We start from the raw sequence: 57,671 nt of genomic DNA on the forward strand, positions 1-57,671 counted from the left end.
TCTTTTGTCAAGCCCCTTTCATGCCTCATGGGTTCTGCTCTATAATGCCGGAGGCTAATAGCCAGTTAAAAACTTGTGTGATTCACAAGTAAACGGAGGCGAATCGCATGAAGAAACTCGTAGTGTTCGGTGCTGCCGTTGCCGCCGCGTTGGGTCTGGGACTATCCCAGGATATTCGCGTCGGCATGGCTTTCGACGCAGGTGGTAAAAACGACCGTAGCTTCAACCAATCCACCTTCGAGGGCGCCCAGCGGGCCGCCAAAGAGCTGGGGGTCAAGGTCTTTGACTTCGAGCCCGGCGACCCTGGCCAGGTGGGTCAGGGCATCCGCCGTTTCGCCGAGGAAGGCTTCGACCTGATCGTGGGGGTCGGCTTTGCCAACGAACCTTCCATTACCCGTAACGCTCAAGAATTCAAAAACATCAAGTTCGCCGTAATTGACTCGGTGCCCTGCGAAGGCAAGTGCGACAACGCAGTTGGACTGGTCTTCCGTGAGCACGAAGGTAGCTACCTGGTGGGCTACATCGCAGGCCGCACCACCAACACGGGCGTGGTCGGCTTTGTGGGTGGCATGGACATCCCCCTCATTCACAAGTTCGAGCAGGGCTATCGCGCCGGGGCCATTGCAGGTATGCGCGAGCGCAACATTGCCAACCCCCGGGTGCTCATCAACTACGTGGGCAACACCCCTGCCGCCTGGAACGACCCCGGCAAGGCCAAGGAAATTGCAAACGCTCAGGCCAAGCAAGGTGCGGACATCATCTATGCCGCTGCGGGTGCTTCGGGCCTGGGCGTGCTGGACTTTGTGAAGCAGCAGCGCTGCTTGAAGCAAGCCGATCTCCCTTCCGGCGTGCGCTTCATCTCCAACAACGGTTCAAACGTTCCGCGCTACGCTGCCTACAACCAGTCCTGCCCTGCCGCCACCACCCGTCCGCTGTTCATGGTGGGTGTAGATGCCAACCAGAACTACTTGGGTGATACCGACAACAACCCCCGCACCCTCAACCACGTGCTCACCTCCATGCTTAAGCGGGTGGATGTGGCCACCTATGATGTGATCAAGTCTGTCAAGGACAATACCTTCAAGGGTGGCGTGCGCGAGTTTGGTCTGAACAACAACGGCGTGGGTTATGCGCTGGATGACTACAACCGCGCCCTGATTCCGCAAGCGGTCATTAATCGCCTGGCCGTGTTGCGCAGCCAGATCATCTCCGGTGCCCTTAAGGTGCCTGACAAACGCTAGGTGTCTTCATAGTGCAACGCTCAGGGGTTCTCCCTGAGCGTTTTTTTGCACCCGGCCTTTAGCTTTCGACTGTGCGTCCGGGCAAGCCTTGCCTGTATGATTAGGCACATGAACAATCTCGCTTCCCCCCCCGGCTCGCACGAAAAGGGTGCGGTGGCCCTCGAGCTCAAAGACATCACCAAACGCTATCCTTTGGTGCTGGCGAACGACCATATCTCCCTGGATGTGCGCTGGGGCGAGGTACTGGCGGTGGTAGGGGAAAACGGGGCGGGAAAATCCACCCTGATGAAAATTGTCTACGGCCTGGTCAAGCCCGACCAGGGTGAGATCTGGGTCAACGGGCAAAAAGTGCAGATTAGCGAACCCGGCGACGCCATTGCCCAGGGAATTGGCATGGTGCATCAGCACTTCATGCTGGTAGATCCGTTTACGGTGCTGGAAAATGTGATTCTGGGCTCGGAGCCCACGCAAGGGGCGCAGCTCAACCTGGCCCAGGCCCGGGCCGAGGTCGAGGCTCTGATGAAGGAACTCGAGTTCGACCTGCCCCTCGATACCCCTGTAGAAGAACTGCCGGTGGGCTTGCAACAAAGGGTTGAAATCCTTAAAGCCCTTTACCGTAAGGCTAAAATCCTGATTCTGGACGAACCCACAGCAGTGCTGACACCGCAGGAAGCCGACGAGCTTTTTGACTTCCTGCGCCGCTACGTGAACCAGGGTAACGCCGTTATTTTCATAAGCCACAAGCTGGCCGAGGTCATCAAGCTCTCCCACCGCGTAACCGTCATTCGGGATGGCAAGGTCGTGGGTACGGTCAACACCACCGAGACCAACGTAGCCCAGCTGGCCCGCATGATGGTGGGGCGCGAGGTGATTTTGTCGGTGGATAAAACCGAAGCCAGGCCCCGCGAGGTGGTACTGAAAGTTTCCAACCTGACCATCCCCGGCAAAGACAAAAAGCACCGCCTGAATGGGGTGTCGTTCGAGGTACGGGCGGGCGAGATTGTAGGCATTGCAGGCGTGGAGGGCAATGGCCAGACCGAGCTGGTGGAGGCCATCACAGGCTTACGGCCTTATGAAGGCACTATTCAGTACGAAGGGCAGACCCTCCGGCCAAACGCCCGGGTTGTGCGTGAGTGGGGAGTATCCCACATCCCCGAAGACCGCAACGCCCGGGGCCTGGTGCTGGACTTTACCACCCGCGAGAACCTGATTCTAGGAGACCATTACCGCAAGCCCAACGCAGGCTTTCTGGGCTTCATTGATGCCGACCAGATCGAGGCCAGAGCCCGTGAGATTGTGGAGCAGTTCGATGTGCGCCCACGCAGCACCGAGCTGGCAGCCCGGCGCTATTCGGGGGGTAATGCCCAAAAAATCATTGTAGGGCGCGAGTTGAGCCGCAAGCCCAGGGTGCTGGTGGCCGCCCAGCCTACCCGCGGGGTGGACATCGGAGCCATTGAGTTCATCCACGAAAATATCGTCAAGGCCCGGGACGCAGGCATGGCCGTGCTGCTGGTCTCCGCCGACCTCAACGAGGTACGCTCGCTGGCTGACCGCATTCTGGTGATGTTTGAGGGCCGCATCATGGGCGAACTCAAAGCCAGCGAGGCCAGTGAGGAAAAGCTGGGGCTCTTGATGGCGGGCATTACAGACTAGCCGCGTTTCATACAAAGTCCATCTGATACCAACTGCAGGCGTACAACCAACTTTCTGTCACCCCAAGATACGTAGTGGGTTTCCAACCCCTATCCCCTACCCCATGCTCCCTGCCAACCCTTTCCTACGCAATGCCCCTACAGAAAGTGTTCAGGCAAAAGGGGGTATGAGCCGCTTGGCTTCCCCCTGAGCGGGAGAACAAGAGCGTTCATTCGGATCAGGCTTTGTGCAATCAGGAATGCGGAGTGGGGCCGTTATCCTTGAAAACCTCGGCGCTGGCTTCCCAGTAGGTTGCCATATCCTCGGCCAGCGCACGAGCACGGCGCAGGGTTTCGGGATCCTCGGTGCTGTGTGAGAGACCCATCAGGTTGGCGACCATATCGGAGAGCTTCGTGAGCAGCCCTTGCAGGGCTTCTTGTTGAGCAGCGCTGAGCTGTTGCAGGTTCTTGAGGGTGGCGGGGCTGGCCCCCACCAGGGGCCCCCGGCCTTTGCGCTGGTCGGCCAGTGAGGCCTCGAGGGCGCGGTAACGGGCCAGACGACGTTCAAACTCGGGCAGAATGTCCTGGTCTACCTGCTGTAAAACATCTTCTACCTGGCGTCGGAAACTGGGAGCCTCGAGCAGATCAATCTCCCGGGCCAGTGCGTTGCGGCGCTCCAGGGCTTTCTTCATCAGGGGGTCGTCCTCTATGGCGGGGGCCAGACGGCGCTCGAGCTGGGTCGCGCTCATGGCCAGCCAGGCCAGCAGGGTAATGAACAGGGGCACCGGCCAGGCCGTGCGGTAGGGCTCGAGGCTCTGCACAAACAGCAGGGCAGCCACCACCCCCAGGCCCAGCAGCAGAATCCAGATTGCCGGAGGCCGACGCCCTGCACGCAACACTCGCCAAAGCATAGGTACAGCCTAGCAAATCAGCTACGGAGTAGCCGCTCATCCAGGCTACTGTTTTGTCCAGGACAAAGCATTCCTAACACCGGATGGCTCAGCTAATTTTTCAGAAATACTTGGAAAAACGCTCGAGCACCGGCCCCAGACCATTTTCGTCGCTACGTACCACCACCCCGCCCGTCCCCTCGGCCACCAGGCGCAAGGCTTCCCAGTCCGCTTCGCCGATGCCAACGCTAAAGACGTGCACGGTGTTCTGAGGGGTAAAGGCCAGACCCGAGGCCACGATGTTTCGCAGTTGGGCGCTCTCGGGGAACTCGAGCCGCACCTCCCGCTCCTGCCGGTCGGTCAGCTTGAGCAGCCCGGAAATACCCACAGAACCAGCATTAGCAACTCCATCGGATAGCAACACCACCCCCCGGATGGCCTCCCTCGAGACCCCTTCGTAACTGTCGGCCAGTTCCAGACCCCGTTTGATGGCCTCGTACATGGCGGTGTTGCCCCTGGCCGTGAGGGAATCAATGGCCTCCACAATGGCAAACCGGGTCTTGCTCAGGGGGCCAATCGGAACCCGCACCTGCACACTGCTGGCAAAGGTGACCAGCCCTACGTGGGTGCCCGGCGCCGCTCGATCTAAAAAGCGTTTGGCCCCTTCCTTGGCCTGTTGAATGCGCTCGCCCGACATCGAGCCTGACGTATCTATCACCAGAACGGCCACACCAGGTTTCTTAACGTCCTCCCAGCTATTTTGGATGGCCCTTGCCACCTCGGGATTCAGCCTTCCGAGCAACTTTTTAGGCTCGTTGGGGTTGATACCCAGGGCAGCACCCAGCACATCGGCAAAGGGCAGGTTGGTTCCCGGACGAAAGCCCCAGGCCATAAACTGCCTCTGCACCGGTTCGCTCAGCAGGTACTCCTTAACCACCTGGGCTGCAGCCCGCTGTTGTGGCGTGACCCAGTCGGCGTTGGGAATGGCAAAGGGATTGTCGTGCCAGACCGTACCCTCTTTTGGGTAGAGCGCCACCACCTCGTAGCCCGCCTCGGTGATGGGCCGCTGCACAACCTGGCCACCCGGCACACTTTCGGCATTGACCCTTCCCTGGTAGAGCCAGGGCAGGTTGTACTCCTCCAGCGGGGCAAAATGCACGAAGCGCGGCCCCTGGAAAATTTTGGTCTGGAGTTTGAGGGTTTCGGGGTAATAGTGGTCTACCGTGGCCTGAAAGCGCCGTACATAGTTCTGGGTCTTGGCCGCCCGCACATCCTCCACAGTCAGGTTTGAACCCGAGCGGCCGGCGGCTGCCTGGTACAAAAGCTGCAAGGTCGAACGAGCAGTAGAGCTCACTGCCGGGTCGGTAAAGGCCACCCTGGGCTTGCGTCCCCACTCCGCTTTGGCCGTAGGGCAAGCAGCCCAGCCCTGTGGGCTTTCTTTCAGGGCGATGATGTCTGACCAGCCGATGGGTTTGGCCGGCCAGCCCAGGCACTCCGCCATCTCGCGGAAAGTGAAAATCACCACTGGGGTACGCACGATGGGGGGCATTGCAGCAAAGTCGAAAACCTGGCGGCGGGTGTCGAGGTTCACCTGGGCCAGCCAGTCCGAGGTCGAGGGCGAGACCACCGTGGGCTCGCCACCGGTGCGCTCCGGGAAGGCCACCCCCTGGTTGAGTTTGCGCACCAGGTGGGTATACATCTCACCCGAGTTGACCGTGACGCTTTTGGCCTGCACGGTGTATCGCCGGGAACCAATCAGTACGGTTTTACCCTGTTTGTTGAACTCCTCGAGGGCTGGTTTGAGCACATTCTGCTTCTCGCCCGAAGTCCAGATCAGGACTTCCACGGTCTGGGTAGGGTAAAACAAAAAGAAAAAGGCTAGCGCACCAATGAAGCCTATCGCCACCAGAACTTGCACCAGGTTTCGCACATCTACCAGTGTAGTGCAGTTTGGGCAGAAGGATGGTTCTGAATACAATGCCGCACCGGAAAGCTATCTGTAAGCTTTGCTAAGGCACTATCACAGGTCACGGGTCGCAAGCCCAGGCATCGAGCGCCTGAAGCAACCTGAATCAGGCCAGAAGCAAATAAACCCGCATCTCAACCCTCAAGGGTCTTGAAACTCGCCTTTGACACCTTCCAGCACCACTACATCGCTAGTATCGAGGTTGTAGAGCACCCTGGTTCCCTCTACAAATCCGTCTTTGTTCTGGCTTCGCACCGGCCTGTCTTTGGAACCATACAGATAGGCCACCCGGTCTTTCTCGCGCACCACCGCACTTTCGGCGGTGGAGGTGCGCCCATCCTGCACCAGCTTGATTCCACCAAAAAGGCGAAGAATCTCGTCGTCTACGTTGTAAATCATGCGCTGCGCGCTACCCTGAAGGGGCTTGTCGCCGGCGCGCTCGAGCTCGATGGGCCCGGCCACTCGAGCGTCGCCGCTCTGGTTGTCGTAGTCGAGGCGGCTGCCCCAGGCCTTGCTCCTGCCCTGCTGAACCTCCACCGCCCTGGGGGCAGGTTTGAGGTCGAGCTCGAGGCGATCCTCTTCTTCGATGTATCTGGCGGTGCCGCCGGTCATGAATACATAGTCGTTAACCTCACGAACCTGCTCCACCCGAGCAATCGCACCAAAGGCCCGGGCATCCTCACCAAAAGTAATCTGTACTCGGAAGGGGGGTGGGTCGGCAAAGAGCGAGCGGGTCAGGGAAGATCCCTCAGGCCTGCCCCCTATCCGGATATCAAAGGCCTTCAGACTGCCGTCGTTTTGCTCGGCGGCCTCGAGGCGCACCTGCTGCCCCACCTTCAGGTCGGTAAACTGCGCCACTTTACCTTCCTGCCAGAAACGGGTCAGGTTATCCGTAGTGAACACCTGCTCCCCCAAACGAAGGGTTTTCTTTTCGGGATCCAGCCCGGTAATGACCCCCCCATACAGGTCGCGCAGCTCGATGATGGCCGGGGGGTTATCGGGCCCGGTCTTAACCACCACAATCTTCTTGCCGCGCCGCTCAATTTCAGCCGTGGTCTGAAAGGAAGGCTCGGGGTCTTGCTGGGCCAGGGCCACCAGCAACAACCCCGAAACCAGCAAAAGCCAGCGCATAGGGCTTATTATTGCTCGCTCAGCTTGCGGAAGTCGTTCACCGGGAGCTTGGGTGCCTGGGCCAGCACCCGCACCTGGGAGCGGTTAACGTTGTGCAAGAGCGAGTTGCCTGAAAGGGTAGCCCGCTCCTTGACGTTGACGCTGCGGGCCGGCACGTTCTGGTTACCGACCCGGCCCGCCACTATGGTGGCCTCGCCGGTGTTGTCGTTGTAGATCAGGCTGGCTCCGGTGGTGGTAATGTCGCCATCTACCAAGGTGACGCCGCCGGTGGCCAGCAGGCGCTTCTCATCGGTCAGGCTGCGAATCTCCCTGGCGCGAATGACCAGGTCGCCCTTGCCCTCCCGCTTGCGAACCAGCACCACTTCTTTGGCATCGGTAAAAACCGCCAGACCCTGGTCCTCTTCGTAGTACACCGCGTCCGAGCGCCCTTCCTGGCGACCATTCTTGAGGGTCACGCCGCCTTCGCTGGTGGAGATGTTGGTGTCTACCTCGAAGGTCATGCGTGGGGCGGTAACTTCGACCGGGTCGCTGTTTTTGTCGCGGGGTTCCTGGCGCATCCGGGCGTTGCCGTCCAGGGTGCCGCGTCCGTTGGACTCACGGTAGACCAGCCTGGGGCCGCTCGCGGTCATGCGGTCGCGCTTGACCACCACGTTGCCATCGAAGGAGGCTACCCGCTCCCCTTCGGCCTCCTGCATGGTTTTGCCCTGTGGAGCCTCTAAGGTAGCGCGAGTAGCGTTGATTTCTAAGTCTTTGACTTTCCCAATCACCCCACCCGGCCTGCCGGCCTCGTAAACCCAGGGGCCATTGCGCAGGTTACCCGAGCGCTGCCCGCCAGGGGCCTCAATGGTGATGATGCGCTGTTCCTTGCTTTGGGCCAGGACTACCAAAGTCAGTAGAAAAAGAATCAAACCAACGCGTTTCATGAACTACCACCTTCGATAGGGCAGGGCGGCTGCTCCCCGCCGGAGATGAACTTTTCGATAGGGTCGCGCCAACTGGGGTTTTCGATACCAAAATCGCTTTTGAAGTCTTTGCCCTGCACCTCCAGGCTGGGCGCGGTGATGAATACGCTGGGCGCACGAAAACCCTCGCGCTGGTCTATCGTGACCGGCATCTCGCCAGGTTTACCCAGATTGACGGTGTAGCACCCCTTCAGGATCTCCACCCTGGCGTAGGGCAGCCGCAGGTTATCGGCTCGGTCAATGGTCACTTCTGGGGCAGAAAGCCGCATATCCAGGCGGTTTTCTACAAAGCGCTGCCCCGACTGCAAACCGGTTACCCTGGCCTCGCGGGTGCCAGGGTCTTGCTCGACCTGCATGGCGGCAAACTCCCAGCGGGCCTTGGGGTCTTGTTCGGGGTAAAGGGTCAGGCGGACATTCTCGAGTTTCACCCCTCGGTTGGGGGCAGCAGGCGTTGGAACAGGGCGGCTCACCAGAAAAAGCGAGAGTACCCCTATCACAACTAGAGCGATGAGCGCAGGTCGAACCACGGCTAGAGGGTAGAAGCAAGATCGCTAAGAAGCGTGAACAGAGGGCTAAAGACCGTTGGCACAGATTGAACGTTAGATGAGCAGCCGCTATGCTGCATCTGTACCCAGAATAGCGTTTTCCCCCGAGACACAAGGTTCTTTTCGCAGTTTTCTAACACAGCGCTGCTCACAGCACATCCCGCGTAGTGCCCCGAGTGCGGTAGTTGACCCAGTTCTTGCGAAGCCGCAGGGCTTTTTTGATTGCGCTGTAAAGCGGTGAGAGGCTGACATCGTAAGCGGGAAAGCGCACCCGGTTACCACCAAAGCCTTCCTTGAATGCGTCTATGCCTGCAGCATGGCTGCCCTCGCTCTGGCGGGGCACACCCCACAGATCGTAGATGCGGTAGCCGTTCTCGATACCCCAGTTGATGGCGCCCCAGTGCATGCCATTGGGTGCTTTGGCATTGGAGTTCTCGCGGCTGCTGCCACCATAAAGGTAGTCCACCTTGCCCGCGAAAGCCACAAACAGACCTGCGGCCAGCGCCTTACCCTCCAGACGCGAGATGGAGATGAAGGCCTGGCCCAGGGGTTGATTCATCTCATTGAGAACGGTTTGGTAATAGGCTTTGGCGTGCTGCAAAAGCCGGGCCCGCCGGTTGGTCTCCTCGAAAAGCTGCCAGAACTCTTCAAAAGCTTCCATGCCTTCGATGGTGGTCACAACGCGCTTCTCGGCGAGCCGGGTATTCCGGCGGTGCATATTTTCCATGTTGGCCAGCAGTCCGTCGCGCCCCAGGGTCAGGTCAAGCCAGATGGTGTATTCGGGCTGAATGGTCTCTTCTATGCGCATCTGGGGAAATTCCGGGGCGGGTTGCGCGGCGGGCTGGCCGGTCTCGGGCTCGAGTTTCAGGTAGACCGCACCTCCGGCCCGCTGTTTGAGCACCTCTACTACCCTGGGCAAATCCCGAATGTCGCGCAGTGCGGGGCCCCGCGAAGCGTACAGCATGGAGACAGGCCCCACAAAACTGCGGCGGAAAAGTTGTGCAGCCGCAATCAGCTCGTCGCCGTCGAAGATTGCGACCCGCTCCGGCTGCCACCCGGAGAGCTTTTTGACCTCCCCCCAGCCCCACGACTGCAAGGCACTGCTAATAGGCAGGGATGAAACCAGTTGATTCCAAAGCGCCGCCTCGGTAATGGGCTCTAATCTCAACACGCTGTACCATTATGCCGTATCCGGGATGGACTGCCCGAAAGGATGCTAGGCTATCTGGTAAAACCAGGAAAACTTATACTGGGCTGCGTGATGCGAATTGCCTTTCAGGGAACCGAGGGAGCCTACAGCGAAGAAGCCTCGCTCAAAGCCTTTCCAGGTGCACAAACCATTGGGCTTCCCACCTTTCATCAGGTGTTTTCTGCGGTGACCAACCACGAGGTGGATATGGGCGTGGTTCCGGTGGAAAACACCACCGCCGGAATTATCAATCAGACCTACGACCTGCTCCTGGAAACCGACCTGCACGTGGTGGGTGAGATCGTGCTGAAGGTCGAGCACTGCTTGCTGGCCCCGCCCGGAACCCGTTTGGAGGACATCCGCAAGGTTAAGAGCCATCCGCAGGGCCTGGCCCAGTGCGATGGCTTTATTGCCCGCTACAAACTCGAGGCCGAGCCCGTCTACGACACCGCCGGCGCCGCCCGCGAACTAGCCGAACACCCCCAGCCCGGCCTGGCCGCCATTGCCAGCCGCCGCGCCGCCGAGCGCTATGGCCTCTGCATCCTGGCCGAGGGCATTCAGGACTTTATTGGCAATTACACCCGCTTCTTTGTGCTCTCGCGGGAAGATTTACCCCGCCGGGAAGGCCCCTACAAAACCTCGGTAGTCTTTACCACCCGCCACCGGCCCGGCGAACTGCTCGCCGCTTTGCAGGCTTTTGCCGACCAGGGCATTAACCTGACCAAGCTCGAGTCCCGTCCCCGCCGCGACCCCGACCGTCCCTTTTCCCCCATCTTCTACGCCGATTTCGAGGGCCACGCCGAAGACCCCGGCCCGTCTCAGGCTTTGCTGACCCTGTTGCGTCGGGCTTCGTTTGTCAAAGTGTTGGGCTCGTATCCCGCAGTGACCAGTTGGGGCCTGCTCAAAGAGAGTTAAGTATTTCCACGATAGAAACGTTATGGGTAGGGAAAGGGTGATTCACGAGGCCGGCCGTTGCAAACAGAATTCGCACTTCCGTTGAGATGCATGATATTTCCATCGCAGGCGCACTTAGTGGTCTGGTAAGTAAATTTATGGGTTCATTCCGAACGTAGCGAAGCGAAGATAGGAATCTGATGTGCTTCAGTCCACTGTAATCACTGTTCCTTTGCAGAGCCAGATTCCTCGTTGCACTGCGTGCATCTCGGAATGACTACAAGAAATCAAGAGCGGAAGTTGGGTTCAATGGAGGCATCTCAAACACTTTGTTACCAGACCACTTAGTACACAGTCGTATAAATACCCGTACAAAGTGTCCATTGCGGCACAAACTATGCAGTACGCTCTTGCAAAAGCCGTAGCAGAAACCTTTTCGTTCCTCCCCTACCGTGTGGGGGAGGTTAGGTGGGGTTGCTGAGCAGCGACTTTGCGTAACCTGGTGGTTGGGGGCCTCACCCAATACCCTCCCCCACCCTCCCTACGTGGTAGGGAGGGGGCTCTATGTCAATCCCTCCCGGAAACCCGGAGGTGTACGGACATCTCTACAACGACCAACGAAAGCCCCCTGCATAAGGCAGGAGGCCACAAGCACTACCTACTTTCCGGCGGGGTGCTAACGGAATGTTGCTCCAAATAGCAGCCGGGCCGAAGGGGAGCTGTTGAAGGGAAAAATGCTCTGGCCACCGATGAACAGACCGGTATCGCGGTCGAGGGCGAACTCAATCCCGGCGTCCAGGGTCAGGGCAAAGTTGGCGTTGGGTAAGCCCAGGCCAAGGCCTCCGCCAAAGTAGGGCTTGATGCCGCGCAGGTCGCGATCGAACTGACCCAGGTCGGGCTTGAAAAGCACCTCGCCTCCAATCAGGAAGCTGGGGCCGGTAAAGCGCACATCGCCGTAGATGAGGGCTACCAGGTCGCGTTGTAGGTTGGCCTCGAGGCCAAACCCCAGGCTGGGCGAGGGCACTGAGATGCGGAGCTGGAAGGCCCGTTGAGCAAAACCGGACGAGGCAAACGCTAGAAGCAAAAGAACAATCAAGACAGGTAAACGTTTCATGACACACACCTCTGGTTCTGAGGTCGGCGACCTCACAGGCGATACCATAGCCGAGCCTGGCCTAAATCACCAGTGGCCTGGCTCTCACCCTGTGCTAAGGGCTGACCCTTACAGTGTGGCGCGTATGAAGCGATTTTCGCTATTTGTGCCCATACTGGCTGGCCTGCTGCTGAGCAGCCTGCTGGTGGCACAAAACCAACCCACAGCGACCAAAATCGGCTATCTCAATGCGAGGGCCGTGGTAGAAGCCCATCCACAGTTTGCCAGGGTCAAGGAGATCCAAACTAAGGCTGAAGCTGAACTCAAGCCCCTCCGCGAGCAGCTTCAACCCCTGGACGCTAAAATCCGCGCGGGCAATGCTACGGCCCAGGAGCAACAAAGCTACCGAGCCCTGAGCCAAAACCTGCAAGATTCGGTCAAGAAGTGGAACGACCAGCAGAACGCGGCTCTCCGTCCTATCACCGAGGATATTGACAAAATCGTGAGCAAAATTGCCCAGGAGCAGGGTTTTGCTATCGTGCTTGACCAGGAAGTGGCTGCCAGCAGTGGCCTGGTGGTGTATGCCGCACAGGAGCTGGACATTACCCAGGCCGTCGTGCGGGCTTTGCCTAAGTAATGGAGTGAAAGGATGAACAGAAACTGGTTGTTTGTAGTGATGCTGGCAGGTTTGCTACTAGGTGGTTCGCTCATCGCACAGAACCGTCCCACCCCTACCCGCATCGGTTACGTGGATGCCGAAAAAGTGGTACAGGCCCACAAGGACTTCAAGAAGGTACAGGATGTGCGCACCCAGGCCGAGCGCGAGCTCAAACCCCTCCGCGACCAGCTTCAACCCCTGGAAGCCAAGCTGCGGGCCGGAAATGCCACTGCCAAGGAGCAGCAGGACTACCGGGTACTGGCCCAAAGCCTGCAAGAAGCAGGGCGCAAGTGGACCGAGCGCAGCAACGCAGTCTTGAAGCCCATCACCGAAGAGATTGACCAGGTTATCGCGCGGGTAGCCCAGCAGCAAGGCTTCGCCATCGTACTGGACAAGAAAGTGGCCGCCACCAGCGGTCTGGTGGTCTACGCCGCCGACGAACTCGAGATTACCGACGCCGTGATCCGGGCGCTCCCCAAATAGTTAAGAACCAACACCAACAGGCGTGGGCAGCAAGTGACCCACGCTTTTTGTTTGTTGTTTGAGTGAAGCCACCCCTCTGTGACTGCCCCTGTCTAAGTGCGCCCGCGATAGAAATATCATGCTGCTCAACAGAAGTGCGAATTCTGGGGTTTGCAGCGGCGCGGCCTCGTGAATCACCCTTTCCCTACCCATTACGTTTCTATTGTGGAGATACTTATCAGCTTTGGCTATCGGCTATAGACCATAAGCCATCGACTATGGATCATTGACGATAGACTATCGGCCTTCACTGGCTGGTTTATTGTCAGAGTCAAGCTTAATTGCCGATATGTTAGAATCGTAAACGATGGCCAAGGGCAAATCTAAAGGCGATAAAACAGTTAAGGCCTCCGCCACCGAGCGAAAGCGCGACCTCGAGGCTTTCTCCCTGGTCGTGATGGGGCTCTCGGTGTTGCTGGCTGCTGCTATCTATTTTGGCTCTAACCTAGCAGGCCAACTGGGCAGCACAGTGCAAAGTTTTTTCTGGGGCAACCTGGGCTACCTAGCCTGGCTGGTGCCGCCCAATTTAGCGATCTTGGGGGTTTGGCTGCTGCTAGATCGCCCATTGGGGGGCTTTCTAAGGGCTACCGCCCTCATCGCAGCGGGGGGTCTGGTCAGCCTACCCCTGGTCGCTCATGCCTCCAAACCGCTGGGTGGTACGGTTGGCGAAACCCTACATAAGCTGCTGACTGGCCACCTCGGCAATTTCGGCCTGCTACTTCCCCTGCTGGCCCTTAGCTTTGTGGCCGATCTGGCCCTTGGCCAGCGACCCGGTTTCCTGCTGGGCAAAGGTACCCGGCGGGTGGTGCTGGCCGCGCAGCGTCTATACCGGGCCTACAGGCTTTCTCAAACTGCTACAAGACTATTGCTGGAAGCTCAGACGCTGGCCGAGCGCTATCCCGAACACAAGGCCCTGTATACCCTCCAGGACGACCTCAGGGCTTTCCGGCGCAACCCCCAGGATGGCGAGGCCATTGGCGGGTTTGCCCGTCTGCTGGACGATTTTCGAGCCGAACGGGCCAAGGAGCTGGCTGGAAAGCTGGCTGCCGAGCCCCGGCCCCTGCCGGTGCGCCTCGAGCGACTGGCCGCAGCGCTGGCGGCTCCCTTGAAAGGCGAGGGTCTGGCCCAGGCCCTCGAGGAGCGACGCACCGCGCTGGTGTTGGAAATCGGCACCCTGCTGACCAAAACCCAGACCCTCACCCGCCAGGCCGAGGCTGCCGCTAAAAAACTGAGCAACCCCACCAACGCCCGGGCCTTGCTGGCCGCCCTGGACGAGCACCAAAGCCGCCTGGCGAGCTGGCGCGAGTCGGAAGAGCTGACCCTGGGCCTGGAGGAGCGGGTAGACGGCTGGCTGCGCTGGGCCGAGTGGGTGGAGTCGGCCCCGGCAGAAGCCCACCCGGCGGGGCTGCGGGCTTTGCTCGAGAAGGGCCTGCAGGCCGAGCCCCCTGCTTTTGCGGTGGCAACCGCCAAACCGCCCACCGAACCGGTGCTGGACTTCGATTTCGTGTTTCCCGAACCGGACAAGGTGGAGGCTACCCACAAAACCGTTCCACCCCCCGAGAAGCCCAAAACCGGCAAACCTGCCAAGAATAGCGCACCCCAGACTGCCTCCGCAGCCAGACCCTCAACTGCCCTGGCGCTACCCAGCTTCGATTTGCTCGACAAGCCCGAAGCGCCGCGCTACGACCCCAAGGCCCTGGAGATCATCACCCAGCGGCAGGTCGAGCTCATTAACAGCACCCTGCAACACCATGGGGTGGAGGCCCGGGTGGTGAGTTGGTCTCGCGGGCCCACCGTGACCCGCTTTGAGCTCGAGCCCGCCCCCGGCGAAAAAATCAGCCGGGTGCAGAACCTCCACAACGACCTGGCCCTGGCCCTGGCAGCTGGCTCGGTGCGCATCGAAGCGCCCATTCCCGGTAAGAGCGTGATTGGCCTCGAGGTGCCCAACACCGAGCGCGAACTGGTGCGCTACAGCGAGGCCATCCAGTCCACTGCCTTCGCTCGCAGCAAGGACATCCTACCCATGGTGCTGGGAAAGAGCATTGACGGCGAAGTCTGGGTGAAGGATCTGGCCCGCATGCCCCACCTGCTGATTGCCGGTTCTACCGGCTCGGGTAAGTCGGTGGCGGTGAACACCCTGATTACCAGTCTGCTGTTCAAGTACCTCCCCACCGAGCTGCGCTTTCTGATGATTGACCCCAAGATGGTCGAGCTCACCCCCTACGAGGGCATCCCGCACCTGGTGCGCCCGGTGGTCACCAACCCCGCCGATGCCGCCGGGGTGCTGCTGGGCGCGGTGGCCCACATGGAGCGGCGCTACAAGATGATGAGCCAGGTGGGAGCACGGAACCTCGAGCAGTTCAACCAGAAGATGCGCGCCGCCGGCGACCCTACCCTGCCCTATCTGGTGATTGTGATTGACGAGCTGGCCGACCTGATGATCACTGCTCCCAAGGAAGTCGAGCAGGCCATTCTGCGGCTGGCGCAGATGGCCCGCGCCACCGGGATGCACCTGATTCTGGCCACCCAGCGCCCCTCGGTGGACATCCTGACCAGCTTGATTAAGGTAAACATCCCGGCCCGCATGGCCTTTGCGGTCTCGTCGGGCTTCGACTCGCGCACCATCCTGGACACCTACGGGGCCGAGCGCCTGGTGGGCCAGGGCGACATGCTCTTCCACCAGCCCGGCCTGCCCAAGCCGGTGCGCCTGCAAGGGCCCTTTCTCTCCGAAACCGAGGTGCACCGCATTGCCAGCTTCCTGCGCGAACAGAGCTTCGAGGACAGCTTCGTCGAGCAGTACGGCCCCGATTTTGAAGGCCCCCTCAACCTGGGCGGCGGGCCTTCGGGCGAGGCTGGCGATATTGACTTTGGCGACCCCTTGCTCAAGAAAGCCGCCGAAATTGTGATTGAGGAAGGCTACGCCTCGGTCAGCAGGCTCCAGCGCCGCCTCTCGGTGGGGCACGCCAGGGCAGGCAAGCTGGTAGATGCCCTCGAGGCCATGGGCATTGTGGGGCCCCACCAGGGCAGCAAACCCCGCGATGTGCTGATTACCCGCGACCAGTTGCCGGAGTATTTTGGGGGGGAGTAGGGTTTTGCTCAATCCTAAACTACGGCCCCACCATCATGGTGCCCAGGTCAAGGGTGTTTCTGCCGCCCACCTGTAGCTGGCGCTCGAGCTTCGGTTCCCCACGGTCACAGAATCTGTTGCCCGAGTCGTCGCGGCAGGCAGTTATTTTATAAGTTCCAGGGAACAGGTAGGTCTCAAACTGGCCGTTAGGCACTGGTATGTGCCGGGAAATTGGCCCACTGAAGCTCACCATAAAATCACCTCTGGGCAGCGCCCAGGCAAATGCTTCAGGCAGGTTGATCAGCCCATAGCCAAAAGAGTCGTCTCGACCCGGAAGCCCCAGGTCGGTTGCGGAGTCCCGCAGCTTGACCCATGCCTCCTCGGCACTCGAGGCCTTGCTTGCAGATAACAACATGGCTAGCGCTGCTGCTACCTGGGGAGTAGCCTGGGAAGTGCCCATGTAAAAGGTGTAGTTGGGCAGGTTGGTGGTGTAGTTCCAGGTGGTCGAGAGAATCCCGCCGCCAGTCTGCGAGGTGTTGCCCCCAGGGGCGGCAACGTCCACATCGCTGTTTTGCTGGCTGTAAAAGGCTACCTGGTTGTTCTGGTCGGTAGCCGCTACCGAAATGGCCCCTGGGCAGGCTGCCGGGTAAACCAAGGCGCCGGGGCTACGGCTTTGAAAGTTGCCTGCTGCGGCTACCACCAAAACCCCCCGCGCCACCGCATCCGAAACCGCCTCACACATTACGTTGGAATAGGCCAGAGAACCCAGCGAGAGATTGATGACCTGGGCAGGATGGGGGTTTTGCAGGGTCTGGTTGCCCTTCTGCACCGGGATGCCGGCGGCGTAGCGAACGGCCAGCGCCACATCCTCAAAGGTACCGTTGCCGAGTGAGTCCAGCACCCGCAAGGGCAGTACCTTGAGGGGAGCGTTGTAGGCCATACCGGCAATGCCCGAGTCCGTGCAGGTAGGGCAGGCGGGTGTAAAGGGGCCGGCCCCCGCCACAATGATGCCGGTCACGTGGGTTCCGTGGCTGCCACCGGTGCGGGCGTTCAGATCGCAGGGATCGGAAGGGTTGGTGTCGCCGGGGTTGCCGGGCACCGGATCGGCGCAGGGGTCGTAGGGCTGGTTGGGGTCTGTGGGAGGGGCGGCATCGCCCACAAAGTCGTAGGCCCCCTCGCCCGGTAGCCAGAGCCGCCCGGCCAGGTCGGGGTGGTCGTAGCGCACCCCGGTGTCCACCACCGCAACAGTAACAGGGTTGGTGTAGCTTTGCAGATAGGTGAAGCGGGCGCCAGTGCTTCGCAGGTACCACTGCTGGGGGTAGAACTGATCGGTGGGTTCGCCCTGAGCGCTGACGGTGCCGTTGATCTCGGCCCACTCTACGCTGGGGTCGAGGCGCAGGCGCTGGAGCAACGCCTGGGGGTTGGTGGATTGTAGCTTGGTCAGGCGGCTAATCTGGTCGTGCGACAGCACCCGGCTGCCCTGGGGCAGGGCCACACTCCGCAGGTCGCGGCGGTACTTGACCAGGATTTCGACGGGCCTTGCACTGGCTTTGCCGGGTGTGACGGAACGCAACCCCTGTGAGCCCATCGGGACGAGGCTCGCAGTGGTTGCCAGACTTGCGTCCGCCACCGCGCCCACTACCCGCACCAGCGGCAAGCGCACCGTCACGGTGGTCTCTACGTCCCCGGAAATACTGAGGAGGCCGCTGTATTCCGCCTGGCTCTGGATTTCACCGCTGAAGTTAGCCTCGAGCTTCACCACCCTGGGCCCCACCCCACGCTGGGGGCTGGCGGTGAGCCAACTGCTGTAGGAGTCAATCCGCCAGGCCACATTGGAGCCGACCCGAAGGGTGAGGGTGCCCTCGAGGCCCTCCATCACCACTTCACCGGGAATGGTGTTGGGCGGAGCAGGCATCCAGGCATTCTGCGAGGCGCATCCTGCTAATAGAACCAGTGCCAGCAAAGCGTAAAAGCGCATCTCTTCCACACTAACCGCCCCTTAGTCAAAGTCAAGCCGATTCTGACCATTTCCAGGAAAGGCTAAAGAGGAGGGTTTGGATGCGGATAGAGGATGCCTACAGTCGATAGCCCATAGCCCATAGCCGATAGCTAGGGTGAACTTTGATTCATGCGCTGGACTCGTTTGCGCTCGAGGCCGCAGGCGCGAGCTATCCGGCAAATTCCCAGCCATTTGTCATACCCTGGACTGGCCTCGTCTTCGCTCGAGGCCGCAGGCGCGAGCGGGGCGTAAAATCTTCGGCGATTTGTCAGCCCATGCGTTGGCCTCGTCTTCGCTCGAGGTAACGCTCCACCAAAAACAACGCCAGCGCCAGCGCAATCAGGGGCCACTCCAGCTTCAGGGCTTTCCGGGCGGTAAGGCTTTGTAGCTCGGAAGTACTGCCCAGAAGGCGGCCCCCGCTGATTTCCGACAACCTGCGCAGGTTTTCCTGGCCATCTTCAATGCGCCACTCGGGCAGGGTGGGCAGTTGCAGCCGTAGCCGGGGTTGCTCGTTCTCGAAAATCACTGCCTGACCTACCGTTTCTTTGGGCAGGCGGGCCTCGTAGCGCAGGGGCCCGGTGGGGGCCAGGCTTTGCTCGAGGCCGCCAGCCCGTACACTGGGACGTTCGAACTGACCCTCCAGCAACACCCGCAGTGCGTCGGGCTCGCGTATGGCCTGCACCCTGGGCCGGGCGGGGGTCTGCGAAAGCCAGCGCATGAGCTCGGCCATCAGCGCAGGTGTTCCCGGCCAGCCCTGCCAGGAGCGCGAGAGGTCGGTGGCCAGGGCGGCTACGCGGCCTCGCCCGCTCTCCCCCACCGCCAGCACGGTGTTCTCGCCGGAAGATAGCAGGGTTTGCGCCCAGGGTTTGGCTTTGGCCGGCAGAATGACCCTGAGGGCGGGGGGGTTGGTGGCACGGGTGATGGGGTGGGGCCGCACCGAGACCGGAAAACTGCCCTCGAGGGCGTCTCGCTGGAAGGCCCGCTGGGCCTCCTCGAGGAAAAACCGGGGCAGATCCTGGGGGCTGGGCACATCCCAAAAGGTGCCTCCACCCGCCTGGGCCAGCTCACGCAAGAACTGACGGTCGGCATCGGCTCCCAGCGCTACCGTGCTGGTCTTGATCCGGGGGCTGGCATCGCGGGCCGCATCGAACAGGTCGGGGGTGACATCGGAAGCCAGCCCGTCGGTCAGGGCAATCACCTGTTTGGAGTCGGCAGGCAGGCTTTCCAGGGCGTCCAGGGCTTCCAGGTAGGCCCGCTTTATCATGGTGCCGCCGCCGGCAGAGGTAGACAGGAGCAGGCTTTCGGCCTCCTTTCGGCCCTGTTCGGTCATGGGGCGGGGCCGGAACAGCCAGCGCGGGCGATCCGAGAACACCACCACCCCGATGTAATCCTGGGGCCGGGCCGAGCGGATGAGCTCGAGCGAACCCACCACCGCCAGGCCCAGCTTGTCGGCCTCGAGCATACTGCCCGAAACATCCAGCACCAGCACAATCCCCACCCCGCCGGGTTCCTCTACCGGCTCCACCGGCAGGCTGCCCTCCAGGCTGGAGCGCTCCCAGCCTCCAAAAAACAACCCTCTGGGGGTGGCCGTCCAGAGCAGGCTACCCCCCTGGTTCAAAAAGCTTTGCAGGGCATCGAGTTCGGCCGCCGACAGGTCTCGAGCCCCGACCCCCAGGGCCACCACCTCGGCCCGGATGGGCAGGGTGATTTCCTTCCGCTCCTCTACGGTAAACCCCTGGGCCTGCAGGTAGCGGGCCAGGGCAGCGTCACCCAACACCCAGACCCGGGTGGTATCGGCGGGGCTTAGCTCGAGGCGGGTTTGCTCGGTGCCTAGCGCACTCTCGACCCGCGCCGATACGACCGCAGGCCCATCCAGGCGAAAGCGGTACCCCACGCTGCTGCGCCCGGCCTCGAGCTGCAACTCGCGTTCCTGCCGCCCCGCAGGGCCCTCCACAATCAGCCGTGCCTTGACGCTGGCCGTGGACTCGAGCACCGCCCGTACCTCGATGGTCTCGCCCTTACTGGGGAGCGCCGGCGCCACCAGCGATAGCGAGAGGTTGGGACTGGGGGGCTGGTAAAGGCTGAAGATGGGAACCCCAATGGGCTCGGCCTGATCCTGAAACAGTCCATCCGATACCAGCACGATCCGGTCGGGGCGCAGCTCCTGGGCCTTGCGAAGGGCTTCCCGTAGCTGGGTGCCCTCGCCCAGGTCGAGGCGGCGGGCCGTGGGGGTGGGCACCAGTGTGGCCCCGCTGGCAAAGGCCACATACTGCGCCCCAGTCAGGTTCAGCTCGGGCGCAACCTTCCAGACGGCCTCCCGCGCCGAGGGGCTCTGGTCAAGCAAGACCACGGTTCGGACGGGCTGCACGGGAATACTGGGCCCCCAGAAGGCCAGCAGCAGAAGGGCTATAACGGCAGCGCGTAATCCGAACGACACACGCTTATTATCAAAGGTTCCGCTTCAACCAAATGCGAGTAGCGCCGCAGATGCGTTATTCGGCGGCTGAACTTTACCATGCGGAACAACTTGTTACTCGGTTCGTCGCAACCGAGATACACCTGGCTTCAACCCCGAGGCAACAAAAACCCGCCCTGCTAGTTGCAGGGCGGGGTACTGGTGGAGGCGAGGGGAATTGAACCCCTGTCCAAAGACCCATCCAGCAGACTTCTACGTGTGTAGTTGGTGTTTGGTTGTCGTTCGGGCTTGCGCCACCAACAGCGGGCCGGAACCGAGCGCCGTATAAATTTCGCTCTTGGCTACGGGGCCTTGCCTCGAGCTAGCCGACTTTAGGTCGTTCGTTCAGCACGCCATCGGCTGGGCTTCTGAAGAACGTCGCTGACTTAAGCAGCGAGGGCGTAGCTGTTGCTACGAACGTCGCCAGTTATGGCTTTGCCCATTTTTACGAGGCCATGGGCTACCTCGACACGCCGTACTGCCTTCAAGAGCCCCTGTCGAAACCGGAACGCCCCCAGGCAAATAGCTATTGTAGCAGGTTTTTGGCTTCTTGGGTAGGCTAGGGCCATGAGCAAGATAGACCCCACCCGGCTCGAGCGCGACACCCTGGTCAAGACCCTGGGCATCCAGATTCTGGAGGCATCCCCCCAAAAGGTGGTGGCCGAGATGGAGGTAACCCCCAGGCTGCACCAACCCTTTGGCTACCTGCACGGTGGGGCCTCGGTGGCACTGGCCGAGACCGTCGCCAGCATTGGCGCTTACCTGGCTGCACCAGAGGGCTATACCAGCTTCGGGCTGGAAATCAACGCCAACCATCTGCGCTCCATGCAGTCCGGCAAAGTGACGGCTACCGGAACGCCCCTTCACTCGGGGCGCACCACCGCTGTCTGGAGCATCGAAATCAGAGATGAGCAGGGACGTCTGGTCTGCATTTCGCGCTGTACGCTGGCCATTACGCCCCTGCGTAAGGATTGACAAACGGGGACAACCGCCTTTACACTCCCTGCATATGCAGACCTCGAGGGGTTTCGCAAGCCAAACTGCCCGCTTTTTTGGGTATTTTTATTGGCCTGGCATCCCCGTGAGGCTCGCATAGTGGCTTAACACGCATCCGTGCTTCCGGGGAACGCAAACCCCGGAAGTTTTTTTGCGTGAAAGGAGCGAGGCGATGCTAATCATTCTGAAACATGGTGCAGGTTCGGCAGAAATTGAGTCGGTCGTACGGGAAGTGGAGCGGGTCGGCTACCGGGCCCATGTGTCCGAGGGCGAGCACACCACCCTGATTGGGGCCATCGGCAAGGGCCCCACCCCGGAGCTGATTGAGCACTTTCGGGCGCTTTCTGCTGTGCAGGACGTAATCCCCATCTCCAAGCCCTACAAGCTGGCCTCGCTCGAGGTCTCCCCCAGACCCACCGTGCTGCGCTGGAACACCGGCGCTACCGGCGGCGGCGAGGTGCTGGTTGCCGCCGGGCCTTGCGGGGTGGAGAGCCTGGAGCAAACCCTTACTGCTGCCCGCTACGTCAAAAAGCACGGCGCACAGATGCTCCGGGGCGGCGCCTTCAAACCCCGCACCTCGCCCTATAGCTTCCAGGGGATGGGCCAGGAGGGTCTGGAGATTCTGGCCCAGGCCCGCCGCGAGACCGGCCTGCCCATCGTGACCGAGGTGGTCTCACCCGAGCAGGTAGACCTGGTAGCCGCTTACGCCGATGTGCTGCAAATCGGGGCCCGCAACGCGCAAAACTTCGCCCTGCTGCAAGCGGCAGGCAGATCGGGCCGGGCCGTTATGCTCAAGCGGGGCATGAGCATGACCCTGGAGGAGTTCTTGATGTCGGCAGAGTACGTGCTGGCCCAGGGCAACATGAAGGTCATTCTGGTGGAGCGGGGCATCCGCACCTTCGAAAAGTCCACCCGCTTCACCCTGGATGTCTCGGCGGTACCGGTACTCAAGAGCCTTACCCACCTGCCGGTCTGGATAGACCCCTCCCATGCCGCCGGCAAGCGCGACTGGGTGACCTCTTTGGCGCTGGCAGGCCTGGCCGCTGGGGCGGATGGCCTGATTGTGGAGACCCACCCCGAGCCCGAAAAGGCCCAGTCCGACGCGGCCCAGCAGCTCACCGAAAGCCAGTTTGCCGATATGATGGGCAAGGTCAAGGCCCTCCTGCCGGTGCTGGGCCGCAGGCTGGCGCGGGAACTCGAGCCTGCCTGAGGCGTTTTGCGAATAGCAGATAGCGAATAGCCAATAGCGGATAGCTAGCGGCTGCATGACCCACGACTTGCTACCCTCGACCCGTGACCTCTTTATGATGAAGCCCCTCTTTGGCAAAGTCGGCATCTTTGGGATTGGCCTTCTGGGCGGCAGCGTGGCCCTGGGCCTGCGCGAGCGCTTCCTGGCCGAGGAGATTCACGCCTACGACCCCGACCCCGGGGCGCTCGAGGATGCCCTGGCCCTGCAAGTAGTGGATCGGGTTCACCCATCCCTGGGGAACTGGATTAGAGAGCTGGATCTGGGGGTGCTGGCCGCCCCGATGGGGGTGCTGGTAAGCGAGGGCCAGAAGCTCTCGCAGTTCTCCGCACCGCACACCCTCTGGACCGATGTGGGCAGCGTCAAAAGCCCGGTGGTGGCAGCGCTCACAGGGGTACTGCCCAACTTTGTGGGTTCACACCCCATGGCAGGCAGCGAGAAGGCGGGGGTCGAGGCGGCCCACGCCGGGCTCTTGCAAAACGCAGTCTGGGTGATCACGCCAACCCCCTCGACTAATCCGGAGGCCCTTGCCACCCTGCACAGGCTGGTAGAAAACCTGGGGGCCTATCCACTGGAAATCTCCCCCGAGCTCCACGACCGGCTGGTAGCCCGCATCTCCCATCTGCCTTATCTGCTGGCCGTGGGCTTGAACCGACTGGTGGCCCAGGATCCCCAGCAGGACTTGCTAATGTTTCTGGCCGCCGGGGGCTTCCGCGACCTGACTCGAGTGGCCTCGGGCTCCCCACGCATGAGCCGTGACATGGTGGTGGCTAACAAAGCGGCCCTGCGCGAGGCCATCGAGGATCTGCGGGCGGTGATGCTGGAGCTGGAAAACCTGCTCGAGGCCCCCGAGAACCTGCTCGAGGTGGCCCAGGAAGCCAAACGCACCCGCGACTCACTGCCCATCGTTAAGCGCAGCCTGTTGCCGGTGATGAACGAACTGGTAGTACAGGTTCCCGACAAGCCCGGACAGATTGCCACCGTCTCCACGGCCCTGGGAAACGCCGGGGTCAACATCAAAAACTTCGAGGTGCTGGCCATCCGCGACGAAGGAGGCGCCATCCGGATGGGCTTTGCCACCCCCGACGAGCGTGAGCAGGCCCGGCAAATTCTGGAAAGTATCGGCTACCGAGTGCGTTGAGCCTCGAGGCCCACCATCCTCCAAATTTTCCAGTTCAGCCAAACCACGTAAACCAAAAGAATCGCAAGTATTCCCCAAATAAAAGAACCGAGGCTCTGCACGGTGTTGAGTGCAACCCTGTACGTTTCGTACTGAACGTACCCAAACATTAACAGCATCAAGACGTGAACCCCCGCCAAGCCGTCATCCAAGTATCGCAAAATCCGCTGCTGCTGCTCTGTTTCCAGGCTTAGAAAAGCATTTTTGTTAGGGAGATTGAGGAATGTGTAGTCCGTCATAGCCATGCGAATCAGGGTAAAAGTGGTGGGTATCCCCAAAGTGGCTACAATCGGCAAGATCCAGAAACTCTTCTTAGGCACCCACTGGGTCACGCCCCCGGACAGTCCAAAATGCCCGGGGATGCGATCCGGAAGCAAGGGGTAAAGCAACGCACTCAGGCCCCAAAGCCCTATCAGACCGATAAAAACCAGCCACCATGGGGGAGAGGCTTTCACATTTTTATGATGCCAACTTCCTTGTTGGTTTGTACAGACAGCAACACACCATCCCGATACCCAAAGCCCTGCAGAGGCAGTTGATATCGAATCCGTCTGGATAGAATTTTCTGAGTAGCAATCCTTTAATCCCTCATCCAACGACACCCCAGATGCAGTTATCTACGGCAAAATGCACCTGGACTGCTGGCGGGCTCCTGCAAGGGGAGAAGGAAAGCGTTCAGGTTGATTTGTTATGACCCTGGGCAATGAGCTACTGGCCGTGGGCAGGCACAAACTCGTGAATGACCAGTTCAGCCGGGCAGGCTACCCGTATGGGTGCGGTGGACAAACCCAGGCCCCTCGAGATAAAAGCCGGAACAGGGTCGTCTACCCAGCCCCCGGCAAACTGCTGGCCGTAGAGCGAGGACGTGAAGGTAGGGCCATACCAGGGCAGCACCACCTGTCCCCCATGGGTGTGGCCGCACAGGGTAAGGTCAACCGACTTAGGCACCTGGTACAGATAGTCCGGGTTGTGGCAAATAAGCAAACAAGCTGACGCAGACTGGTGCTTGGCAAGGGCTTTCTCAATATCGGGTTCGCCGTGCCACCAGTCCTCCACGCCTGCCAGATACAGGTCTTCCCGGAGTTGAACACCTTCGTTGTGCAGAAATCGAACGCCCTGTTGATTGAACGCTTCCTCCAGCTCCAGCGGGGGCAGCATGGGCACCCTGGGTGGGCTCGAGCTGGACTTTTTAGAAGTTACCCGCTCCGGGTGCCTGGGCTGGTAGTGGTTATAGCGGTAATCGTGGTTGCCCCAGACCGCCCAGACGCCCAGGGGGGCCTGGAGCTTTCGCAGTTCCGGCAGGATGGGTAGCACCTGGTGTTTTCGCCCGGAGTCGGTCAGGTCGCCGGTAATCACAATCAGGTCGGGTTGCTCCGCCAGGGTGGCCTCCACCCAGCGGCGCACGGAACCCTGGCGAATGAAAAACCCGATATGCAGGTCGGAAAGGTGGGCAACCCGCAAGGGGGCCTGCAAGCCCCTCAAGGGGCGCCGGTAGTGCTGCACGGTGAAGGAATAGCCAAAAATCACTCCGTCATCGTATCGCACTTCTCACAAACGTGGCCGCCCACAAAAACGGGAATGCATCTGGGTCAGACGCAAGTTACCCAAGCTTGGGCCGGGTCGACCCACGAGTGCTTGGGTCTCGAGTTTCCAGGTGGGCACTATGCGTTCCAGGACAAGGCGTTTTTGAAGTCGAGTAGCTCGATAAAACGAAGAGTGCTCCAACCGCCGCCATCAGTCCTCCGGGATGAAGTCAAATACCACCAGTTCGGCAGGTGCGTTGATGCGCAAGGGAAGCACCGTCATGCCCAGCCCCCGCGAGACAAACCCCGCAACCGGGGGCGAGGCGGGGCTGTAGCCGGGGCTGTACCACCCCCCAAGGTAGCTTTGACCATAGTACGAAGGCGTCCAGGGCGCGCCCACACCAGGCAGATAGACCTGACCCCCGTGGGTATGACCGCTCAGAACCAAAGACACCGGTAGACCCTGGTAAAAATCCCAGAAGTCGGGGTTGTGAGCCAGGGCCAGGCTGGCCTTTCCAGCTCGGTAGTCTGCGAGAGAAACCTTGGGGTTGGCTTCCTCTGCCCAGTAGTCGTCTACTCCGCTCAGGTAGAGGTCGTCTCGCACCCATAGGCCCTGGTTGGACAAAACTTCAATTCCCTTTTTGGGCAAACGCTGGCCCAGATAACGCTTAACACTGGGGAGTCCATTGTCGTGGTTACCCCAAATCGAGTAGACCCCCAGTGGCGCACGAAGCCCCCCCAGCGCAGTCAGTAGGTCGTCCAGGTCTGGTGTGGTCGCCTGGTAGATACCTTTGAGCCAGTCCAGGCGCAGGCCCGACTCTATCAGGTCGCCGGTGATGACGATCAGGTCGGGTTTCTCGGCATTGGCCGCCTTCACCCAGGCCCGCACCGATGCAGCATGAACCCAGGGGCCGTAGTGAAGGTCGCTGAGCTGAACAACCCGCAGCGGACGATCCAGACCCCGCAAAACCCGCCGGTAGCGATTGATTTGAAACTGGTAGGCACCACCCACCGCCAGCCCCCCTGCACCCACAACCCCCAGACCAGCCAGGGCCAGCAGGGAAAGCAACCGACGACGGGTCAGCATCGCGCCTCAGTGTACGCCCTGAGAGGGCCCCTGGATGCCCATTTCAAGCAGTTGAAGTCTTTACACGGTCACTCGAGGTTCGCTACCGGATTCAAAAGACACTTTTCAAAACCAAAAACCTCATGGGCCGGGTTGGTTCGTCACGGTTCGGCGACAAACCAGCCATGAAACAACAGGTCTTTCTGGGCGAACCCCTGGCGTTCGTTCCAATCAAAAATCAACCCACAGCGGCCGCTATCGCTTGCTTTTCTTTTTCTCTTCGCGCTCGAGTCTGCGGCGTTCGGCGCGGCTCAAGCCTGAGTAGGCCGAGGCTACCTTTTGCTGGCGCCCCACCGTAAAGGGGTCACGGTTGCCCTGGGAGAGCGTTGCACCGGCCTCAGAGCCGCTGTACTCAACCCCCTGGGCCACAGGTGCCGGAGCGGGCTGCTGGTTGACCTCGACCTGGAGGCGGAACAGGAACTTGGTCACTTCACTCTTGATGCCCGCAATCATCTCGTTGAAGAAGCGGGTACCCTCGAGCTTGTACTCCTGGAAGGGGTCGCGCTGGCCGTAACCGCGCAGGAAGATGCCCTGCTTGAGCACGTCCATGCTGTGCAGGTGTTCTTTCCAGGCGTTATCCACTACCTGCAGGGTCACGAAGCGCTCCACCGCCCGCATCAGGTTGGGGCCTTGCCGGTTGAGCTCGGCCTCGCGGGCTTCATAAGCAGCCCGGGCGGCCTCGACAAGCTTTTCGATGCCCTCCTCGGCCTTCAGCTTGCGCAGGCTGTCGAAGTCGAAGTCCTTGAGGGGCGGAATGTAGTCGACCAGGCTCGAGCGCAAGCCTTCGATGTCCCAGTCGTCGGGGTGTTGCTGGGGGTTGAGGTAGTTGGCGGCGACCCCATCCACGGTGTCCTCCACCATTGCCAAAGCCCCCTCCCGCACAACATCATCGCTACCCAGCAACACATTCCGGCGCTGGGCATAGATCACCTCGCGCTGGCGGGCCATCACCTCGTCGAGGCGCAAGAGCTGCTTGCGGATGTCAAAGTTGCGATCCTCTACACGCTTCTGGGCCCGCTCGATAGAGCGCGTGACCATCTGGTTCTCGATGGGCTCGGAGTCGTCGAAGCCCATCCGGTCAAGCATTCCCACAATGCGCTCGGAGGCGAACAGGCGCATCAGGTCGTCGTCGAAAGAGACATAGAAGCGGCTGCTGCCGGGGTCGCCTTGGCGGCCCGAACGGCCCCGCAACTGGTTATCTATGCGGCGCGACTCGTGGCGCTCGGTGCCGATGATGTGCAGACCCCCCAGCTCCTTGACCCGCACCTCATCAGCGGCGCAGGTATCGCGCAGGCGGCGGATTTCGTCAATCACCGACTGGCGAATGCCGATTTCGGCAGCCAGTTTGAGAGCCTCCTCCTCGGCCCCCTGCACAAGTTTTTTGATGAACAGCTCAATGCGCCACTCAGAGCGGGGCTCGAGGCCCTCCTTCCGCAGCAGGTCGGCTGCCAGGTACTCGGCATTACCCCCCAGCTTGATGTCGGTGCCGCGCCCGGCCATGTTGGTCGAGATGGTAATGGTCTTGCTGCGGCCCGCCTGGGCCACGATTTCCGATTCTTTTTCGTGGTACTTGGCGTTCAGAACCTGATGCGGGATGCCCTTGCGGATGAGTTCCAGGGTGTGAACGGCTTTTTTGAGATAGTCCCAGGCCACCCGGATGTTGCCCTTGGGGGGGATGGTGGACTCGTACTGTTCAAGCTCGCTGTCGCGCAGCGAGCCGGGGCGCTCGAGGGCCTTCTTGAGCCGATCCCACTCGGGGCCGCTTTGCTTCTCGATGGCTTTGGCCAGAAGCTGGGCCCTGGCCTCCAGGCGCGGCAGGAAGTGCCGGGGTTCTTTGAGCATGGCCGAGAGCCGCTCGGACTTCTCCACCGAGATGGTGCCTACCAGCACCGGCTGGCCCTTTTCGTACTTCTCGGCGATCTCCTCTACCACCGCAAAGAACTTGCCCTTCTCCGAACGATAGACCACATCGGGGGCATCCTGGCGAATGACCGGCCGGTTGGTCGGGATACTGACCACGTCCATGCCGTATATTTCTTGAAACTCTTTCTCCTCGGTCTTGGCGGTGCCGGTCATGCCCGCGGTTTTCTCGAAGAGGCGGAAGAAGTTCTGGTAGGTCACGGTGGCCAGGGTCTGGTTCTCGCGTTCAATTTTGACCCCTTCTTTGGCCTCGATGGCCTGGTGCAGCCCCTCGCCGAAACGCCGTCCCGGCTGGAGGCGGCCCGTAAACTCGTCCACGATGATGACCTGACCATCTTGTACAATGTATTCGCGGTCAATGAAGTACAGCTCCTTGGCCCGGATGGCCTGGGTGAGCATGTGGGCGAGTTCCATGTTCTCGGTGTTGAACAATCCCTCAACACCCAGGAGCTTTTCGGCCTTGGCAATGCCTTGCAGGGTCAGGTGCACCGCTTTTTGCTTCTCTTCGATGGTGTAGTCGCCGGTAGGCTCGCCTTTGGTGCCTACCGGGGGCTTTTCCCCGCGCTCGAGCTTCTTAGCTATCTCGGCCATGCGGTAGTACATGTCGGTAGCTTTTTCGGCGGGGCCACTAATGATGAGCGGGGTGCGGGCCTCGTCCACCAGGATCGAGTCCACCTCGTCGATGATGGCGTAGTGCAGCGGGGTATCGTGGCGCAGCACCAGTTGTTCGGGGGCCACCGCCATGTTGTCGCGCAGGTAGTCGAAGCCCAGCTCGCTGTTGGTTACGTAGGTCACGTCGCAAAGGTAAGCCTTGCGGCGCTCCTCGGGGTGCGAGTGGTTCTGCACCACGCCCACCGTAAGGCCCAGGCCTTTGTAGATGGGCCCCATCCACTCCGCATCGCGCCGGGCCAGGTAGTCGTTCACCGTGACGAGGTGTACGCCCTTCCCCGTAATCGCATTGAGCGCGACTGCCAGCGTGGCCACCAGGGTTTTGCCCTCCCCGGTCTTCATCTCGGCAATTTTGCCCTCGTGCAGGACGGCCCCCCCGATAAGCTGCACATCATAGTGGCGCAGACCCAGAAAGCGCTTAGAGGATTCGCGGGTCAGAGCGAAGGCACGGGGCAGCAACTCATTCAGATCACGTCCATTCTGGTAAGCCTCCCGCAGCCTGGCGTACTCGGCAGCCAGGTCGTCAATGCGAGAAACTTCGTCCTCGAGGGCATTCACAGGGGCCACCACTTCTTTCCAGTAGCGGGCCACCTTGCGTTCGTTGTTATCCAGAAGCTTATTAATCCAGGCCAACATAACCAGGCGCAATTGTACCCTGTCTGAATGAGAATGAGTGGGGTATCTGGGTACTTTAGAGCGTTCTTCACATATCTGGAGCTATTCGACATCGAGAACGCTCTGCCCTGTACAGAACAAGGTGGTAGGAGGTGGGTAGCAGGTTTCCAACCCCTGTCCCCGACTCCCTGCTCCATATCTCCACCTAGCGTCGTAAGGGTAGCCATACAGCCTAAGGGGAAAGTTGGCAAGAAGGTTTACCAACCAGTCTCTCAAGCGAACCGACGTCTTTGCGAGGAGGCCAAAGGCCGACGAAGCAATCCAGAAGAAGCTCGCCAAACTACCGACTGGGTAGGACACAGAAAGCACCCAGCCAGGTTCTAACGTTTCGCTGACCAGACTTTTTGTACACTTTGGATATGTTCCGGGTATTGTTCTTGCTATTTCTGCTGGGCAGCCCAGCCCTGGCTAACCTTTGTGACCAACCCTTTTCACCGACCAGGCCGGGCTGGGAATGGCAGTACCGGGTTATCGGCGAACGCTCCAGCACCTATTCGATCCGCAAGACCAACATCACTGATGGGGGCTTTACCCAGGTTCGACAGACTGCCGGTGGCCGAGAGGAGTTGAAATATCGCTGCACCCTTGAAGGCATCGTCCCGGTAGATTTCGGCGGAAGTGGGAGCAACCGGGTTGAGGCGGGCGGGCAGCCGGTCAGCTACGACCTGGAGGTAGTCAAGATAACGGGGGTCGCCATACCCGACTACGACACCTGGGCAGTGGGCAATAGCTGGAAGTTGGTGATAGAGGTGCGGGGAACCGGCCAGCAGGGGCCTTTGCGCTTCAACATTAGCGGTACCCTCGAGACCACCTATCGGGTCGTAGGCCAGGAAAACGTCACCACCCCTGCGGGCCGTTTTATGGCCTACAAACTCCAGACCACCTTTGTCACCCGAATGCGGGCCAACGCAGGCCCCATCAACATTCCCTTCAACTTCGAAAGCCAGGGCACCAGCTGGTATGCCGAAAATGTGGGGCTGGTCAAAAGCATTCAGAAAACCCGCGACGGTGAAAACGTAACCGAGCTGATCGCTTTGCGAAAGTAGGGTTCAAGGAGCACGGTCTAGGGGCAGATAGGCCGCCGCCGGAAGGTTGAGCTGGTTTGGCGGATTCTGCCCCTGGGTACGCCAGGCAGCCAGGGCAATCATGGCTCCGTTGTCGGTAGCCAGGCCCTTTGGGGGGAAGAGTAGCCGAAGGCCTGCTGCCTGCAAGTAAGCCCTGAGCGCTGCATTTTGTGCTACCCCGCCGGTCACCAGAAGGGTTTTGAGGCCGGTGTGCTGGGCCGCACGGGTCACCACCTGAGCAATATGCTCCACCGCTACCTGCTGGAACCGGGCAGCAATGTCGGCGGGCGCATAGCCCTTTTCAATGGCCCTGGCAACGGCAGTTTTAAGGCCCGAAAAACTGAAGGCAAAGCCTTCCTGGCCCTGGAGCGGAACCCCCAGGGGCACTTTATGGGCATCTCCGTGTTGGGCCAGTTTTTCGATTTCGGGCCCCCCAGGGTAGCCCAGGCCCAGCAGGCGGGCCGACTTATCAAAGGCCTCGCCAGCAGCATCGTCCAGGGTAGCCCCAATCAGATGGTATTCACCCCAGTTTCGCACCTCGAAAAGATGGGTGTGCCCGCCCGAGGCAATCAGGGCTAGAAAGGGTGGTTCTACCTCGGGATGCTCGGCCAGGGCCGCGTAGATGTGGCCCTCGAGGTGGTGCACCGCCACAAAGGGCTTGTCCAGGGCAAACGCCAGCCCCTTGCCGTAGGTATAGCCCACCAGCAGGGCCCCAATCAGGCCTGGCCCCCGGGTGGCCGCAATCAGGTCGAGGTTGCTAACTTCAATTCCCCCCTCCAGGAGCGCCTGCTGTACCAGGCCATCTATCACCTGGGTATGCTCGCGGGAGGCCAGCTCGGGCACCACCCCCCCATAGCGCTGGTGCAGGAGGGTTTGTGAGGCCACCAGGTTGACCACTACCTGACCGTCCCGCACCAGACCCACGCCGGTGTCGTCGCAGGAGGTGTCTATGCCCAGAATCCACACAGTCCGATTTTCCTAACCAAAGCCTTCGGGGTCAAGCTAAAAACCAAAATTGCGGCTTCAGGCTCTTATCATTGGCATGGGCATCGTCGTTTCAACCCCTCACCCGGCGACAGCGGTTACCGCCAGAATTGCTTTATCTGGCAAAAGGGGCACCAAACTGGCCAGCGCTGTCGCCATCCTCTCCCGCAAGGGGAGAGGGAAAGGGGAAAACGATAATAGCCTGAAATTGCGGGTTGGAACCTGCCTGCAAGCCGGATACTGCGGGTAGTATGGGCATGTGAGTGATGCTCGAGTTCAACTTTCGGCCCTGCAAACTGCGCTTTCGCAGGTTTTGTTTGGGCAAGAACAGGTCATCCGTGCGCTCTTGGCCACGGCGGTAGCGGGCGGGCACGCGCTTTTAGAAGGGCTACCGGGGCTGGGCAAAACCCTGTTGGCCAGAGCCTTTGCCGAGGCCAGCGGGCTCTCGTACCGCCGCATCCAGTTCACCCCCGACCTGCTGCCCGCAGACGTAACCGGAACCGAAATTCTGGAAGAGGGACAGTTCGTCTTTCGGCAGGGGCCCATTTTTGCCCAGGTGGTGCTGGCCGACGAGATCAACCGAGCCACCCCCAAAACCCAGTCGGCGCTGCTGGAAGCCATGCAGGAGCGCGGTGTAACCATCGGCGGCACGCGCTATGCCCTGCCCGAGCCCTTTATCGTGCTGGCCACGCAGAACCCACTGGAACTCGAGGGCACCTATCCCCTCCCGGAGGCGCAGTTAGACCGTTTTATGTCGAAAATTAGCGTGCAGGCGCCACCCCGAGCCACCTGGATCAAAATTCTTTCTGAAGAGCCGGCCAGCCCGGAGCCGGTGGCCGGGCTGGATTTGCTCCTGGCCCGCGCCGAATCACGGCAGGTGGTGGTGAGTACGGCGGCGCTCGAGGCCATCGCCAACACCGCCCAGCTTGCCAGCGAAGAGAAGCACCTGCGCATGGGGCTCTCGCCCCGTGGAGCCAAGGCCTGGCTGAACCTGGCCAAAGCTCTGGCCTACCTTGCGGGTCGCGCTCATCTCGACTGGGACGACCTGCGCAGCGCAGCCATGCCCGCCCTCTCGCACCGGCTGCTCCTGACCGAAGAGGCCCAGTTCGAGGGCCTTCAAGTGGCCCAGATTGTGCAGGATCTGTTGCGTCGCACCATGGCAAAGTAGTTGTTCTATTTGGGGAGGCGCTCGAGTACTTTCCTGGGCATCTTACAGACCATGGTATAGGCCGGGTCGAAGATGTTGCCCAGGTCGTAGCGCACACACTGGCCCATCAGTTGCGAGGCGCTCTGGATGTCCAGGCCGTACTGGGTGGTGAGCCAGCGCAACATCTCGCTGGTGGCGTGCTGCACACACTGGTCGAGGGGCCGGGCATTGCCCACCGTAAAAATGTACTCGGCGTCCTCTCCCCTGGGCCACTGGATGGTCTGACCTTTGATGAGATCAACCGTGAAGGCGACGTCCATGGAAATCTCGATGCCGGTTCCGGCAATTTCGCCATCCCCCTGCAAAGCGTGTCCATCGCCCAGGAAAAACAGCGCCCCTTCGACCAGCACCGGAAAATAAACCGTGACCCCCTCCTTGAAACCACGGTAGTCCATGTTGCCCCCGTGCGGGCCGGAGGTAGCGGTGGAGATGGCCTCACCCCGGCTGGGCGCTACCCCAAAGCAACCCAGCATGGGCTCCAGGGCAAGCTCGAGGCCCTCTAGCGGCCCCGCAGGCGAACGCAGGCGAGCGGTATTGGCCTGCAAATCAACTTCCCAGTCCAACCAGCGCTGGGAGCCTCTGGCCTGGGCCAGCAGGGGCACATCGTCGGGGTCAACCACGTTAGAGGCCAGCACCACCCCTGACCAGCCGCTGGTGCGGTTGGGCCTGAGCTTTTCCAGCCTGACCACCAGCGTATCGCCCACCTGGGCCCCTTCGACCAAAAAAGGCCCGGTCATGGGGTTGCCCCTGGGGGTAACCTGCTGCAAATGCTGATCCAGGCCGCCCGCATCTACACAGGTGGTCATTACCGTATCACCAGGGGCGATTTTGAGCACCGGTGGGTGGGAGCCGAGGGTGTGATGGTAGTGGGTGGGCTCGAAGGTATGGGTTGGCATGACTCCCCCAGCATACGCATTCCCCCAGTGCTTACAAGCGACCCTGGACAGGTTCTGCCGTGGGCTCGCCTCGAGGCCCAGGTCTTGAGCCGGGATACCTTCAGCCCCGGGTTGTGGGCGCTGAGCCAAACCGACCTTCCCGCGTAAGGCAGATTCCCTTTGCTTCCCGTCTAGTGGGTAACATAGCGGCATGTCGAACCGCTACATTGGCCAACCCATGAAGCGCCTCGAGGATGGCAAGCTCATCCAGGGACAGGGGCAGTACCTTGCCGACTTGACCACCGAAAATCTGCTCCACATGGTGCTGGTGCGAAGCCCCTACGCCCATGCCCGCCTGGGCCAGATTGACACCTCCGAGGCCCTGCAAGTGCCGGGAGTGGTCGCTGTTTACACCTCAAGCGACCTTCCGCAATTGTTCGCCCCGGCTTCGGGGGGACGGGACACCAAAGTAGCCCCCCACCCGGTTCTGGCGCGGGATGTGGTGCGCTATGTGGGCGAGCCTGTAGCGGCTATTGTGGCCACCTCAGCTGCTGCCGCCGAGGACGCCCTGCTGCACGTGCAGGTGGACTATGAGCCCCTAACCACCTATCCTGCTCCGTTAGCGGCGCTGCAGGCCGAACCCATCCACCCCGAGTTAGGAACCAACATTGCCCTGCAACGTACCACTTCCTCGGGCAGCGTGGCCGAGGCATTCGAGAAGGCCCCCAAGGTGGTACGGGCCCAACTGTTGCAGCAGCGGGTTGCTCCGGCTTCGATGGAGCCTCGAGGCATCCTGGCAAGCTGGGACGGCATACGCGAAGCCCTGACGGTCTGGTCGAGCACCCAGATGCCCCACGATCTACGCAGCGCCATCGCAGAAAAGCTAGGGCTGGCCGAAAACCAGGTTAGGGTCATCACCCCAGACGTAGGGGGGGCCTTTGGGGCCAAGATTAACGTGTACCCCGAGGAAATCCTGGTGGCCTACCTGGCCAAACAACTGGGCAAAAGCGTGCGTTGGGTGGAGAAGCGCAGCGAGACTTTCCACGCCACCATCCACGGGCGGGCCCAGGTAGCCGAGCTCGAGATGGCCTTCGATGCCGAAGGAAAAATACTGGGCCTGCGGGGGCGGGTGGTGGCCGACCTGGGCGCGTATGCCCTCGAGACCACCCTGGGCAATGTTCCCGGCACCATCCTGATGCTGCAAGGCCCCTACGAAATCCCGGCGGTGGAGTTGGAGATGCTGGGCGTTTACACCAACGCCACCCCCACCGGGGCCTACCGGGGCGCCGGGCGGCCCGAGGCCACCTATTACCTGGAACGCCTGATGGACATGGGTGCGCGCGAACTGGGCCTGGATCCGGCAGAAATCCGGCGAAGGAACTTTATCCAGGGCCCCTTCCCCTACAAAACCCGCACCGGTGCCAGGTACGACTCGGGAGCCTACGAGCAACCCCTGCAGAAGCTCCTCGAAGTCAGCCGGTATGAAGATTTGCGGGCCGAGCAAGCACGGGCCCGCAGCCAGGGCCGCCGGGTGGGCATTGGCCTGTGTAGCTATGTGGAGATTACCGGCTACGGCTGGGATACCGGCGGGGTTCGCATCAACCCCGATGGCAGCGCAGTGATATTTACCGGCACCTCCCCCCACGGCCAGGGCACCCAGAACGCCTTTGTGCAGATTGTGGCCGAGCGGCTGGGCCTCCTGCCCGAGCGTATCAGCGTGGTGCAGGGCGATACCCTGGCGGTGCCCTATGGCATGGGCACGGCGGGCAGCCGCACCCTCTCGGTAGGGGGTTCGGCGGTTCTCAAAGCCTCCGAAGAGGTGCGGGCCAAAATTCAAAAAATCGCTGCGCATCTGCTAGAGGCTGCGCCAGAGGATATAGACCTGCTGGAGAACGGCTGGGGGGTGCGCGGCACGGACAAGTCGGTCAGCCTGGAGCAGATTCTGGGCGTAGCTTTCAACCCCCGCAAACTACCCCCCGATATGGAACCAGGGCTGGAGGGGCACGCCAGCTTTGCCCTCAAGGACGCAAACTACCCCTTTGGCGCGCATCTGGCTATGGTCGAGGTAGACCCCGAGACCGGCCTGGTGCAAATCTTGCGCTACATTGGGGTAGACGATTGCGGCACCATCGTGAATCCGCTGCTTTTTGAAGGCCAGCAGCACGGGGGCATTGCCCAGGGCATCGGCCAGGCGCTCTACGAGGGTATCGTGCTGGACAGCGAAGGGCAGAACCTGACGGCGAGTTTCCTCGAGTACGCCCTACCCAAAGCCGACCAGATTCCCTGGATGGAACCCCACCACCAGCAAACCCCCTCGCCCACCAACCCCTTAGGGGCCAAGGGGGTCGGCGAGGCCGGGGCCATCGCTGCCACCCCGGCGGTGGTGAATGCGGTGCTGGACGCACTGGGTATCGCCCATCTGGACATGCCGCTGACACCGGAGAAGGTCTGGAAGCAGCTTTTGCACCAGGCCAGCACCATATCAAACTTAACCTGAACCCCTTTCCTTCTCCCCTTTCGGGAGAAGGTGGTGACACCCTGCCGGCAGTTTAGGAGAGTAGTGCTGGAGACGTCATTAACTGCATCTGGGGTGTCGCCGGATGAGGGGTTATAGGAATGCCACTCAAAAATAACTAACCAGGCAAATTCGGAATCAGGGGGTTTGCACCGAGCCTGCAAAGATTTTTTGGAAGGCATGCTCGAGGGAGACACTACGACCATCCTGGTAAGCCAACGCAAAGGCCGGGGGGCCCATAATCTCCGTCAGCTCGTCTACCAGTTGCTTACGCAGCCCCTGTTGCTCCAGCGACACGGCCAGGCCCATGGATGTCTCGAGCTGATCCAATACCCCCAAAGCCCAGGCCGCCTGTTCGGAGCCACCCCGCTTAAGGGCAATCCTGGCCAGGGTTTCAAAGCACTCATTCAGGCCATGCCGCACCCCGGCACTGCGGTAATGGGTTAGGCTTTGCAGGAGCATCTCCCAGGCCCTGGGGTATTCTTGCTGTTCGCACCATAGTGCGGCCAGGTTGTGGGTGGAGATCCCCAGACCCCAGAAATCTCCTAATTCCTGGTTTAGCTCGAGGCTTTGCTGGTAGAGCTGGCAGGCTTCCTGCCAGTGGCCCTGGTCTTGGGCCAGGTTGCCCAGATAGTTATGGAGCGCGGCTACCGATCGCTTTTCACCCAACTCGCCGAAAATTGCCAGACTACGCTGAAAGTGGGCTTTGGCAGCTTCGTTTTGAGCCTGCCCGCGAAGCGCCACCCCCAGGTTCATCAAGCCCAGGGCCTCGAGGTTCTTGTCGCCAATTTCTCGGGCAATGGCCAGGCTCTGGCGTGCATAGTATTCAACCCTGGGGTAGTCGGCCTGGTCGCGGGCGCTCACCGCCAGGTTGTTCAGGGCGATAGCCTCCCCCCGCCGGTCGGCTAGGGCCCGTCGGGTGGCCAGAGCCCGCTCCAGATAGTCAAATGACAGGGCATACCGACCACAGGTACGCGCCATGATCCCGGCAGCATTGTAGGCCTCGGCCAGCGTAGCCGGGGGCACCTGGGTGGCTCTGGGCAAGGTTTCTTCGAACCAGACCAGCATCTCCTGGGCATGGCCCTTGACCTGCCAGAATCGCCACAACCGCGCTGCAAGCTGTAAACTCAGCTCGATCTCCGCCCTCTGGCCCCACCACAAAACAGCCCGGAGGTTTTCGTACTCTGTAGAAAGGTAGCTATACCATTGGGCCTGTTCTGCGCCGGTCAGCTTGGGGGCAATGCGGGTTGCCTCGGCCAGATACCACTCCAGGAGGCGTTTTCGGGTTGCCTCGATCAGCCCCTGGGCCTCGAGTTGGGCCAGGCCAAACTGGCGTACCGGCTCGAGCATGCGAAAGCGCAATTGGGGATCCTCCCCAAGCGCCAGTACCATCGAGGTACGCACCAGCCGGGCGTGTGCCTCCGCCTGTTCAGCCACAGCAAAACCCAGGTCGGCACATAGCATCTCGGCGGCCTCCAACGACCAACCCCCCGCACACACAGCAAGCCTCACAAATACATCTCTCTCGTGCTCCCGCAGCAGGTTGTAACTCCATTGCAGGGCTGCTTCCAGGGTCTGGTGGTGACGCTCCCCACCCCGCTGGCCCAGCGTGAGCAGGCGCAGGCTGTTGTCCAGGCGCGCCACAATCTGTTCCAGGGAGAGCATTCCCACCCAGGTTGCTGCCAGTTCTAAGGCCAGCGGCAAACCCTCCAGACGGCGGCAGATTTGGGCCAGATAGACCGCATGATGTGTGCTCGGCTGGTAGTGAGGCCGGTGCTGCCGGATTCGCTCCAACAAAAACCGCACCGACTCGAAGCGATTGAGATCCTCGGGGTGCAGATCGGCTTCCTGGTCAGGAACCTCCAGGGGTGCCACCACCCAGGCAATCTCCCCCTCAATCCCCAGGGCTTCACGGCTGGTGGCCAGCAACTGCAACTCTGGCAACGACTTGAGCAACTGGATGGCAGTCTCGGCACAGCCGTCAATCAGATGTTCGCAGTTGTCAAGTACCAGCAAGGTTTTATGGCCCCGTAATCGCTCGAGAATACTCTTCAGGGGTGGCTGGGAGGTGCCGTACACGCCCAGCGTCTGGGCGATGGCTGGAAGTATCATCTGGGCCTCGCTCAAGGCCACCAGTTCCACCCACCAGACCCCACCCGCATACTGCCCCTGCAGTCCGGTGGCCAGTTCCTGGGCCAGGCGGGTTTTGCCCGAACCGGCTGCCCCGGTAAGCGTCAAGCAGCGTGTAGTGGATAGCAACTGAAGGGTTTCTTCCAGGGCTGCTTCACGGCCTATTAAGGGGGATAGCGGCACCGGCACCCATCCCTGGGCCTGCACGGGCTCGGCAGGTGCTGCTAGCTCGGGGGAGCTCGGCAGTTGCTGCAAAACCTGCTCATACACGGCCCGGGTACGCTCGTCGGGCTCTTCACCTAATTCGCGCACCAGGGCTTCGCGCAGGGCCTGAAACTGCTGAATGGCCTCCATCCGCCGCCCCGTGCGGGCGTAGATCTGTATCAAGGCCAGATGGGCCGCCTCGGTGGTCGGTTCTTTGGCAATGGCCTGCTCCAGGAAGTGACAGGCCCGGGCCAGGTTGCCCTGCTGTTCCAGCAGTTGGGCCAGCTCGAGCAGGGCCGCCAGGTACAGCGAACGGGCCTCGTCGCGCTGAGGCTCTGTCCAGTCCTCGTAGATGTCTTCCGGTAGCAGGTCGCCGCGGTAAAGCTTTACCGCGGCCTCGTAAAGTGCGGCATCCCCCTGCCTGCGGGCCTGGCTCACCAGGTGCAGGAACTTGCTGTAATCCACCTCAACGGGGCCCGCATATAGCACCAGGGTCTCGTGCTCAAAGGTCAGAAAGCGCGACCTGATCCCCTTAGGGAGCCCTGGCTCGAGCATCCGGCGGGCATGGTAGAGGTTCTGGTGTAGGTTGTTCATGCCCGATTTCTCGTCTAGGTCGGGCCAGAGTGCATCCAGCACCTGTTCCCGGTGAAGACGCTGGCCGGGTTGGAGGGCTAGCAACTTGATGACATCGCTGGCTTTCTTCCTACGCTGGGCCTGGGGGGGCAAAATCTGGTCATCCAGGCTTAGACGAAAGGAGCCCAGTAACCCAATGCGTAGCTGCGGCTGCGAAGACATCTAGGCCCATCTTAGCAAGGTAGTAAGTGCAAGTAAGTGACAGATAAGAGTCTGTGGGGATGATAGGCGGCATGAGCCTGCTGAGGAGCGTTCTATGGACAAAACCAAACGCCTGCCCAAGCAGCGAGCTACTTTTTTGGTTCGCTGCTGGCTGCTCCCAGGCGGCGGTCGGTGCTATCAGGTGCGCCATGTGCAAAGCGGCCTGGAGGCCCAGACCGATAGCCTCGAGGCCGCGCTGCAGTGGATCGAGCAGTTTCGCCCAGAACAATCCAAACCCGAGTAAAGCCCTTTGCACCCCCTCGACCTTGCGCCCTAGAACCCTGCTCCGGCAACCCCTACAAGGAGTATCTTGCATGAAAAGAATCCTGCTACCCCTCGTTCTAATCTTCTTTGGCCTACTCACCCCAGGTCTGGCCCAGCGGGCCTACCTGGGTGGCACCTTTGCGTTTACCCTCAACGATAGCACCGCCACCTTCGGCGTGCAGTTTGGGGCCAATTTTACTCCGGCCTTTGGCGCCCGTGGGGTGCTTTCCTTCAGCTCCGGGGGTGGTCTGACCGGCTTTGGCTTTGGGGCAGATGGCTTATACCTGGTTGCTACCCCCAACTCACCCATCAACCCCTACATCGGTGCAGGTGTGGGCCTGGGGTTCCTCAGTGGGTTTGTCCAGGGGGCTTCGGTCTCGGGCATCGTCTTCGAGGGTAGTGGAGTCCTGGGCGTGGAGTACCTGATCAATCGCCAGTTTGCCATCTTCGGCGAGGCCCGCCCAGGTTTTGCAACAGGCTCGGTTACCGGCACTGCGGGCGGTTCTGCGGTCTCGGTTCCCATCAGCGGCACCACCATAGAGCTGCGGGTTGGGGCCAACATCTTTTTCTGAATTACGGACTCGTTTCTAGCAATCAAGGAGGGTATATGAAGGCTTTCATCAAAACCATCGGTCTCGTGCTCGGCCTGGTAGCCCTAGGTGCTTGTGGCAGCAGCAGCGCCCCGCCACCGCCCCCACCTCCGGCCAACCCCACCATCACCATCTTCGCCCTCGAGACCACCGGCAACTTTGGCGGCCAGGTTCGCCCCTGCCTGCAGTTCCTGGCCGCACCCAGCGAGAATCTCCAGCTTCTGAGCGTCAATATTACCCATGCCATCGGGCCTTCCTTTGGCAACTTTGACGTGAACCTGGGCGGAGCCCTGACCATCCCCAGTGAGCGGCTGGCCTTGCAGCCTCCGGGCACCTGCTACCTCAAGATCAGCGGCCAGTATCGCTTTACCTTTACCGTAACCCGGCCTAACTCCCCTACCCAGTTCACGATTCCCGCCACCTACAACCAGCAGTAGGTACGCGTATGGGCCAGCTCGATTAGCAACGCCTCCTTGCTCTATCGGGCTGGCCCCTTTTTAGGAGGAGATGTTATGCCCCGGTGGATGTTTTGGTTTTTTGCACTGCTGGCTGCTTGCGGCGACAGCAGCAGCCCCAACTTCAGCCTTTCGGTGCCTGGCAGCAGCGTAACCCTGGGCAGCTTCACCACCGTTACGGTTACGGCCAGTTTTTCATCTGGAGCCAGCAACGTAGTAACCTTAAGCCTCGAGGGGGTGCCCCAAGGCATATCGGGCAGCTTCAATCCCCTCTCCATTAGCAGTAGCAGCCCCACCAGCTCACTCACCATCCTGGCCAGCAGCGGGGTAGCCACCGGCACCTACGATGCGGTGGTGCGAGGTACCAGCGGCGGGGCCAGCAATACCGCCAGCTTCCGCCTCACCGTGCTGGGCGGGGGTGGAGGCGGTGGAGGCGGCGGCAATATCTCGGGCACGGTTAGTATTGGCACCGGCACGGCCCCCACCGCCGATCTGGATTTTGTGCCCGGCGATATCATCGTCAAGTTTAAAGCCGGGGTCAGCCTACAAAGCGTGCAGACCCTATCCGCAGGTGGGGCGCTGGTGCAGCGTGTGCGAGGCTTGTCCATAGAGCGGGTTTCGCTCTACCGGGCCTCGCTGGATGCCCAGGTTACGCTGGCCGCCATCGCCGACCTGGCCGCCAGGGCCGATGTGGAATACGCCCACCCCAACTATCTTTTCTACCCGGCCCGTACCCCCAACGACCCCCTCTATAACCGGCAATGGCACTACCCGGCCATCAATCTGCCCCAGGCCTGGGATATCGAGCGTGGGCAGAGCAATCCGGTCACGGTAGCGGTGATAGACACCGGCCAGCTCTTGCAGCACCCCGACTTCGACCGCAGCCGAATTCTGCCGGGCTACGACATGATCTCCGACCCTCGCAGAGCCCGCGATGGCGATGGGCGCGACAACAACCCCGAAGATGCTGGTGATCTGTCCAGTCCAAACCAGAGCAGCTACCATGGTACCCACGTGGCCGGCACCATCCTGGCCCACAGTGACAACAACCTGGGCGTGGCCGGGGTCAGCTGGGGAGCCCGACTGCTACCCGTACGGGTACTGGGTTTTCAGGGCGGCGACCTGGTGGATATCACCGATGGCATGCTGTGGGCAGCAGGCCTCCCGGTGCAGGGGGCTCCAAACAACCCGAACCCAGCTGCCATCATCAATATGAGCATCCAGGGCCGTGGCGCATGCTCGCAGGTTCCGCTGTACCAGGAGGCGATCAACCGGGTCAATGCCCAGGGTCGAATTGTTGTGGTCGCTGCTGGCAACTTTGCCGAAAACGCAGCCAATTTCGTTCCGGCTAGCTGCAGCGGGGTTATCACGGTTGGGGCTACTGGGCCTTCGGGGGGCCGGGCACCGTATTCCAACTATGGGGGGCGCATTGATGTAATGGCCCCTGGTGGCAACGTTGCGGTGAACCTGGGCGGCGTGCAGGGGGGCGGTGGTGTGCTCAGCCCGCTCAAAAGCGATACCAGCGGACAGTTCAACTACGAGTTCTATAACGGCACTTCCATGGCGGCACCCCATGTGGCCGGGCTGATTGCCCTGATGAAAAGCGCCCGCCCGGGCCTTACTCGAGCCGAGGCACAAGACATCCTGCGCCGCACCGCCCGTCCCCTGAACCAGACCCAGTGCCAGGGCGAGACCAGCCCCAGTCGGCCCACCCCACCCCCCGGCATAACCGCCAGTGATTGCGGGGCTGGACTGGTGGATGCGCTGGCCGCCCTCCAGGCCGTGGGGGGTGCCCCGGTGGGTTCTTTTACCCTGAGCACCACCCCCAGCAGTCTGACCATAGCCCCTGGGGGCAGTGCCAATGTGGTGGTGGGCATCGAGCGGGTGGGGGGCTTTAGCGGGCCGGTTAGCCTGACCCTGCAAGGAGCCCCCACGGGTGTGAGCGGCACCTTCACCCCCAACCCCTCTGCCGGGGCCACTTCTACCCTGGCCCTGAGCGTAGCCGGCAGCGTACCGCCCGGCCAGTACCCCATGACTGTGGAGGGTAGTGCAGGCAGCCAGAGCGTACGGGCGGCGCTGGTGCTGACGGTCGGAACGCCCAACCTCCCCACCCTCAAGGACGCCTTTGTGGCAGCCCTGTTCTGGACCGGCAACGACTTCGACGTGAGCCGATCCAAGGGCATCTTCCTCACCGCCGATACCCGCACCGCCAACTATGTTCTGGCTTCCCTGCCTGCCGGGCAGTATGCCGTGGCCGGTTGGAAGGACATCAACGGCAATGATGAGGTGGATGGGGGCGACTACTTTGGTGTATTCCGGGTCAACCGCCAACTTGCGCTGGTACAGCCCCCGGCCTCCGGCATCAACTTCAGCCTCGAGCTGATCTCCAGCACCAGTGCCGAGCTCGAGCATGAGCCCGCGCTCCTGGCCCTCAAGAAGCTGCTCCAGCGCCGGTAGGGGTTCTTTGGGCTTGAAAAACCCCCTCTACCACTGCCTCCTACAGCCACCTGGTGGTAGGAGGCTCTTTTTTGTAACTGGTGGGCTTCAGTAAAGGGCATCAGAACAAACTGGGGCCAATAGTAATTGAATTTGGAATTACAATTATTTATCTCATATCTAAATATTTTAAGCGTAAAATATATAACTGGCGGGGGATTGGGGGGTTTGACATGGCAGGTTGTTCTGGGGAGTGGCCGTTCATCCAGGAAATTAAGGGAGCCACAGCATGAGAATCGTCTGCATCGGGGGCGGGCCGGCGGGGCTATACTTTGCCCTCTTATTGAAGAAGCAGAATCCCATGCACGAGGTGACGGTACTGGAGCGCAACCGCCCGGACGACACCTTCGGCTGGGGGGTGGTCTTCTCCGACCAGACCCTGGGCAACCTCGAGAAGGCCGACTACCCCACCTATGCCCAGATTAGCCGGGCCTTTCACCGCTGGGACGATATCGAGGTGCACTTCAAGGGGCAGACCATCCGCTCGAGCGGCCACGGTTTTATCGGGATTGGCCGCAAAAAGCTGCTCAACATCCTGCAAGACCGTTGCCGCGAACTGGGCGTAAACCTGGTCTTCCAGACCGAGGTCACCGACGATGAGGCCATTGCCCGGCAGTATCGGGCCGACCTGGTGATTGCCTCGGACGGCATTAACAGCCGCATCCGCAAGAAGTACGAAAGCAGCTTCGAGCCGGACATCGAAATCCGCAAGTGCCGCTTCGTCTGGCTGGGGACACACCAGCGCTTCGAGGCCTTCACCTTTGCATTCGAGCAAACCGAGTGGGGCTGGTTCCAGGCCCACGCCTACCAGTTCGACGCCCACACCTCCACCTTTATTGTGGAAACGCCGGAAACGGTCTGGCAAAAAGCCGGCCTCGAGCAGATGAGCCAGGAAGAGAGCATCGCCTTCTGCGAGAAGCTCTTTGCCCGGTATCTGGGCGGCCACAGGCTGATGTCCAACGCCGCTCATCTGCGCGGCTCGGCCATCTGGATCAAGTTCCCCCGGGTGGTCTGCAAGACCTGGGTGCACTGGAACACCCTGGACGGGCGCGAGGTGCCGGTGGTGCTGATGGGCGACGCCGCCCACACCGCGCACTTCTCCATTGGCAGCGGCACCAAGCTGGCCCTGGAGGACGGCATTGCGCTGGCCCAATCGTTTGCCCAGCTAGGGGACTCGCCCGCACACCTGCGGCAGGTACTCGAGGCCTACCAGGCGGTGCGAAGCGTGGAGGTGCTCAAGATTCAAAACGCCGCCCGCAACTCCACCGAGTGGTTCGAGAACGTGGAGCGCTACACCGGCCTCGAGGCCCCCCAGTTCGCCTACAGCCTGCTGACCCGTTCGCAGCGCATCTCCCACGAGAACCTGCGGCTGCGCGATGCCAACTACCTGCAGGGTGTGGAGGCCTGGCTCGCGCAAAAGTCGGGCCTGCCCCCCAGGCCCATCCCGCCCATGTTCACCCCCTTCCGGCTGCGCGGCCTGACCCTCAAAAACCGCGTGGTGGTCTCGCCAATGGCCATGTACTCGGCCCAGGACGGGCTGGTGAACGACTTTCACCTGGTACACCTGGGGGCCCGGGCGCTGGGCGGGGCCGCGCTGGTCTTTACCGAGATGACCGCCCCCTCCGCCGACGGACGCATCACCCCCGGCTGTGCGGGGCTGTACAGCGAGGCCCACATGCAGGCCTACCGGCGCATCGTGGACTTTGTGCATCAGCACACCGATGCCAAAATTGGGCTTCAGCTTGGGCACGCCGGGCCCAAGGGCTCGACACAGGTGGGCTGGGAAGATGAAAACGAGCCGCTACCGGAGGGCAACTGGCCGCTTCTGGCCCCCTCCCCCATTCCCTACGGCCCCCACAACCAAACCCCCCGCGAGATGACCAGAGAGGACATGGAGCGGGTCAAGGCCGACTTCGTGCATGCGGCCCGGTGGGGGGCGGAGGCGGGCTTCGACTGGCTCGAGCTGCACTGCGCCCACGGCTACCTGCTCTCGGCTTTCATCTGCCCGCTTACCAACCACCGCACGGACGAGTATGGCGGCTCGCTTGAGAACCGGGTGCGCTACCCCCTGGAGGTTTTCAAAGCGTTGCGGGCGGTCTGGCCCCAGCACCTGCCGATCTCGGTGCGTATCTCCGCCCACGACTGGGCTCCGGGCGGCAACACTCCCGACGATGCAGTGGAAATTGCCCGCATGTTCAAAGAAGCGGGCTGCGACCTGATAGATGTCTCCTCGGGTCAGACCACCCGCCAGGCCCGACCGGTGTACGGGCGCATGTACCAGACCCCCTTCGCCGACCGCATCCGCAACGAGGTTCAGATTGCCACCATGGCAGTGGGGGCCATCTTCGAGGCCGACCACGTGAACTCCATCATTGCCGCCGGGCGGGCCGACCTGTGCGCCATTGCCCGGCCCCACCTGGCCGACCCCCACTGGACGCTGCACCAGGCCGCCAGGCTGGGCTATAGCGAGGTGGGCTGGCCCAAGCAGTATCTTTCGGGCAAGAGCCAGCTCGAGCGCAACCTGGCCCGGGCCCAGGCCGAGCAGGCCGAGGAGCTGGCCGCCCGATGAACCCCCTGCCGCTGGCCGGAAAACACGCCGTGGTCACGGGCGGCGGACGCGGCATTGGGGCCGCCATTGCCGCCGAACTGGCCCAGGCAGGCGCAAGGCTCACGCTAATGGGCCGGAACCGCTCCAGCCTGGAAGCAAGAGCACAACAAATGAACGCCGACGTGCATATCGAAACCTGTGATGTGACGAGCCCAGACAAGGTGCAACGGGCCTTCGGGGCTGCCCAAGAGGCTTTCGGCCCCATCACCATTCTGGTCAACAACGCCGGGCAGGCCGAAAGCCAGCCTTTCGCCAAGACCGACCTGGGCTTGTGGCAGCGGATGTTAGCGGTCAACCTGACCGGCACGTTTCTCTGCACCCAGGCCGCGTTGCCGGGGATGCTCGAGGCTGGCTGGGGCCGCATTGTGAACATCGCCAGCACGGCAGGGCTTAGGGGCTACCCCTACGTGAGCGCCTACTGCGCGGCCAAGCACGGGCTGGTGGGCCTGACCCGCTCGCTGGCGCTCGAGCTCGCCCGCAAAAACATCACCGTGAATGCGGTCTGCCCCGGCTTCACCGAGACCGAGCTGCTGGAGGCCAGCCTGGCGAACATCGTGCAGAAAACCGGGCGAACCCCCGACGAGGCCCGCTCCGAGCTGGCCCGGAGCAACCCGCAGGGGCGGCTCGTAAAGCCCTCCGAAGTGGCCCAGGTGGTGCTGTGGCTGTGCCTGCCGGGCTCGGCGGCCCTGACCGGACAGGCCATTGCGGTAGCGGGTGGGGAGGTGATGTAGATGGTAAGCCCCAAGCCCGACCTCGAGACCCGCCTGGCCGAAGACCACCACCAGGCCCTCAAGCTGTGGCTGCGCCTCCTGACCTGCACCAACCTGATTACCGCCGAGATTCGCACCCGGCTGCGCGAACACTTCGACACCACCCTGCCCCGCTTCGACCTGCTGGCCCAGCTCGAGCGCCACCCGGAGGGCCTGCGGATGGGCGAACTTTCCCGGCGCATGATGGTCACCACCGGCAACGTTACCGGCATCACCGACCAGCTCGAGGCCGAGGGTCTGGTCCGCCGCCAGGTAGACCCCCAGGACCGCCGCTCCTTCACGGTCAAGCTCACCCCCAAAGGACAGCAGGTATTTGCCGAGATGGCCCGCGTCCACGAGGGCTGGGTGATTGAGCTGTTCTCTGGCCTTTCGGCAGCCGAGAAAGAAAACCTGTTCGCGCTTCTCGGCAAACTGAAAAGCTACCTCAACCACAAGGAGGCCCGTCCATGAGTCTGCCCGGAAACATCGGCCCGCAGGGAGGCCAGACCCCCTTGCCCGGCAACACCGTAGCGCTCGCTGGCTACCAGGCCCGACACTTTCTGTGGTCGGTGGAAAATACCGTTGCCACCATCACCCTGAACCGCCCCGAGCGCAAAAACCCCCTCACTTTCGAGTCCTATGCCGAGCTGCGCGACCTCTTCCGGGCGCTGGCCTTCGCCAAAGACGTGCGGGCGGTGGTGATCACCGGAGCCGGGGGCAACTTTTGCTCCGGCGGCGATGTGCACGAGATTATCGGCCCCCTCACCCAGATGGACATGCCCGGCCTGCTGGCCTTTACCCGCATGACCGGCGACCTGGTAGCGGCCATGCGGGCCTGCCCCCAGCCCATCGTAAGCGCGGTGGACGGGGTGTGCGCGGGGGCCGGGGCCATCCTGGCCATGGCCTCCGATATCCGCTACGGCACCGCCCGCAGCAAGACGGCGTTTTTGTTTGTGCGGGTGGGGCTGGCCGGCTGCGACATGGGGGCCTGTGCCATGCTACCCCGCATCGTGGGGCTGGGCCGGGCCGCCGAGCTTCTGTACACGGGCCGCACCCTGGGCGGTGAGGAAGCCGAGCGCTGGGGCTTTTTCAACCGTCTGTGCGAGCCGGAAAAGCTCCTGGAGGAGGCCCAGCAGTTCGCCCGTTCGCTGGCCCAGGGGCCCACCTTTGCCCACGCCATGACCAAAAAAATGCTCCACCAGGAGTGGAGCATGGGCCTGGATGAGGCCCTCGAGGCCGAAGCCCAGGCCCAGGCCCTCTGCATGACCACCCGCGACTTCCACCGCGCCTATCACGCCTTCGTGGCCAAGGAAAAGCCGGTGTTCGAGGGGGATTGAGATGCGGAATATCGAGAGTCCAGTGTCGAGGGTCGAGGGCCAGCCACTGCTTAAGGCAGTTGGCCGTTCAGCCGTTGCTTTGAGCTATCGGCTATTGGCTATCTGCTGCCAACCCTCATCCTTCAGCTATCCGCCAAGCCAGGAGGCTCGTCATGCGCGATAACGCCCACCTCGACTGGCCCTTTTTCGAGCCCCGGCACCGCACGCTGGCCCTCGAGCTGCAAACCTGGGCAGCGCATAACCTGACCGCTCACCCAAAGCACGACGTGGACGATCCTCTTCAGGACGGAGCAAACTCCGTGCACCAAGTGGACAGCACCTGCCGCCAGTGGGTGCGGGCCCTGGGCGCGGGGGGCTGGACGCGCTACGCGGTGGGGGGGCAGGCCTACGGCGGGGCGCAGGAGACCATCGATACTCGAGCGGTCTGTTTGATTCGCGAGACCCTGGCCTACCACCACGGCCTGGCCGATTTTGCCTTCGCCATGCAGGGCCTGGGCTCCGGGGCCATCACCCTGCACGGCACGCCAGCGCAAAAGGCCCACTACCTGAGCAAGGTAGCCCAGGGCGAATTCATCGCCGCCTTTGCCCTCTCCGAGCCGGATGCCGGCTCCGATGTGGGGGCCCTTCGCACCGAAGCCCGCCTCGAGGGCGATACCTACGTGCTGAACGGGCAAAAAACCTGGATTTCCAACGGCGGCATCGCCGACTTCTACGTGGTTTTTGCCCGCACACCGGGCAGCCAGGGCTCTAAGGGGGTGAGCGCTTTTGTGGTGGACGCCCACACCCCCGGTCTGGAGGTAGCCCAGCGCCTCGAGGTCATGGCCCCGCACCCCCTGGCCACCCTACGCTTCCACGAGTGCCGGGTTCCGGCCCGCCAGCGACTGGGCGAGGAGGGGCAGGGCTTCAAAATTGCCATGCAGACCCTGGACATCTTCCGCACCTCGGTGGCCGCCGCCGCGCTGGGCTTTGCCCGCCGGGCGCTGGACGAGGCCCTCGCCCGCGCCACCTCCCGGGCCATGTTCGGGCAGACCCTGGCCGACTTCCAGCTCACCCAGGCCCGGCTGGCCGAGATGGCCACCCAGGTTGAAGCCGCCGCCCTGCTCACCTACCGCGCCGCCTGGCTGCGCGACCAGGGGCAGCGGGTCACCCAGGAAGCCGCCATGGCCAAGCTCACCGCCACCGAAAACGCCCAGCGGGTCATAGACGCCGCGGTGCAGATCTGGGGGGGCCTGGGCGTGACCCGGGGGCAGGTGGTGGAATCGCTCTACCGCGAGATCCGCGCCCTGCGCATCTACGAGGGGGCCAGCGAGGTGCAGCTCCTCATTGTCGCCCGGGAGTTGCTCAAAAACTTCAAGGAGAAAACCAGCCTGAAAGGAGGGGCCTGAGATGGCCTACACTGCCCACATCGATACCTTTGCCCGCGACCACCTGCCGCCGCGCTCGGAGTGGCCGGAACTCATTTTTACCCTGCCGGAGCTGCAGTACCCCGAGCGCTTGAACTGCGCCACCGAACTCCTGGACAAAATGGCAGCCCAGCACCCCGAGCGCCCCTGTGTGCGGGCGGTGGGCCTTACCTGGACGTATGGGGAGTTGCTCGAGCAAGCCAACCGCATGGCCCGGGTGCTGGTGGAGGACCTTGGCCTGGTGCCCGGCAACCGGGTGCTGCTCCGGGCCCCCAACAACCCCATGCTGGTAGCCGCCTGGTTTGCGGTGATGAAGGCCGGGGGCATCGCCGTGACCACCATGCCCCTGCTACGCGCCAGGGAGCTCACCGACGTGGTGACCAGAGCAGCAGTCTCGCACGCCCTGTGCGACGGGCGGCTGCGGGAGGAGCTCGAGCTCGCCTTACCCGGCTGCCCCACCCTACAGCAGGTGCTCTACTGGGGCGAGGGCGGCAGCCTGGAAGAGCGCATGGCGGCCAAGGCCCCCAGCTTCCAAAACGTACAGACCGCCAGCGACGACACCTGCCTGATTGCCTTCACCTCCGGCACCACCGGCAAGCCCAAGGGCTGTATGCACTTCCACCGCGATGTGCTGGCCATCTGCGATACCTTCGGCAAGCACATCCTGCGGGCCTCGCCGGACGACGTATTCATTGGCAGCCCGCCCCTGGCCTTCACCTTCGGGCTCGGCGCGCTGGTACTCTTCCCCATGCGGATTGGAGCCTCGATGGCGCTCATCGAACGGGCCAGCCCCGAGCTGCTCCTGCCCGCCATTGCCGAGTTCAAGGCCAGCGTGGTAGCCACCTCGCCCACCGCCTACCGGGCCATGGCCGCCCAGGCCCATCAGCACGACCTCTCCTCGCTGCGCAAGTGCGTCTCTGCCGGGGAGCCTCTGCCCGCCTCGACCCGCCAGCGCTGGAAAGAGGCTACGGGCATTGAGCTCATTGACGGCATCGGGGCCACCGAGATGCTCCACATCTTCATCTCGCACACCGAGGCCGAAGCCAAACCCGGAGCCACCGGCAAGCCCGTACCCGGTTACGAGGCCTGCATCCTGGACGACCACGGCCAGCCCCTGCCCCCCGGCCAGGTAGGGCGACTGGCGGTGCGCGGCCCCACCGGCTGCCGCTACCTGGACGACGAACGCCAGCGCAAGTACGTGCAGCACGGCTGGAACATCACCGGCGATGCCTACTTGCTGGACGAGGAGGGCTACTTCGTCTACCAGGCCCGCACCGACGACATGATTATCTCCTCTGGCTACAACATCGCTGGGCCCGAGGTGGAAGACGCGCTTTTGCTGCACCCAGACGTGGCCGAGTGTGCGGTGGTGGGGGTGCCGGATCCGGAGCGCGGGCAGATTGTCAAGGCCTACGTGGTGCTGCGGCCTGGGGTGGTGGGTTCTGCCGAGCTGGTCAGGGCGCTACAGGACTTCGTGAAGCAGAAAATTGCGCCCTACAAGTACCCCCGCGCCATCGAGTTTCGCGAGAGTCTGCCGCGCACCCAGACCGGCAAACTCCAGCGCTTCGTACTGCGCCAGGAGGCTCGAGGGGTGGGGAGGTAATGGTGGAACGCACCCAGGAGAGCCCGCAAATCCTGCAACCCCCCGGCTGGGCCAGGCCCAAAGGCTACGCCAACGGCATCGCTGCGCGGGGCCGGTTGGTCTTCATTGCCGGTATGATCGGCTGGAACCCGCAGGGGGTCTTCGAGACCGACGACTTTGTGGGCCAGACCCGCCAGGCCCTGCAAAACATCCTCGAGACCCTGGCAGAGGCCGGGGGCAAGCCCGAGCACCTGGTTCGCCTGACCTGGTTTATTACCAGCAAACAGGAGTACCTGGCCTCGCTGGACGCACTGGGAGCCGCCTACCGCGAGGTGATGGGGCGGCACTATCCCACCATGTCGGTGGTGGAGGTCAAGTCCCTGATGGAAGACCGGGCCAAGGTGGAGATCGAGGCCACCGCCGTAATTCCCGACTGAAGGAACCCCTATGACCCAAGCCGAAATAGAAGCCCTGGATCGCAACGACCCCCTGGCCGCCAAACGCGAGGCCTTTATCATCCCCGAGGGGCTGGTGTACCTGGACGGCAACTCGCTAGGGGTGCTGCCCAAAGCGGTACAACAACACCTGAAACACGTGGTAACGGAGCAGTGGGGCCAGGGCCTGATCCGAAGCTGGAACACCCACGGCTGGGTGGATCTGCCGCTCAGGGTGGGGGCCAAAATTGCCCGGCTGATTGGCGCCGAAGAGGGCGAGGTGGTGGCCGCCGACTCGACCTCGGTCAACCTGTTCAAGGTGTTGCTGGCGGCTCTTCGGCTGCGCCCGGAGCGCAGGGTGGTTGTCTCCGACGTGGAGAACTTCCCCACCGACCTCTACATCGCCCAGGGGGTTTCGGCCCTCCTGGGTGGCCTCGAGCTGCGCTTTGTAAAGAAAAGTGAACTGGAAGAGGCCCTCGACCACCAGACCGCCGTGCTGATGCTGACCGAGGTGGACTACCGCACCGGCTACCGCTACGATATGGCCCGGCTGACCCAGCTGGCCCATGAAAAAGGGGCCCTGGTTCTGTGGGATCTGGCCCACAGCGCGGGAGCTTTCCCGGTACACCTGAACCAGCACGGGGTGGACTTTGCGGTGGGTTGCGGCTACAAGTACCTGAACGGCGGCCCCGGCGCACCGGCCTTTTTGTTTGTGGCTCGGCGGCATCAGCAACGTACCTTCCCCTTTCTTTCGGGCTGGATGGGCCACCAGACCCCCTTTGCTTTTGTACCGGAGTACGTGGCCGCCGAGGATATCCGGCGGCTTACCGTGGGCACGCCGGCGGTACTCTCGATGAGCGCCCTGGACGCGGCGCTCGAGGTGTTTGCGGACGTAGACCTGGAAGCAGTACGGGAAAAGTCCCTCAAGCTGACCGACCTGTTCATGGAGCTAATGGAGCCACTGGCAGAGCGCTATGGTTTTGAGCTGGCCACGCCCAGAGCCCATGCAGAGCGCGGTAGCCAGGTTTCCTACCGGCACCCCCAGGGCTACGCCATCATGCAGGCCCTGATCGGCCAGGGGGTGATTGGCGACTTCCGCGCCCCGGACATCATGCGCTTCGGCTTTACGCCCCTGTACCTGCGCTTTGCCGACGTATCAGAGGCCGTAGAGCGGTTGGAACGGGTGATGCAACTAGAGCTATGGAAAGACCCACGCTTCAGCGAAAGGGCCAAGGTGACCTGATGAACAACCCCAGAGACGAAACCTACACCCAGGCCCACACCGACTTCAGCAAGGATTTATCGTATGGCGACTACCTGATGCTCGATCAGGTGCTCTCGGCCCAGCGCACCCTCACCCAGGCCCACGACGAGGTGCTTTTCATCCTGATTCACCAGGTGCAGGAGCTCTGGATGAAGCTGATCATCCACGAGCTCACCAGTGCGATGAGCCTGCTGAAGCAGGGCATCGTGGATCCGGCCCTCAAGATGCTGACCCGGGTCTGCCGCGCCCAGGAACAGATGGCGGCCAGTTGGGAGGTGCTCAAAACCATGACCCCATCCGACTACCTCCAGTTTCGCGCTGCCTTCGGGCGGGCCTCCGGGTTTCAGTCGCACCAGTACCGGCTAATCGAGTTCCTGTTCGGCAACAAGCAACCCTTCATGATGCGCCCCCACCAGCACCGGCCCGAGCACTACCGGCCTCTGGAAGAGGCCCTGCACGCACCCAGCCTGTACGACCTCGCTTTGCATCTGGTGGCCACAAGAGGGCTGGACATTCCCAAGAGCGTGCTAAAGCGGGATTTTTCCCAACCCTATCAGCCCCACGAAGGGGTGCGGGCGGCCTGGCTCGAGGTCTACCGCCAGCCCGAGCGGTACTGGGACCTCTATTACCTTGCTGAAAAACTGGTAGATGTAGAGGACAACTTCCGCCGCTGGCGCTTCAACCACCTGACCACCGTAGAGCGCATCATCGGCCTCAAGCAGGGCACCGGCGGCACCGCCGGGGTACCCTATCTGAAACAGGCCCTGGACATCGTGCTGTTTCCGGAGTTGTGGCAGGTTCGCACCCATTTATAGGAAGGGACTCAACAAAGTGCTACCAACCCGTTATCATTCGGTCAACTAGGAAAGAAGTGGGAGGAACGATGAAAAAGATGTTTTGGCTCCTGGTTTTATCGGCAGTGCTGCTCGCCCCCTTCGCAGCAGCCCAGCGCACCATCAAGGTAGGCTTCGTCAGCACCCTCTCGGGCGGCGGCGCAGCCCTTGGCATTGATGCCCGCGACGGCTTCAACCTGGCGGTGCGGCTTCTGAACAACCAGTTGGGGGGTGTACCCGTAGAGGTCATCGTGGCCGACGACCAGCAAAACCCTGACGTGGCGCGGCAGGCGGTAGACCGGATGCTCAAACGCGAGCGGGTAGACTTCATGACCGGCATCATCTTCTCCAACATCCTGCTGGCGGTGGGCGACGCCGTTTTCGACGAAAAGATACACTACATCAGCTTGAACGCAGGGCCATCGGAATACGCCGGGGAGCGCTGTAACCCCTACTTCTTCAATGTGGCCTGGCAGAACGATAACCTGCACGAGGCCATGGGCCAGTACGTCAACACCCGCCGCTTCGAGAACGTCTTCATCCTGGCCCCCAACTACCCCGCCGGGCGCGATGCCCTGACCGGTTTCAAGCGCTTCTACAAGGGCAAGATTGCGGCAGAGGTCTATAACCGCCTCAACCAGCTCGACTTCTCCGCCGAGATCGCCCAGATTCGCGCAGCCCGCCCCAAAGCGGTCTACACCTTCCAACCGGGCGCAATGGGTGTGAACTTCATCAAGCAGTACGCCGAGGCCGGTCTGCTGCGCGAAATTCCGTTGTTCCTGCCCGGCTTCTCCGCCGACGCCGATGTAATCCGGGCGGTGGGCCGTCCGATGGTGGGCATCTACAACAGCTCGCACTGGGCGCTGGAACTCAACAACCCGGTCAATCAGCGCTTTGTGGAGGAGTTCCGCAAAGCCTACAACCGCACCCCCACCCTTTACGCCTCGCAGGGCTACGATGCGGCACTGATGCTGGACGCCGCCATCCGGGCGGTAGGGGGCGATGTTTCCAAAAAAGACGACCTGCGCAAAGCCTTCCTGGCCGGCTTCAACAGCACCCGCGGGCCCCTCAAGTTCAACCCCAATGGCTACCCCGTCCAGAACTACTACCTGCGTCAGGTAATCCAGGCGCCGAATGGCGAAATCATTAACCGGTTGGTCGGGAACATCTTTACCAACCACAGCGACGCCTATGTCTCGCAGTGCAAGCTGAGGTAGTGGGGCATACACCGATTTGCATACGCGGCCCGCAGTTTCTCTAGCGTTATCAGGTGAGGGGTGGAGGCAGCCAGGGCGTCCAAACTTACGCAAGGCAACTCAAGCCTCTCGGTAGCCCTAGCGCCCTCCCCATCCCCACTACCTACCCCCCACCCCCCAGAACCCTATGCCCCCCTCGCTTTTCCTCGAACAAATCCTGAACGGCGTACAGTTTGGGCTAATGCTCTTTTTGCTGGCCGCCGGCCTGACGCTGGTCTTCGGCATCATGGACATGATCAACCTGGCCCACGGCTCGCTTTACATGATTGGGGCTTACCTGACCGCGACCTTTGTGGGCCTTACCGGGGTGTTCTGGCTGGGGGTGCTGCTGGCCGTGGTCGGGACGGCCCTGATCGGGATGCTCCTCGAGCTCTCCATCCTGCGCCAGCTCTACAAGCGAGACCATCTGTCCCAGGTGCTGGCCACCTTTGCCCTGATTCTGATTATTAACGAAGTCGTACGCATCATCTGGGGCTCGCAACCCCTGCTGCTCTCGGCCCCGGAGGGCTTGTCGGGGCCCATCGAGATTCTGCCCGGCCTCCACTACTCGGCCTTCCGGCTCACCATCATTGCGGTGGGTCTGGTGGTCGCGCTGGCCCTGTTTTTGCTGGTGAACAATACCCGGGCCGGCATGTGGCTAAGGGCCGGGGCCTCCAACCGCGAGATGGCCCAGGCCATGGGGGTGCCCATCAAGCCCCTCTTCACCCTCCTGTTTGGGGTGGGGGCGGCTTTGTGTGCCATTGCGGGAGCCTTTCTGGGACCCATCCTGGCCGTGCAGGTGGGCATGGGCGAGAGCATCCTGATTCTGGCTTTTGTGGTGATTGTGATTGGGGGCATTGGCTCCATCAAGGGGGCGCTGGTGGGCGCACTGCTGGTGGGCATTGTGGACACCGCCGGCAGGGCCTTTCTGCCCCTCTTGCTGAGCCAGGTGGCCTCGCCCGAGGTGGCCTCAAACCTGGGCCCGGCCCTGGCCTCCATTCTGATATACCTGCTGATGGCCGTGGTGCTCTTCTTCAAGCCCCAGGGGCTTTTCCCGGCCCGCACCTAGGAGAGACCCATGCCGCGCAACTGGCTAACCCCCCTGGTACTGCTGGGCCTCTTGCTGGCGTTTCCACCCATCGCCAGCGCAACGGGTCTGGAGTTTTATACGGGCCTCCTGACCAAGATTATGATTTTCGCCCTGGCCGCCAGCAGCCTCAACCTGATTCTGGGCTATGGCGGCATGGTGAGCTTTGGGCATGCCGCCTATTTTGGCGTGGGGGCCTATACGGCGGCCATTCTGGCCCGCGAGGGCGTGAGCTCGGCCTGGGTGATCTGGCCGGTGGCCCTGGCCCTTTCGGGCTTGCTGGCTTTCCTGATTGGAGCGGTCTGCCTGCGAACCCGGGGTGTGTATTTCATCATGATCACGCTGGCTTTCGCGCAGATGATTTACTTTCTGGTGGTTTCGTTCAAACAGTATGGCGGCGAGGATGGGCTGCGGGCCCGGCGGCCCGATTTTGGGCTCTTTGAGCTTTCCGACACCACCCTGTACTACCTGACCCTGGCCGTGCTGGCAGGCGTGCTCTACGGCCTGTACCGCCTGGTGAACTCGAGGTTCGGGCGCGTGCTGCAAGCCATCCGCGAGAACGAGAGCCGGGCCGCCGCTATCGGCTATCCGGTCTACCGGTTCCAGCTGGTGGCCTTTGTACTAGCCGGGGTGCTGGCGGGGCTGGCCGGGGTGCTTATGGCCCACTACACCCAGTACGCCTCGCCCAACCTGCTGGCCTGGCAGCAGTCGGGCCACCTGATGATGATGGTAATCCTGGGTGGCGTGGGGCAGTTCTGGGGCGGGGTGCTGGGAGCCACAACGCTGCTGGTGGTGGAGGAAATCCTGCAAGATCTCACCATCTACTGGCAACTGGGGGTGGGGCTCATCCTGCTGCTGGTGGTGCTGTTTGCCCCCAGGGGGCTGGCCGGGTTGCTGCGGCGGAGGGCTGGATGAGCCTGCTGGTCATCGAGCACCTGACCAAGCAGTTTGGCGGCTTGCTGGCCGTCAACGACTGCAACCTGAGCGTTGAAGCGGGCGAGATCCACGCCCTGATTGGCCCCAACGGCGCCGGCAAGACCACCCTGATCAACCAGATCAGCGGGGCCCTGAGGCCCAGCAAAGGCCGCATTCGCTTCGATGGGCACGACATTACCCATACCCCCCAGCACCTGCGGGTGCGGCTGGGGCTGGCCCGCACTTTTCAGATCACCAACCTGTTCAGGAGTTATACCGTGCTGGAGAACCTCGAGCTCGCCGTGCAGGCCCGCAGCGGCAGCAGTTTTCGCTTCTGGAGCCCGGTCAAACGCGAAAAAGGGTTGCGCCAGGAGGCCGAGCAAATCGCCGAACTGCTGGGCCTGACTCCCCGCAACCACACTCCAGCAGCCCAGCTCTCGCACGGCGAACAGCGGCAGCTCGAGGTGGGGCTGGCCCTGGCCTGCAAGCCCAAGCTGCTCTTACTCGACGAACCCATGGCCGGCATGGGGCCCGAGGAGTCGGGGCAGATGGTGGAGCTCATCGCCCGGCTCTCTCAAAGCGTGACCATTTTGCTGGTCGAGCACGATATGGACGCGGTTTTTCGGCTGGCCCAGCGCATCTCGGTACTGGTCTATGGGCACGTAATTGCCTCCGGCCCCCCCGAGGCAATCCGGGCCAACCCCGAGGTTCACAAGGCATACCTGGGCGATGACCCCGGAGGCAAGCACCCATGAGCGCCCTACTGGAAATCCAGGACTTGCAGACCTTCTACGGCTCCAGCCAGGTCTTGTTCAACCTGAGCCTGCAAATCCGAGAGGGCCAGGTTGCCACCCTGCTGGGCCGGAACGGCATGGGCAAGACCACCACAGTGCGCTCCATCCTGGGCCTGACCCCGGCCCGCTCGGGTCAGATTCGCTTCGCGGGTACACGAATCGAAGCCCTACCGCCCGAGCAGATTGCCGCTCTGGGCATCGCGGTGGTGCCCGAGGGGCGGCAGATCTTCCCCA

General features: G+C 61.9%; 46 protein-coding genes and 1 other RNA gene (1 of these 47 running past the window's edge). 30 read left to right on the forward strand and 17 right to left on the reverse strand.

Annotation, left to right across the window (positions count from 1 at the left end; all coding sequences use genetic code 11):
* Nucleotides 1–107 precede the first annotated feature (107 nt).
* Together J3L12_RS01290 and J3L12_RS01295 are read left to right on the forward strand one after the other, a co-directional pair.
* Nucleotides 108–1,241 carry a BMP family ABC transporter substrate-binding protein gene (locus J3L12_RS01290; RefSeq protein WP_208013219.1) on the forward strand — a complete coding sequence of 378 codons (1,134 nt, stop codon included), beginning with the start codon at nt 108–110 and terminating at the stop codon, nt 1,239–1,241.
* Nucleotides 1,242–1,349: 108 nt separating this feature from the next.
* Entirely contained in the window at nt 1,350–2,894 is a 1,545-nt protein-coding gene (locus J3L12_RS01295; RefSeq protein ID WP_208013220.1) for an ABC transporter ATP-binding protein, read from the forward strand.
* A gap of 232 nt (nt 2,895–3,126) precedes the next feature.
* Here J3L12_RS01295 and J3L12_RS01300 read toward each other — a convergent pair whose 3' ends face one another.
* The 6 genes from J3L12_RS01300 to J3L12_RS01325 all read right to left on the reverse strand — a co-directional run bounded on the left by J3L12_RS01300 (nt 3,127) and on the right by J3L12_RS01325 (nt 9,537).
* Nucleotides 3,127–3,783 (reverse strand): hypothetical protein, encoded by a 657-nt coding sequence (locus J3L12_RS01300; RefSeq protein ID WP_208013221.1) that lies wholly within the window; start codon nt 3,781–3,783, stop codon nt 3,127–3,129.
* Nucleotides 3,784–3,883: 100 nt separating this feature from the next.
* Nucleotides 3,884–5,692, reverse strand: a complete 1,809-nt coding sequence (locus tag J3L12_RS01305; protein WP_208013222.1) for a VWA domain-containing protein — start codon at nt 5,690–5,692, stop codon at nt 3,884–3,886.
* Between the two features lie 177 nt (nt 5,693–5,869).
* Nucleotides 5,870–6,859: a DUF5666 domain-containing protein gene (locus J3L12_RS01310; RefSeq protein ID WP_208013223.1), complete on the reverse strand. Its 990-nt coding sequence runs from the start codon at nt 6,857–6,859 to the stop codon at nt 5,870–5,872.
* 8 nt (nt 6,860–6,867) lie between these two features.
* Nucleotides 6,868–7,782, reverse strand: coding sequence for an LptA/OstA family protein (locus J3L12_RS01315; RefSeq protein WP_208013224.1), 915 nt, complete (start codon nt 7,780–7,782; stop codon nt 6,868–6,870).
* Nucleotides 7,779–8,348 carry a hypothetical protein gene (locus J3L12_RS01320; RefSeq protein ID WP_208013225.1) on the reverse strand — a complete coding sequence of 190 codons (570 nt, stop codon included), beginning with the start codon at nt 8,346–8,348 and terminating at the stop codon, nt 7,779–7,781. The genes J3L12_RS01315 and J3L12_RS01320 overlap by 4 nt, the downstream gene beginning before the upstream one ends.
* 166 nt (nt 8,349–8,514) lie before the next feature.
* Nucleotides 8,515–9,537, reverse strand: coding sequence for a peptidoglycan bridge formation glycyltransferase FemA/FemB family protein (locus tag J3L12_RS01325; protein ID WP_208013226.1), 1,023 nt, complete (start codon nt 9,535–9,537; stop codon nt 8,515–8,517).
* Nucleotides 9,538–9,627: 90 nt separating this feature from the next.
* Between J3L12_RS01325 and pheA the strand changes: the two genes are divergently transcribed.
* A complete protein-coding gene (gene pheA, locus J3L12_RS01330) occupies nt 9,628–10,470 on the forward strand; it encodes a prephenate dehydratase (RefSeq protein WP_208013227.1) in 843 nt (280 codons plus the stop codon).
* Between the two features lie 655 nt (nt 10,471–11,125).
* Here pheA and J3L12_RS01335 read toward each other — a convergent pair.
* A complete protein-coding gene (locus J3L12_RS01335) occupies nt 11,126–11,563 on the reverse strand; it encodes a hypothetical protein (protein ID WP_208013228.1) in 438 nt (145 codons plus the stop codon).
* A 124-nt stretch (nt 11,564–11,687) separates the two neighbouring features.
* On the opposite strand from J3L12_RS01335, the gene J3L12_RS01340 reads away from it, so the two are divergent.
* From J3L12_RS01340 to J3L12_RS01350, 3 genes are all read left to right on the forward strand, one after another.
* Complete coding sequence (locus J3L12_RS01340) at nt 11,688–12,179, forward strand: OmpH family outer membrane protein (protein ID WP_208013229.1); 492 nt, start codon at nt 11,688–11,690, stop codon at nt 12,177–12,179.
* A 12-nt stretch (nt 12,180–12,191) separates the two neighbouring features.
* Nucleotides 12,192–12,683 carry an OmpH family outer membrane protein gene (locus J3L12_RS01345; RefSeq protein WP_208013230.1) on the forward strand — a complete coding sequence of 164 codons (492 nt, stop codon included), beginning with the start codon at nt 12,192–12,194 and terminating at the stop codon, nt 12,681–12,683.
* 346 nt (nt 12,684–13,029) lie between these two features.
* Complete coding sequence (locus tag J3L12_RS01350) at nt 13,030–15,810, forward strand: DNA translocase FtsK (RefSeq protein ID WP_208013231.1); 2,781 nt, start codon at nt 13,030–13,032, stop codon at nt 15,808–15,810.
* Nucleotides 15,811–15,829: 19 nt separating this feature from the next.
* On the opposite strand, the gene J3L12_RS01355 is transcribed toward J3L12_RS01350, so the two are convergent.
* The 3 genes from J3L12_RS01355 to ssrA form a co-directional block, all read right to left on the reverse strand.
* Complete coding sequence (locus tag J3L12_RS01355) at nt 15,830–17,767, reverse strand: S8 family serine peptidase (protein ID WP_208013285.1); 1,938 nt, start codon at nt 17,765–17,767, stop codon at nt 15,830–15,832.
* Nucleotides 17,768–18,056: 289 nt separating this feature from the next.
* The gene (locus J3L12_RS01360) at nt 18,057–20,225 is read right to left on the reverse strand and encodes a vWA domain-containing protein (RefSeq protein ID WP_208013232.1); all 2,169 of its coding nucleotides are present in this window, start codon (nt 20,223–20,225) and stop codon (nt 18,057–18,059) included.
* Between the two features lie 178 nt (nt 20,226–20,403).
* Nucleotides 20,404–20,759: a transfer-messenger RNA gene (ssrA, locus tag J3L12_RS01365) on the reverse strand.
* 51 nt (nt 20,760–20,810) lie between these two features.
* Here ssrA and J3L12_RS01370 point away from each other — a divergent pair.
* From J3L12_RS01370 to J3L12_RS01380, 3 genes are all read left to right on the forward strand, one after another.
* The gene (locus J3L12_RS01370; RefSeq protein WP_208013233.1) at nt 20,811–21,218 is read left to right on the forward strand and encodes a hotdog fold thioesterase; all 408 of its coding nucleotides are present in this window, start codon (nt 20,811–20,813) and stop codon (nt 21,216–21,218) included.
* Between the two features lie 193 nt (nt 21,219–21,411).
* Nucleotides 21,412–22,449: a 3-deoxy-7-phosphoheptulonate synthase gene (gene aroF / locus J3L12_RS01375; RefSeq protein ID WP_208013234.1), complete on the forward strand. Its 1,038-nt coding sequence runs from the start codon at nt 21,412–21,414 to the stop codon at nt 22,447–22,449.
* Between the two features lie 97 nt (nt 22,450–22,546).
* Nucleotides 22,547–23,626 (forward strand): prephenate dehydrogenase/arogenate dehydrogenase family protein, encoded by a 1,080-nt coding sequence (locus J3L12_RS01380; protein WP_208013286.1) that lies wholly within the window; start codon nt 22,547–22,549, stop codon nt 23,624–23,626.
* On the opposite strand, the gene J3L12_RS01385 is transcribed toward J3L12_RS01380, so the two are convergent.
* The 4 genes from J3L12_RS01385 to secA form a co-directional block, all read right to left on the reverse strand.
* Nucleotides 23,611–24,120: a DUF1648 domain-containing protein gene (locus tag J3L12_RS01385; protein ID WP_208013235.1), complete on the reverse strand. Its 510-nt coding sequence runs from the start codon at nt 24,118–24,120 to the stop codon at nt 23,611–23,613. The two genes, J3L12_RS01380 and J3L12_RS01385, sit on opposite strands and share 16 nt — an antisense overlap.
* A 253-nt stretch (nt 24,121–24,373) precedes the next feature.
* Nucleotides 24,374–25,192: a metallophosphoesterase gene (locus tag J3L12_RS01390; protein ID WP_208013236.1), complete on the reverse strand. Its 819-nt coding sequence runs from the start codon at nt 25,190–25,192 to the stop codon at nt 24,374–24,376.
* A gap of 207 nt (nt 25,193–25,399) precedes the next feature.
* Entirely contained in the window at nt 25,400–26,275 is an 876-nt protein-coding gene (locus tag J3L12_RS01395; protein ID WP_208013237.1) for a metallophosphoesterase, read from the reverse strand.
* Nucleotides 26,276–26,509: 234 nt separating this feature from the next.
* On the reverse strand, nt 26,510–29,539 hold the full coding sequence (gene secA / locus J3L12_RS01400) for a preprotein translocase subunit SecA (protein ID WP_208013238.1): 3,030 nt from the start codon (nt 29,537–29,539) through the stop codon (nt 26,510–26,512).
* Between the two features lie 398 nt (nt 29,540–29,937).
* Here secA and J3L12_RS01405 point away from each other — a divergent pair, with 398 nt between their 5' ends.
* Nucleotides 29,938–30,624 (forward strand): hypothetical protein, encoded by a 687-nt coding sequence (locus tag J3L12_RS01405; protein WP_208013239.1) that lies wholly within the window; start codon nt 29,938–29,940, stop codon nt 30,622–30,624.
* A gap of 3 nt (nt 30,625–30,627) precedes the next feature.
* Here J3L12_RS01405 and tsaD read toward each other — a convergent pair whose 3' ends face one another.
* On the reverse strand, nt 30,628–31,608 hold the full coding sequence (gene tsaD, locus J3L12_RS01410; RefSeq protein WP_208013240.1) for a tRNA (adenosine(37)-N6)-threonylcarbamoyltransferase complex transferase subunit TsaD: 981 nt from the start codon (nt 31,606–31,608) through the stop codon (nt 30,628–30,630).
* A 277-nt stretch (nt 31,609–31,885) separates the two neighbouring features.
* Between tsaD and J3L12_RS01415 the strand changes: the two genes are divergently transcribed.
* Nucleotides 31,886–32,794 (forward strand): AAA family ATPase, encoded by a 909-nt coding sequence (locus J3L12_RS01415; protein ID WP_208013241.1) that lies wholly within the window; start codon nt 31,886–31,888, stop codon nt 32,792–32,794.
* A 5-nt stretch (nt 32,795–32,799) separates the two neighbouring features.
* Here the strand turns inward: J3L12_RS01415 and J3L12_RS01420 are convergent, their stop codons facing one another.
* Nucleotides 32,800–33,729: an acetamidase/formamidase family protein gene (locus J3L12_RS01420; protein ID WP_208013242.1), complete on the reverse strand. Its 930-nt coding sequence runs from the start codon at nt 33,727–33,729 to the stop codon at nt 32,800–32,802.
* 190 nt (nt 33,730–33,919) lie between these two features.
* On the opposite strand from J3L12_RS01420, the gene J3L12_RS01425 reads away from it, so the two are divergent.
* Nucleotides 33,920–36,205: a xanthine dehydrogenase family protein molybdopterin-binding subunit gene (locus J3L12_RS01425; protein WP_208013243.1), complete on the forward strand. Its 2,286-nt coding sequence runs from the start codon at nt 33,920–33,922 to the stop codon at nt 36,203–36,205.
* A 156-nt stretch (nt 36,206–36,361) separates the two neighbouring features.
* Here the strand turns inward: J3L12_RS01425 and J3L12_RS01430 are convergent, their stop codons facing one another.
* Nucleotides 36,362–39,352 carry a tetratricopeptide repeat protein gene (locus J3L12_RS01430; RefSeq protein ID WP_208013244.1) on the reverse strand — a complete coding sequence of 997 codons (2,991 nt, stop codon included), beginning with the start codon at nt 39,350–39,352 and terminating at the stop codon, nt 36,362–36,364.
* A 94-nt stretch (nt 39,353–39,446) separates the two neighbouring features.
* Between J3L12_RS01430 and J3L12_RS01435 the strand changes: the two genes are divergently transcribed.
* The 18 genes from J3L12_RS01435 to J3L12_RS01520 all read left to right on the forward strand — a co-directional run.
* Nucleotides 39,447–39,635 carry a hypothetical protein gene (locus J3L12_RS01435; protein WP_208013245.1) on the forward strand — a complete coding sequence of 63 codons (189 nt, stop codon included), beginning with the start codon at nt 39,447–39,449 and terminating at the stop codon, nt 39,633–39,635.
* 70 nt (nt 39,636–39,705) lie between these two features.
* Nucleotides 39,706–40,227, forward strand: coding sequence for a P44/Msp2 family outer membrane protein (locus J3L12_RS01440; protein ID WP_208013246.1), 522 nt, complete (start codon nt 39,706–39,708; stop codon nt 40,225–40,227).
* A gap of 35 nt (nt 40,228–40,262) precedes the next feature.
* A complete protein-coding gene (locus J3L12_RS01445) occupies nt 40,263–40,682 on the forward strand; it encodes a hypothetical protein (RefSeq protein ID WP_208013247.1) in 420 nt (139 codons plus the stop codon).
* A gap of 75 nt (nt 40,683–40,757) precedes the next feature.
* On the forward strand, nt 40,758–43,157 hold the full coding sequence (locus J3L12_RS01450; RefSeq protein WP_208013248.1) for a S8 family peptidase: 2,400 nt from the start codon (nt 40,758–40,760) through the stop codon (nt 43,155–43,157).
* Between the two features lie 268 nt (nt 43,158–43,425).
* The gene (locus tag J3L12_RS01455) at nt 43,426–45,765 is read left to right on the forward strand and encodes a bifunctional salicylyl-CoA 5-hydroxylase/oxidoreductase (RefSeq protein ID WP_208013249.1); all 2,340 of its coding nucleotides are present in this window, start codon (nt 43,426–43,428) and stop codon (nt 45,763–45,765) included.
* On the forward strand, nt 45,762–46,535 hold the full coding sequence (locus J3L12_RS01460) for an SDR family NAD(P)-dependent oxidoreductase (RefSeq protein WP_208013250.1): 774 nt from the start codon (nt 45,762–45,764) through the stop codon (nt 46,533–46,535). Before J3L12_RS01455 ends, J3L12_RS01460 begins: the two co-directional genes overlap by 4 nt.
* Nucleotides 46,536–47,024 carry a MarR family transcriptional regulator gene (locus J3L12_RS01465; protein WP_208013251.1) on the forward strand — a complete coding sequence of 163 codons (489 nt, stop codon included), beginning with the start codon at nt 46,536–46,538 and terminating at the stop codon, nt 47,022–47,024.
* Nucleotides 47,021–47,890, forward strand: coding sequence for an enoyl-CoA hydratase family protein (locus J3L12_RS01470; protein WP_208013252.1), 870 nt, complete (start codon nt 47,021–47,023; stop codon nt 47,888–47,890). The genes J3L12_RS01465 and J3L12_RS01470 overlap by 4 nt, the downstream gene beginning before the upstream one ends.
* A 152-nt stretch (nt 47,891–48,042) precedes the next feature.
* Entirely contained in the window at nt 48,043–49,275 is a 1,233-nt protein-coding gene (locus J3L12_RS01475) for an acyl-CoA dehydrogenase family protein (RefSeq protein ID WP_208013253.1), read from the forward strand.
* A 1-nt stretch (nt 49,276) separates the two neighbouring features.
* Nucleotides 49,277–50,896 (forward strand): AMP-binding protein, encoded by a 1,620-nt coding sequence (locus J3L12_RS01480; protein ID WP_208013254.1) that lies wholly within the window; start codon nt 49,277–49,279, stop codon nt 50,894–50,896.
* A complete protein-coding gene (locus tag J3L12_RS01485; protein WP_243454784.1) occupies nt 50,896–51,312 on the forward strand; it encodes a RidA family protein in 417 nt (138 codons plus the stop codon). Before J3L12_RS01480 ends, J3L12_RS01485 begins: the two co-directional genes overlap by 1 nt.
* 10 nt (nt 51,313–51,322) lie before the next feature.
* On the forward strand, nt 51,323–52,552 hold the full coding sequence (gene kynU, locus J3L12_RS01490) for a kynureninase (protein ID WP_208013256.1): 1,230 nt from the start codon (nt 51,323–51,325) through the stop codon (nt 52,550–52,552).
* Nucleotides 52,552–53,388 carry a tryptophan 2,3-dioxygenase gene (kynA, locus tag J3L12_RS01495; RefSeq protein WP_208013257.1) on the forward strand — a complete coding sequence of 279 codons (837 nt, stop codon included), beginning with the start codon at nt 52,552–52,554 and terminating at the stop codon, nt 53,386–53,388. Before kynU ends, kynA begins: the two co-directional genes overlap by 1 nt.
* A 68-nt stretch (nt 53,389–53,456) precedes the next feature.
* Entirely contained in the window at nt 53,457–54,623 is a 1,167-nt protein-coding gene (locus J3L12_RS01500) for an ABC transporter substrate-binding protein (RefSeq protein WP_208013258.1), read from the forward strand.
* Nucleotides 54,624–54,789: 166 nt separating this feature from the next.
* Complete coding sequence (locus tag J3L12_RS01505; RefSeq protein ID WP_208013259.1) at nt 54,790–55,710, forward strand: branched-chain amino acid ABC transporter permease; 921 nt, start codon at nt 54,790–54,792, stop codon at nt 55,708–55,710.
* A 9-nt stretch (nt 55,711–55,719) separates the two neighbouring features.
* A complete protein-coding gene (locus tag J3L12_RS01510) occupies nt 55,720–56,643 on the forward strand; it encodes a branched-chain amino acid ABC transporter permease (RefSeq protein WP_208013260.1) in 924 nt (307 codons plus the stop codon).
* Nucleotides 56,640–57,398 (forward strand): ABC transporter ATP-binding protein, encoded by a 759-nt coding sequence (locus J3L12_RS01515; RefSeq protein WP_208013261.1) that lies wholly within the window; start codon nt 56,640–56,642, stop codon nt 57,396–57,398. Before J3L12_RS01510 ends, J3L12_RS01515 begins: the two co-directional genes overlap by 4 nt.
* Nucleotides 57,395–57,671 carry the 5' end (the start) of an ABC transporter ATP-binding protein gene (locus J3L12_RS01520; protein WP_208013262.1) on the forward strand. Its footprint extends 434 nt past the window's final position, so only the first 277 of its 711 coding nucleotides appear in the window; its start codon is at nt 57,395–57,397; the stop codon falls past the right edge of the window. Before J3L12_RS01515 ends, J3L12_RS01520 begins: the two co-directional genes overlap by 4 nt.

Origin of the sequence: Meiothermus sp. CFH 77666 (assembly GCF_017497985.1) — a bacterium.
Classification (GTDB): domain Bacteria; phylum Deinococcota; class Deinococci; order Deinococcales; family Thermaceae; genus Meiothermus.

Bases quoted from the DNA above. Each gene is read 5' to 3' on its own strand.
- J3L12_RS01290 (WP_208013219.1), top strand. From the start codon at position 108: ATGAAGAAACTCGTAGTGTTCGGTGCTGCCGTTGCCGCCGCGTTGGGT.
- J3L12_RS01295 (WP_208013220.1), top strand. From the start codon at position 1,350: ATGAACAATCTCGCTTCCCCCCCCGGCTCGCACGAAAAGGGTGCGGTG.
- J3L12_RS01300 (WP_208013221.1), bottom strand. From the start codon at position 3,783: ATGCTTTGGCGAGTGTTGCGTGCAGGGCGTCGGCCTCCGGCAATCTGG.
- J3L12_RS01310 (WP_208013223.1), bottom strand. From the start codon at position 6,859: ATGCGCTGGCTTTTGCTGGTTTCGGGGTTGTTGCTGGTGGCCCTGGCC.
- J3L12_RS01315 (WP_208013224.1), bottom strand. From the start codon at position 7,782: ATGAAACGCGTTGGTTTGATTCTTTTTCTACTGACTTTGGTAGTCCTG.
- pheA (WP_208013227.1), top strand. From the start codon at position 9,628: ATGCGAATTGCCTTTCAGGGAACCGAGGGAGCCTACAGCGAAGAAGCC.
- J3L12_RS01335 (WP_208013228.1), bottom strand. From the start codon at position 11,563: ATGAAACGTTTACCTGTCTTGATTGTTCTTTTGCTTCTAGCGTTTGCC.
- J3L12_RS01340 (WP_208013229.1), top strand. From the start codon at position 11,688: ATGAAGCGATTTTCGCTATTTGTGCCCATACTGGCTGGCCTGCTGCTG.
- J3L12_RS01345 (WP_208013230.1), top strand. From the start codon at position 12,192: ATGAACAGAAACTGGTTGTTTGTAGTGATGCTGGCAGGTTTGCTACTA.
- J3L12_RS01350 (WP_208013231.1), top strand. From the start codon at position 13,030: ATGGCCAAGGGCAAATCTAAAGGCGATAAAACAGTTAAGGCCTCCGCC.
- J3L12_RS01355 (WP_208013285.1), bottom strand. From the start codon at position 17,767: ATGCGCTTTTACGCTTTGCTGGCACTGGTTCTATTAGCAGGATGCGCC.
- J3L12_RS01370 (WP_208013233.1), top strand. From the start codon at position 20,811: ATGAGCAAGATAGACCCCACCCGGCTCGAGCGCGACACCCTGGTCAAG.
- aroF (WP_208013234.1), top strand. From the start codon at position 21,412: ATGCTAATCATTCTGAAACATGGTGCAGGTTCGGCAGAAATTGAGTCG.
- J3L12_RS01380 (WP_208013286.1), top strand. From the start codon at position 22,547: ATGAAGCCCCTCTTTGGCAAAGTCGGCATCTTTGGGATTGGCCTTCTG.
- J3L12_RS01395 (WP_208013237.1), bottom strand. From the start codon at position 26,275: ATGCTGACCCGTCGTCGGTTGCTTTCCCTGCTGGCCCTGGCTGGTCTG.
- secA (WP_208013238.1), bottom strand. From the start codon at position 29,539: ATGTTGGCCTGGATTAATAAGCTTCTGGATAACAACGAACGCAAGGTG.
- J3L12_RS01405 (WP_208013239.1), top strand. From the start codon at position 29,938: ATGTTCCGGGTATTGTTCTTGCTATTTCTGCTGGGCAGCCCAGCCCTG.
- J3L12_RS01420 (WP_208013242.1), bottom strand. From the start codon at position 33,729: ATGCCAACCCATACCTTCGAGCCCACCCACTACCATCACACCCTCGGC.
- J3L12_RS01425 (WP_208013243.1), top strand. From the start codon at position 33,920: ATGTCGAACCGCTACATTGGCCAACCCATGAAGCGCCTCGAGGATGGC.
- J3L12_RS01430 (WP_208013244.1), bottom strand. From the start codon at position 39,352: ATGTCTTCGCAGCCGCAGCTACGCATTGGGTTACTGGGCTCCTTTCGT.
- J3L12_RS01435 (WP_208013245.1), top strand. From the start codon at position 39,447: ATGGACAAAACCAAACGCCTGCCCAAGCAGCGAGCTACTTTTTTGGTT.
- J3L12_RS01440 (WP_208013246.1), top strand. From the start codon at position 39,706: ATGAAAAGAATCCTGCTACCCCTCGTTCTAATCTTCTTTGGCCTACTC.
- J3L12_RS01445 (WP_208013247.1), top strand. From the start codon at position 40,263: ATGAAGGCTTTCATCAAAACCATCGGTCTCGTGCTCGGCCTGGTAGCC.
- J3L12_RS01450 (WP_208013248.1), top strand. From the start codon at position 40,758: ATGCCCCGGTGGATGTTTTGGTTTTTTGCACTGCTGGCTGCTTGCGGC.
- J3L12_RS01455 (WP_208013249.1), top strand. From the start codon at position 43,426: ATGAGAATCGTCTGCATCGGGGGCGGGCCGGCGGGGCTATACTTTGCC.
- J3L12_RS01460 (WP_208013250.1), top strand. From the start codon at position 45,762: ATGAACCCCCTGCCGCTGGCCGGAAAACACGCCGTGGTCACGGGCGGC.
- J3L12_RS01465 (WP_208013251.1), top strand. From the start codon at position 46,536: ATGGTAAGCCCCAAGCCCGACCTCGAGACCCGCCTGGCCGAAGACCAC.
- J3L12_RS01470 (WP_208013252.1), top strand. From the start codon at position 47,021: ATGAGTCTGCCCGGAAACATCGGCCCGCAGGGAGGCCAGACCCCCTTG.
- J3L12_RS01475 (WP_208013253.1), top strand. From the start codon at position 48,043: ATGCGCGATAACGCCCACCTCGACTGGCCCTTTTTCGAGCCCCGGCAC.
- J3L12_RS01480 (WP_208013254.1), top strand. From the start codon at position 49,277: ATGGCCTACACTGCCCACATCGATACCTTTGCCCGCGACCACCTGCCG.
- J3L12_RS01485 (WP_243454784.1), top strand. From the start codon at position 50,896: ATGGTGGAACGCACCCAGGAGAGCCCGCAAATCCTGCAACCCCCCGGC.
- kynU (WP_208013256.1), top strand. From the start codon at position 51,323: ATGACCCAAGCCGAAATAGAAGCCCTGGATCGCAACGACCCCCTGGCC.
- kynA (WP_208013257.1), top strand. From the start codon at position 52,552: ATGAACAACCCCAGAGACGAAACCTACACCCAGGCCCACACCGACTTC.
- J3L12_RS01500 (WP_208013258.1), top strand. From the start codon at position 53,457: ATGAAAAAGATGTTTTGGCTCCTGGTTTTATCGGCAGTGCTGCTCGCC.
- J3L12_RS01505 (WP_208013259.1), top strand. From the start codon at position 54,790: ATGCCCCCCTCGCTTTTCCTCGAACAAATCCTGAACGGCGTACAGTTT.
- J3L12_RS01510 (WP_208013260.1), top strand. From the start codon at position 55,720: ATGCCGCGCAACTGGCTAACCCCCCTGGTACTGCTGGGCCTCTTGCTG.
- J3L12_RS01515 (WP_208013261.1), top strand. From the start codon at position 56,640: ATGAGCCTGCTGGTCATCGAGCACCTGACCAAGCAGTTTGGCGGCTTG.